This window comes from Mycolicibacterium llatzerense, from assembly GCF_025331195.1.
In the GTDB taxonomy this organism is placed as follows: domain Bacteria; phylum Actinomycetota; class Actinomycetes; order Mycobacteriales; family Mycobacteriaceae; genus Mycobacterium; species Mycobacterium llatzerense.
Window position 1 is genome coordinate 2,393,278 of sequence record NZ_LXOV01000001.1, and the last position, 56,838, is coordinate 2,450,115.

The following is a 56,838-nucleotide window of genomic DNA, read 5'->3' on the forward strand; positions in this document are numbered from 1 at the left end:
GTTGACCGAGGTCTGCGGCGTCGTCAGCCGATTGATGCCCGAGGACCACCGCGCCGACAACGAGGAACGGTTGGTCAGCGCCGGTGTGCTGGTGCCCGAGGCTGAGGTGCGGGTGGTCAACCCCGACACCCTCGAAGACGTGGAGCCGGGTGCGCAGGGCGAATTGTGGTTCCGCACACCGACATTGATGAAGGAGTACCTGAACCGGCCGGACGCCACCGCCGAGGCCATCACCGCTGAGGGCTGGTTCCGCACCGGTGACATCGGCCGCGTCGACGTCGACGGCTACATCTTCGTCGAGGACCGGCTCAAGGACATGATCATCTCCGGCGGCGAGAACATCTACTCCATCGAGGTGGAGCGAGTGCTTGCCGAGCACCCCGCGGTGTCCGAGGTTGCGATCATCGGTGTGCCGGACGAGAAGTGGGGCGAGTCCGTGAAAGCCGTCGTGACGCTTGAGGGTTCGGGAGAAGGTGTGTCGGACTCGGATCTCATTGCCTTCGCCCGTGAGCATCTGGCCGCCTACAAGTGCCCGAAGACCGTCGACTTCGTCGACGACATGCCCCGCAATCCCACCGGCAAGATTCTGAAGAAGGAACTCCGCAAGCCGTACTGGGAGGGTCGGGACCGCGCCACCGTGTGAGTCAACGCGTTGCCGACCGGGATGGGTCCGTCGAACGTCAAGCGACGCGGGTGGATTCACTCCTGGCGGCCGGCTGCGCGGCCGACGTTTTCCGCAATCGCGTGAATCGAATGCATCAAGCGTTCTGGCGTAAACGTTTCGGGGTGTTCGAGCAGCAATCTGGCCAGTGCCTCCGCGGTGTCGCGGGTGAGATGTGCGATCAGCTCGACGTCGATACCGTCGGCGCCGATGCGGGCCAATTGATGTTCGAGGGCGGACTCGATCTGCTGCCGCACCCGTTCGCGCCCATCGCGGATGGCTGACAGCACATTGCTCGGCGCGCCTTCGATGGGAAGCAACACCAGCCGGGAAATCTCGGGCTCGTCCGCGACGCTTTCCAGATAGGTGTGCAAGGCGGCGGCCACCGCCCCGGGCATGGTGTCGATCTCGGTGGCGGCGTGGATAGCGTTGGTCACGCGGTCCGATGTGACCTGTTGGGCCCGTTCCATCAGGGCCAGTTGCAGTTCAGCCTGCGAGCCGAAGATCTTGTAGCTCACCGATTTGGCGACGCCGGCCCGTTCGGCGATCCGATCCATCGACGTACCCGGCCAGCCGACCTCCGCGACGAGGCTGAACGCGGCATCAAGGATTTGCTCGCGGCGGACCTCGACGGGCTGGCGTGCGGCATACCGTCTGCGTGGAGTGGAATCCGGATCCGTGGTCGCCATGGACATGAATATACCGGATGGAATATTCTGGTCGGTACATTCATGGCGGCCTGATGAGCGCTGCCGCGAGCCTGAAACAAGGGAGACACCATGGCGACGTTCCGCTGGGAAGGCCTGTCGATCGCATATGACCACGCCGGGTCGGGCGACCCGATCGTTTTTCTGCACAACCTCGGCGGAAACCGCACCATCTGGCAGGCCCAGTTCGACTCGTTGGCCCAGACCAACAGCGTGTACGCCCTGGATTGGCCGGGCTACGGCGACTCCAACGTCCCCGTCGACGGCTACACGATCGAGAACCATCAACGGCTGCTGGCCGCATTCATCGACAGTCACCAGCTTCGCGGACTGACGTTGGTGGGCAATTGTTTCGGCAGTGCGATGGCGTTGATCTACGCGCGCCGCAACCCCCAGGATGTCCGGGCCTTGGTACTGGTGAACCCACTGACGGCCGCTACGCTGCGGCCAACTATGTCGGGCTGGGCCGCCCGGCTACTACGCAAGATTCCACTTGCATCGCTTGGCGGAGTGATCCGTTTGCCTTCCTCGGTGGCCGCGCTCGTGCTCCGCGAGCAGCTCGGGGTCCGGGGCCGGCGCATGAGTGCCGCGACGTTCGCGCCGCTACGCCAGCGCTGGACCAGAACCGGCGCGCTGCGGCCAGTCGCGGCAATCCTGCCCGAGTTGCCCCGGCTGTCCGAACTCGACAGCTTCGAGCCCGACAGCGACTTCCCGCCGATCACCACGATCTGGGGCGCGCAGAATCGCGTGTTGTCCGCCGCGGCAGGTGCACGGCTCAACACCACGCTGTCCCCGCAGAACGCGTTGACCCTCTCCGAGTCGGGGCACCTTGCCATGATGGAAGACCCCGAACCGATCATCCGGGTGATCGAGGCCGCGGCCGGCTCTCGACAGGCCGCGCACTGACAGAATGAGCGGATGCGGCCGGACCTGGATGAACTACTCGAGCGTCTGCACGTCGTCTCGCTGCCGATGCGGGTCCGGTTCCGCGGCATAGACGTTCGTGAAGTCGCGCTGATCGAGGGGCCCTGCGGCTGGGGTGAATTCGGCGCGTTCGTCGAGTACGGCCCGGCCGAGGCAGCGCACTGGCTCGCGTCCGGGATCGAGGCGGCGTACGAATCGTCGCCGGCACCGGTGCGCGACCGTATCCCGATCAACGCCACCGTGCCGGCGGTCGAGGCGGCGCGGGTGCCCGAGGTGCTGGCCCGCTTCCCGGGTGCCCGCACCGCCAAGGTGAAGGTGGCCGAACCGGGCCAGACGTTGGCCGACGACGTGGCACGCGTCGAGGCCGTCCGCGCCCTGGTGCCTGTCGTGCGCGTGGACGCCAACGGTGGTTGGACCGTCGCACAAGCCGTGGCGGCGGCGCATGCACTGACCGCCTCGGGGCCGCTCGAGTACCTGGAACAACCGTGCGCGACGGTGCCGGAACTGGCCGAATTGCGGCGTCTGGTCGACGTGCCGGTGGCGGCCGACGAGTCCATCCGCAAGGCCTCGGACCCGCTGCTCGTCGTGCGTGAGCGCGCGGCGGACGTTGCGGTGGTCAAGGTCGCGCCACTGGGCGGCGTGACGCGACTGTTGGCGGTGGCGGCGGAGATCGACATCCCGATCGTGGTGTCGAGTGCGTTGGATTCCGCGGTCGGCATGACTCGGGGGCTGCTGGCCGCCGGCTGCCTGCCCACGCTGCAACACGCCTGTGGGCTGGGCACCGGCGGGCTGTTCGTCGAAGACGTGGCCGCGATGCCGCCGCCGGTCGACGGCTTCCTGCCCGTCGGCCCGGTGGTGCCTGACCCGGCCAGGCTGACGGGTTTGGCGGCCGCACCCGCACGCCGAGACTGGTGGATCGAGCGAGTCCGGGAGTGCTACCCACTGCTCGGTTAGGCCCGGCCTAACCGAATTCGACGAGCGTGACCGGTGCCCGGAAGCGGGCCAACCCCGGCAACCGGTAGGACTGCCGGGTGACCCACGGCACGATCTTGCCCCGCCCGGCCGGATAGCGCAGTTCGCGCACCGCACGGACACCGGGGATGGCTCGCAACCTCGGGTACTGGTCGGCGGTGAACCAGAAGGGCATCGGGGGCGACGTGTAGTGCTCGCTGAGCCGGAAGCCCCGCCGCTGCGAATGCCGGCTCATGAATCGGGGCACGCTGTCAAAGAGCAACTGGCCCTTGGGGAAACGCTCGGCACATGCCGCGATCAGGTGGAACACGACGTCCGCGGTCAGATACTGGAACAACCCTTCGGCGGTGATCAGCACGCCGTCGACGGCGTCGACGGCGTCCATCCAGGAGTGGTCCAGCGCGGACTGAGCGCACTGCGCCAGCCGGTCAGACGTCGGGAGCAACTGCTGTCGGAGCCGGATGATCGGCTCCAAATCCACTGACAGCCAGGTAATTTCACCGTTGTCGACGCGCCAGAAACTGGTCTGCAGTCCCTCCGCCAAGGCGACGACGGTCGCGCGCGGGTGGCCCGCCACGTAGTCGCGCGTGATGTCATCGAACACCAGCGCCCGCAGCGCGGTGGCCTGATGCGTGCGGCCGAAATGTTGGTAGTCGTAGTCGAGGCCGTCGCGCAGGGCGATCGCCATCGGGTCATCGATGATGCCGTCGGGGCGGGAGGCCTCGGTGGCTCGTTGGTGCAAGGTGAGCAGTGCGGTTTCGGATACGCCGTCGAGATGGCGGGCGTCGATGACTGACATGGCCCCACCGTACGTCCGGCGATATTGCGTCGGCAGCAGCGGCCCCGAGAACCACATTTCCCGAACTACCGCGATACCGGCTGCGGCATAGGAGATTTCGGCCGGTCGGGAACTTTGTCGACGCGGTGCCCGACTAGCTATCAGTGACTGCACCGATTTGGCTGGCGCTACCGCCGGAAGTGCACTCGGCGTTACTGACAGCCGGCCCGGGGCCGGGTTCGTTGCTGGCTGCCGCCGCGCAATGGCAACAGCTGAGCCTGCAATACAGCCAGGCGGCCGCCGAGTTGTCGGCCATCTTGGCCGACGTACATGCGAGTAGTTGGGAGGGGCTCAGCGCTGTTCAGTACGTCGCCGCGCATGTGCCCTACCTGGCCTGGTTGGAGGAGTCTGCCGTGGCGATGGCAGCCACAGCGGTGCAGCATGAGACGGTGGCTGCCGCCTACGGCACCGCTGTTGCGGCCATGCCGACGCTGGTGGAATTGGCGGCCAACCATGTGACGAATGCCGCACTGGTGGCGACGAACTTCTTCGGTCTCAACACAATTCCCATCGCGCTCAACGAGGCCGACTACGCGCGCATGTGGATGCAGGCGGCCGACACCATGATCGTCTACCAGGCGGTGGCCGAGGTGGCCACGGCGGCGGTGCCGTCCGCGCAGCCGGCGCCGAACATCGTCGCGCCCGGTGGGGAAGCCCGGAACCCGCTGTCGAACCCGCCCAGCGCACCGAGCCAACCGCTGAGCGACCTGTGGCAATTCCTCTCGCAGCTCGGTACCACAGGCCAGGTCGACCAATTGCTGGAGAACTTCACGCGCTTCTTCGAGCAGCTGGGTTTCAACCCCGCCACCTCCGCGGTGCTGGCCCTGGTGGCGCTGACGCTCTACGACATGCTCTGGTACCCGTACTACGCCTCCTATTCGCTGCTGCTGGCCCCGTTCTTCGCGCCGGCACTCAGCGCTCTCGCTGCGCTGGCCCTGGTGAAATCGCCGCTGCCGTCAGCCGCGGAACCCGTGCCGGTGCCTGCCGAACGCCCCACCGTCCAGCCTGCGGCCGCCCCGGCGCGTGCCCAGGCCATCCCGCCCGTCCCTGGCATCCAGGTTGGATTGCCGCAGGCCACTGGGCCTTCCGTACCGGCGCCGACCACGACCGGTGCCGGCGGTCCCGCGCCGACCCCCAATGTGGTCTATGCGGTACCCGCGCTGCCACGGCCCGGGGTGGGGCCGGGGCCGGAATCCGACAGCGAATCGCCCGACACCAGCACCGACAGCTTCAGTGCTGCGGCGGTCGCTCGTGCGGTGGCTGTCGCCCGCGACCGGGTCAGGCGGGTGAGCCGACGCCGGCGCGGAGCCCGCGGCTATCGCGACGAACTACCCGACATGACAGCCGATATGGCTGGTACCGGCGACTATTCGCCGGGCTCGCCCGTCATCGCGGCCGGTGCGCACGGTGTCGGTCCGATCGGGCTTGCCGGCGTGGTGACCCCGGCGAGCACCGCACCGACCGGAATGGTGGAGCGGATGTCGGTGGGCGGGAGCCCGTCGGCGCCGCTGCTGCCGGCCACCTGGATCTCCGACGCGGAGGGTCGGCGTGAACCGCGATAGCACGAATTGTCCAGGGGCGCGGAACTTTTCCTCGTGTCCCGGCGACTACATCAATTGAAGGCAGAACATCAATGATCTTCTGCGTTGTGGGGCAACGGATTTCGAAGCCCGCCAGCGCAGTGCAGCAAACTTGGGGGAGGCACGTCGATGACACTCAATGTGCAGGGGCGAGGGCTCGGAGCGCAGGTCGTTGGAATCGACCCAGACAAGCTGAGCAACATCTCGACCGACGAACTCCGCGAAATCGTCTACGAGAACAAGCTTGTCGTCTTGAAGGGACTGCACCTGACGCCGGTGCAGTTCATCGAGCTCGGCCGGATTCTCGGTGAGATCGTCACGTACTACGAGCCCGTGTACCACCACAGCGAGCATCCGGAGATCTTCGTCTCGTCCACCGAGGAGGGCCAGGGTGTGCCGCGCACGGGTGCGTTCTGGCACATCGACTACATGTTCATGCCAGAGCCGTTCGCGTTCTCGATGGTGATGCCGCTGACGGTGCCGGGAGCCGACCGCGGTACGTACTTCATCGACCTCAACAAGGTGTGGGAATCCTTGTCGCCGGCACAGCAGGAGCCGGTGCGGGGGACCTTCAGCACGCACGATCCGCGGCGCCACATCAAGATTCGCCCCGGAGACGTCTACAAGCCGATCGGCGAGGTGTGGGACGAGATCAATCGCACGACGCCACCGATCACGTGGCCGACGGTGATCCGGCACCCGCACACCGGCCAGGAAATCCTCTACATCTGCTCCACCGGCACCAGCAAGATCGAAGACGGCGAAGGCGAGGTGCTCGACCAGTCGATACTGCACGAACTCCTCGCTGCCACGGGCCAGCTCGACGCGGACTTCGCATCTCCGTTCATCCATGCGCAGCACTATGAGGTCGGCGACATCATCTTGTGGGACAACAGGGCGTTGATCCACCGGGCAAAGCACGGCACCGCGGCGGGGACGCTGACGACGTATCGGCTGACCATGCTCGACGGCTTGGCGACCCCGGGGCACGCGGCATGAGCACGACTGAGCTGACCTCGCCCATGGATACTGCGGAATCGGCTGGCACTGAGCAGATTCCGGAAGAACTCCTGGCCAGAGTGCTGGAGCCGTATGCCTACAAAGGTTGCCGGTATCTCACGGACGCGACGTACCGCGCCAGCGGCGATTCGATGTACGCGACCGGGAATTTCAGCATTCCGGAGTCCGTGTACATCCGCAGTACCGGACATTTCAACGCCGTCGAACTGGTGCTGTGCTTCAACCAGCTGGCGTACTCCGCGTTCGCGCCGGCGGTGCGTCACGGCGAGATCGACGGATTTCGGGGCTGGTCCATCGACGACTACTTCGAGAACCAGTTGTCCAGCATGCTGATCCGGTCCACCGCGTCGCGCTACAAGCGACAGATCGATGCGGGCAAGTTCTCCGCCCGGCTGACGTGCGAGGGCATCGAGGTCGTCGAGCGGTCCTGGCGGTACTTGAAAGTCCCTTGCGCCATCGAGTTTTACGATGCCGACGGCGGATCCGCCTTCGGCGAGTTCGAACTCGCGATCCTCAACATCCCGTGAGCACGACGATCACGCAACCACCCACTGTGCTGGGCCGGCTCTTCGCCCAAGCGCGACAGCACCCGCGGGCAATCGCGTTGCGGCGCTGCGACGGCACCAGCGCCGTCGAATACGGGCAACTCGCCGCCCTGGTGACTGGCCTGGCAGCCGAGCTGCACGCGCGCGGGGTATCCCGCGGTTGCCGGGTACTGGTGATGTCCGACAACGGTCCCGAGACCTATGTCGCGGTGCTGGCGTGCGCCCGACTCGGCGCGATCGCCGTGCTGGTGGATCGTGGTGTCCCGAGCGCAACGGTCGCCCGTTTCGGTGAGATCACCAGTCCCAGTGCCATTTTCCTGACCCCGGCAACAGCACCCACGGCGCTGCCGAGCACGCTGCGCACCGTCCCGGTGATCGCGGTCGACTTCGCCGATGGCATTGCCGAGTACACCGAGACCGTGCCCGCCGTCGCCCAACCGGAACTCACCGCCGATGATCCGTTGGCGATGATCTTCACCAGCGGAACCACCGGTGAGCCGAAAGCCGTCCTGCTGCCCAACCGGACCTTCTTCGCCGTCGCCGACATCCTGGCGCGCGAAAATCTGACCTGGATCAGCTGGGTGGCAGGCGAAGCCACCTACTCGCCGTTGCCGGCCAGTCACATCGGCGGACTGTGGTGGATCCTCAACTGCCTGATGCACGGCAGCGAATGTGTCACCGGCGGTGAGAATTCGGCGTCGCTGGCAGAGATTCTCCAGACCAACCGGATCGCCTCGACCTGTTTGGTGCCGACGCTGTTGACGCGCGTGGTGGCGGAGGTGAAGAGCGGCGCGGCGCTGCCGCCGCTGCGGATGATCGGCTACGGCGGCTCGCGTGCCATCGCTGCCGACGTGCAATTCGTCGAGGCCGCAGGCATTCACACGGCGCAGGTCTTCGGTCTGAGCGAAACAGGTTGTACGGCCTTGTGTCTGCCGACGGCACCGGGGTCGATCGCCCGGATCGAGGCGGGCGCGGTCGGGCGGCCGTATCCCGGGGTCGAGGTGCGTCTGGCCGGCGGCGGTGAGTCGGGCATCCTGTGGATCAAATCCCCGGCAAACATGTTGGGGTACTGGAACAATCCCGAACGCACCGGTGACGTGCTGGTCGACGGCTGGGTCAACACGGGCGACATCTTCGACCGTGGTGCCGACGGATACTTCTACATCAAGGGTCGGTCATCGGAGATGATCATCTCCGGCGGCGTCAACGTCGCACCCGACGAGGTGGACCGGATCGCCGAGAGCGTCCCCGGCGTCGACGCGGCAGCGTGCTTCGAGATACCCGATGCCGAATTCGGTGCCCTGATCGGGCTGGCCGTGATCCCCGCCGGTGACCTCGATGACGGCGAGGTTCGCAAGCTCAAGCAAGCGATCGCGGCGCGATATCGGGCCGAGTCGGAGTCGATGGCCAGACCGTCGACCATCACGCTGGTCACCGATATTCCGAGGACGCAGTCCGGCAAGGTGATTCGGGCCGCGCTGGCAGCGGCGGTCCATGGCTGACGACGTCCGCGAACGGGTGCTGGCCGCCGTATCCGACGTGCTGTACATCGACGAATCCGATCTGTTCGACGGCGACGCCACCGATCTGCGAGAACTCGGGCTGGACTCGGTCCGATTCGTCCTCCTGATGAAACGCCTTGGGGTGGATCGGGAATCGGACCTGTTGAAGCGCCTCGCGCAGGATCTGACGATCGAAGGTTGGGCCCGGGAGTTGGAGGGTGTCCGTGACGGCGCCTGACGATGGTCGAATTGAACGGATTCCGCTGAGCATCTCCCAGCAGAACATCTACCACGGGGTGCTGCAGGACCCCGATCCGGCGCTGTACCTGATCGGCAAGAGTTACCGATTCCGGCCGATGCCGCCAGCGGCATTCCTGTCCGCGCTGGAAGCAACCGTGCTGGACAACCCCATCGAGCTGTGCGTCCTGATGCCGCCCCCGGCCGGCGACCGCTACCCCGAATTTGTTGCCCGGCTGCGGTTTCCGGACATCGTTCACGTGCGAGCGCAAGCAGAGCCCGTCGGCGACGCGACCGCGGAGCTGTGGGCAGACGGCGTACTCGAGACACCGCTCGTGCGCTACGTCGTGCACACCGACGTCAGCGGTCAGGTGGTGGGCATGGACGTGCACACCCACCACATCCTGCTCGACGGCGCGGCGACGGCAATCATCGAAGCCGACCTGGCCAGACATCTGGGTGTTCCCGGGCAGCAGCCCAGTCCTGCAATGGCTTTGGACGCAGTCGCCGCGGCGCACCGCAGCGAGAGCGCGCAGGTGGCGCAGGCAACCGAACGCCATGGCGCCGCAGTACATCGTGAGCTGACCGAACAGGCGCTGCGCGGCAATCCCACACCGGGCGCGGCCGGCGCGGCACTCGGCACCGCAGGCCGGGGCGTCTTACGCGAATCACGCCGGGTCACCGGCCGGGCCTACGACGAGATCGTCGCGCTCGCCGAAACCAGGCAGGTTCCGCTGAACATCCTGGTGTCCGCAGCCGCGGTGGCGGTGCATGCGGGCCTGCGTCAGAGCACCGAGGGCCTATTGGTGCATCCGGTGGACAACCGCTTCGGTGCCCCGGAGTTGAGCGTCGCCACCTGCCTGGTGAACTCGGTCGCCCAGCCGGTGCAGTTCCCGCCTTTCGACTCGGTCCGGGACGTGGTGAGCGCGATCGACCGTGGCTACGTCAAGGCGGTGCGCCGCCGGTGGTTTCGTGAAGAACGTTATCGCCGAATGCAACTGGCGATCACCCGCAGCGCGCACGTCGAAGCTCTGACGGTCAATTTCCTGCGCGGCCGGTGCGCGGCGGAACTGCACCCATACCTGTCCGAACCTCCGGTGGTCACCGATATCGGCCCGGTCGAGGGGATGACCGTGGCCTGCGTCCACGATGAAGCCCAGCGCACCATCGACGTCGCCATCTGGACGCGGCTCGATCAACCTGAACGCGCCGACGAGTCGAACATCGCTGATCGCATCGTCGCGGCACTGCGATCAATGGACGCGCACTGGGACGAGCCGCTCGCGTTGACCGTCGGACAGTGGTTCGGGCTCAGGGTCGATGGCCGGCTCGATGCCGGTACCGGGGTGCCCGTGCTGCCGCCAGTCACCGCCCGCGCCTGGTTCCTGGATGTGGATCTGGGGCAGTGCCGGGGTCCCGGCGTCGACCGGTGGATCGCCGAGATCATTGGCGCCGGTGCCGATCCCGGCGACGTACTGGTCTTTGTCGACGACGAGTCCCAGCGCGCGGTGGAGTTCCTGATCGCGTGCCATCTGGCGGGTTGCGGCTACAGCGTCTGTGCGACGCCCGACGACGTGGCCTTGCGGGTCGACGCCATCGCCGAGCATTGTGGTGTCCGCGCACACGCGGTCGACGTCTGCGCGCAACTTCCCGAGTTGGACAGCACGACAAGCCAACTCGTCGAAGACCGCATCGGCCATGTCGCGCAAGACCACCGGCTGGCTTCGAAGCTCGCCTATGTGATGCCGACGTCCGGCTCGACGGGGCAACCCAAACTCGTTCCGGTGACGCACGGTGCGTTGGCCGTCTTCTCTGCCGCGGTCCGGGACGCCTACGGCTGGGGGCCGGCGGACACCGTCCTGCAGTGCGCGCCGCTCACGTCGGACATCAGCGTGGAAGAAGTGTTCGGTGCCCTGGCTTGTGGGGCGCGCGTGGTGCGGTCCGCCGCGATGCGCGCCGGTGACCTGCCGCCGCTGGCCCGCGACGTCGCGGTGCACATCGCGACCATTCTCGATCTGCCCACCGCGGTCTGGCACCTGCTGTGTGAGGACGACGAGACGCTGGTGGCGCTGAGTGGATCAGCACTGCGGCAGGTGATCATCGGCGGCGAGGCCGTCCGGTCCACCGCTGTCGACAAGTGGCTGGATGCCGTTGGGGGCCAGGACATCTCCCTGATCTCGACGTATGGTCCGACCGAGACCACTGTGGTCGTCACCCAATTGCCGATCGCTGCCGATGAACCCGACCAGACCCGGGCCAGGCTCGGGCACCCGCTGGTAGCCGGCTCGGTGTTCGTCGGTTTCGGTGAAGTCGTCGTGGTGGGGGAGTTGGTATCGGCCGGCTATCTCGGCCAGGACGGCACGAGTTTCGGCGCGGTGCAGGCTCCCGACGGCTCCCGGTACCGGGCATTCGCCACCGGCGACCGGGTGACCACAGACAGCGCCGGCTACCCGGTGCTGGCCGGGCGTCGCGACGCGGTGGTCAAGATCGCCGGCAAGCGCTTCGACATCGCCGAGCTGCTGCGCCGGTTGTCTGCTGACCCCGGGGTTTCCGACGTTGCGGTGGAACTCGCCGGAAACGGTTTGGGTATCTGGTTCCAGACCCCAAAGACCTGTGCCGGACAAGACGATCGGGTAGCCGCCGATCGAATCCGCAGCATCGCGAGAGCGCTCGGGGTACCGGCGTTCCTGGTGGTCGGCGTCCCGGCCATCCCGAGGCAGCCCAACGGCAAAGTGGACCGCGCGAAACTGACTGAGGCAATTGAGATTGCGCCTGACGACGCCGATCGGGATCCGCGGGCCACCGCCCTGGCCGAGCTGTGGAGCCGGAAGCTGGGGCGCGCCATTCGGCCGGACGGGTCGCTGTTGGACGCGGGTATCGGTTCGCTCGACCTGATTCGCATCCTGCCCGACACCCGGCGATTCCTGGATTGGCAGCTGTCCATTCTCGATCTGATCAGCGCTGACACCGCTGCCAATGTGGTCGGTTCCCGGCCTGACATCGATGCCTGGATGGACGCCGAGACGGCGGCCGAGATCGCGCACGATCTGTCCGCGACGCAGCAGCCGGGGCACGGCTCGGCCCCCGCCTGTCGGCGCCCAATCGGTGATGGCGCACCGACCGTTGTGGTCCTCGGGGCGTCGGGAATTATGGGAACCGGGTTCGCCCGGGCGGTTCTCGACCGCAAACAGTCCGGGCAACATTGTCCTGACGTGGTATTCGTCGCGAGGTCGTCACTGCCGGAACATGACCCGTGGTCCGTCCTGCGATCAGTGAACGGCGTCGACATCGTGCACAAACCAGACGGCTTCGGCGCCGCTGAACTCGGCGCCCTACTGGACGACGTCGGTGCCGGCACCGTGGTGAACTGCATCGGCAACACCAACGTGTTGGTGCCCTACCGCCGGCTGCGAGCGGCCAACGTGTCTGCGGTGGCGTCGATCGCCGAAGCGTGTGCGCGGCGCGGCACCAGGTTGGTCCAGCTGTCGACATTCGTCGTCAATGCCGATGTGACGGCGGCCCGCGTGACCGACCCCCGCTGCGCGCCGTACCCCTACGCCGCCTCGAAGTCGTTGGCGGAGTTGATCGTTTCACGCACTCCGGGCGAACTGGACTTCACGGTCGTGCGGCTGCCGAGGGTGCTCGGCGACGCCCACCAACTCGAGCGATCCTCCGACATCCTGGTCGCGATTCTCGATGCCTGCACCGCATTGGGTGCGTGCCCGGTGGTGCCCTTGACCGAAGAGGTCACCACCGCCGTGGCCGCCGCACACGGCATTCTCGGGCTCATACCCGAGCTGTCGCCGGCCGCCGACCTGGGACGCGGCCTGACGGTACTGCGCGGCGAAATAGTGCCCTACACAGAGTTTCTCAGCGGCTTCGGGTTCGACGCCATCGATATCGCGCAGTGGAAAGACCGGCTGGACCGCAGCGCGTGGGCGGCCAGAAATCCGTCGCGGTGGGCGGTGATCGATGCGTGGATCGGGCTGGGGAGCAGGTTGCGGGGCCGGACGTATGCCGACTATCTGGCCGAATATCCCACTGTCGACGTCGATTTCGCATCCATCGCGGAATGCACCAGCACGCCGCAGTCGCTTCGCGGTGTCCTGGCACCCGACCGCACCCAGATTGTCAGGAACTGATGGGCGCCGCCCGGCGACTGATCAGGAAAGGGCGCCACGCGCGCCAGATTGTGAGGAATCGACGTTGACTGATGTGACCGAACCGCGGCACGAGGCGCCGGCCACCGGCGCCATCTATCTCGACATCACCGGAATGTCGTGTGGCATGTGTTCCCGGCGGGTGCAGAAATCACTCAACAAGGTCGACGGGGTGCGCGCGTCGGTCAGCTTCGCCACGAAGACCGCCACCATCGAGACCGACGGTGGCATCAGCGCGGCCGAGCTGTGCGACGTCGTGGTGGCAGCGGGCTACGGCGCCGCTCCGCGCGCCGCCGCCCCCGACAGCTCGGCGCCAGGACCGCTGCAACGGCTCGTCGGCGGGATCCTCGGCCGGACTTCATCCAGCTGACCGGTTTGTCCTAATTTGTGGGCCCCGTGGCGTAGACGCCACGGGGGTGGCGGCGCACCATGGGATGCGTGACGCGATCTGTGGTGCTCCTCGGCTTTCGCGGGGTGCAGGCCCTCGACGTCGTCGGCCCGTTCGACGTGTTCACGGGAGCCACGCTGCAGCTGGCCGCGATGGGACGCGGGGACGAGGGTTACGCGCCGGTCCTGACCGCGGCCGACGGCGGCCCCGTCTCCACCCTGACCGGCCTCGAGTTCGTCGCGAAGCCGCCACCGGACCCGAACGAGCCGATCGACACCATCGTGCTGCCCGGCGGCATGGGAGTCGACCAGGCCCGGGTGAACCCCGCCGTCATCGACTGGATCCGCATCGCCGCACCGCACGCGCGCCGGATCGTCAGCGTCTGCAACGGCGCGTTCCTGGCCGCGGAGGCCGGCCTGCTCGACGGCTGCGCGGCGACCACCCACTGGGCCTCGGCGGACCAGCTGGCCCGCGAATTTCCGCGCATCGCAGTCGATGCCGATCCGATCTTCGTCCGCAGCTCTGAGCAGATGTGGACCGCGGCCGGCGTCACCGCGGGCATCGATCTGGCGCTGGCCCTCGTCGAAGACGACTACGGCACCGACGTCGCCCAGAATGTGGCCCGCTGGCTGGTGCTGTACCTGCGCCGGCCCGGCGGGCAGACGCAGTTCGCGCCGCCGGTCTGGATGCCCCGTGCCAAGCGCGAGCCGATCCGCGACGTGCAGGAGCTCATCGAATCCGAACCCGCCGGCGCGCACAGTGTTCCGGAGCTGGCGCGCGCCGCGGCGATGAGCCCGCGGCACTTCACCCGCACCTTCACCGCCGAGGTGGGGGAGCCGCCCGCGGCCTACGTCGAGCGGGTCCGCACCGATGCGGCCCGTCGGCAACTCACCGAGACCGACGACACCGTCACCGCCATCGCGGCTCGCTGCGGATTCGGCAGCGCCGAGACGCTGCGCCGCAGTTTCGTTCGCCGCGTTGGCGTTTCGCCGGACCAGTACCGCAAAACCTTCGCCTAGAGGAGAGATCATGCAGGTTGCCATCGTGCTGTACCCGGGGTTCACGGCCCTCGACTTCATCGGGCCCTACGAGTCGTTGCGCTGGCTGCCCGACACCGAGGTCCGCTTCGTCTGGCACGAGCCCGGTCCCATCGCCGCGGACTCCGGTGTGCTGTTGGTGGGTGCCACCCATTCCTTCGACGAGACCCCGTCGCCCGACATCATCTTGATCCCGGGCGGGTTCAGCACCATGGAGCACGCCCGCGACGAGAAGGTGCTCGACTGGGTCCGGCGGGCCCACCAGAGCTCCACCTGGACGGCGTCGGTCTGCTCGGGGTCGGTGATCCTGGCCTCCGCGGGTCTGCTCACCGGCAAACGCGCGACGTCGCACTGGGCGGCAGTGCAGCTGCTGCGTACGTTCGGCGTCGAACCCGTCACCGACGAGCGGATCGTGCCGGCCGGAGAGCACATCGTCACGTGTGCGGGGGTGTCCGCCGGCATCGACCTCGGCCTGTGGCTGGCCGGCCAGATCGCCGGCGAAGACAAGGCCAAGGCCATCCAGCTGTCCATGGAATATGACCCGCAGCCGCCGTTCGACTCCGGGCACATGTCGAAGGCATCGGCCGCCACCAAGGCCAGCGCGACGGCCCTGATGTCGCGTGAGCTGCTCAAACCCGTACAGCTCAAGGCCACCACGGCGCTGTTGTGGGACCAGGCCCTCAAGCGAGTCCGTTCCCGCCGCTGACCGCGGGATTTGTGCACGATTTTCTGCGCCGACCGCGGAAAATCGTGCACAAATCACGGGTCCAGTAACCTCGGCCGGGTGAATCTGGCATTCGACGACCGCGGCGGTACCGGCGAGCCGGTGCTGTTCATCGCAGGCCGAGGCGGCGCGGGCCGCACCTGGCACCTGCACCAGGTGCCGGCGTTCCAGCGGGCCGGCTTCCGCTGCATCACCTTCGACAACCGCGGCATCGGCGCCACCGAGAACGCCATCGGCTTCTCCACCGACCAGGCGGTCGCCGACACGGCCTCGCTGATCAACAAGGTCGTCGGCGGCCCGGTGCGCGTCGTCGGAGTCTCGATGGGGTCGTTCATCGCCCAGGAGCTCATGGTCGCGCGGCCCGAGCTGGTGTCCTCAGCGGTGCTGATGGCCACGCGTGGCCGCGAGGACCGGGCCCGCACCTTCTTCCGCGAAGCCGAGCGGGCGTTGCTGGCCGCGGGTATCGAGCTCCCGCCCGAGGTGGACGCGAAAAACCGCCTGCTGGAGAACTTTTCACCCAAGACCCTGAACGACGACCGCGCCGTGCAGGACTGGATCGAGATGTTCACCATGTGGCCGACCAAGGCCACCCCGGGCCTGCGCGCCCAACTCGCCGTCGCACCGGAAACCAACCGGCTGCCGGCCTACCGGCAGATCGCGGTGCCCGTTCAGGTGATCGGGTTCGCCGACGACGTCGTGCTGCCGCCGCACCTGTCCAAGGAGGTGGCCGACGCCATCCCGCTGGGCCGCTACCTGGAGATCCCCGACGCCGGCCACCTCGGCTTCATCGAACGTCCCGATGTGGTGAACGCCGCCGCGCTGGAGTTCTTCGCTGCCAACCCGACGTCGGCGGGTCCGACTGGTTAGGCCCTGTGACACGCTGTAGCAATGAACCCGTCGACGATTCAGGCGCGGGTCGTCGTCGACGAATTGATTCGCGGCGGCGTCCGCGACGTGGTGCTGTGCCCCGGCTCGCGTAACGCGCCACTGGCATTCGCGCTGGCCGACGCCGACCGGGCCGGCCGCTTGCGGCTGCACGTCCGCATCGACGAGCGCACCGCCGGCTACCTGGCCGTCGGCCTGGCGGTCTCCGAGGGCGCGCCGGTCTGCATCGCGATGACGTCGGGCACCGCGGTGGCCAACCTCGGTCCGGCGGTGATCGAGGCGAACTACGCCCGCGTCCCGCTGATCGTGCTGAGCGCCAACCGGCCGTATGAACTGCTCGGCACCGGCGCCAACCAGACCATGGAACAGCTGGGCTATTTCGGCAATCAGGTGCGGGCGACCATCAGCCTCGGGCTGGCCGAGCCGACGGCCGACGTGGCCGCGAGCAACGCTCAGTGGCGCTCGGCGACATGTCGAGTTCTGGTGGCGGCCAAGGGTTCTCGCACTGCCAATGCCGGCCCGGTGCAGTTCGACATCCCGCTGCGGGAACCGCTGGTGCCCGACGACGAGAACGAGGTGCCGCACGGCGCCCCGTACTGCCCTGAAGGCCGCCCCGACGGCCGGCCATGGACCTACACCCCGCCGGTCACGTTCGACCAGCCGCTCGAGATCGACCTGACCGCCGACACCCTCGTCATCGCCGGTCATGGTGCGGGCCGCCACGAGAACCTGGCGCACCTGCCGACCGTCGCCGAACCGACCGCACCGCCGGCCGACAACCCGGTGCACCCGCTGGCCCTGTCACTGGTCAGGCCACAGCAGGTGATCATGCTGGGCCGGCCCACCCTGCACCGGCCGGTGTCGGCGCTGCTCGCGGACCCGTCGGTGCCCGTCTACGCCCTGACCACCGGGCCGCGCTGGCCGGATGTGTCCGGCAATTCGCAGGCCACCGGCACCCGGGCCATCACCTCCGGGACGCCGGACCCGGACTGGCTCCGCCGCTGCGCCGAAGCCAACGCCCGCGCCGAGCACGCGGTGCGCGACCAGCTCGCGGCCTACGAACTGACCACCGGCCTGCACGTGGCGGCCGCGGTCGCCGACGGCCTGCAGCCCGGCGATCAACTGGTGCTCGGCGCCTCCAACCCGGTGCGTGACGCCGCGCTCGTCGGGCTGAACTCGCACCACATCTCGGTGCGGTCCAACCGCGGCGTCGCCGGGATCGACGGCACCGTGTCCACCGCCATCGGCGCCGCACTGGCCCACACCAAAGGCCGGACCGTCGCGCTCATCGGCGACCTGACCTTCGTGCACGACAGCTCGGGTCTGCTGATCGGCCCCACCGAGCCGACACCGAAGGCGCTGACCATCGTCGTCTCCAACGACAACGGCGGCGGCATCTTCGAGCTGCTGGAGCAGGGCGATCCCCGGTTCTCCGACGTGTCGTCGCGCATCTTCGGCACCCCGCACGACGTCGACATCGCGGCCCTGTGCCGGGCGTACCACGTCGAGTGCCGGCAGGTGGAGGCCGACGGACTGGCCGCCGCGCTGCGCGAACCCTTCGAGGGCATGCGCGTGCTTGAGGTCAAGGCGGACCGGTCCACCCTGCGGTCGCTGCACGCTTCGATACGGGCGGCGATCAAGGGCGCCCATTGAATTGGGCGGGCCTGCGGTGCCGGGCCAATACCTTGTGGGACAAGCTGATTCCGCTGCTCGTCGGCAGCGGCGAGGAGACCCGGTCGCAGCGCACCATCCGCCGGATCCGGATCGGCATCGTCATCGTGGCGTGCCTGGTGACCCTGCAATCGGTGCTGCTGGTGCTCGGTGCCTGGCGTAACGATCAGCAGATCGAGCACAACATGGGCACCGCGGCCGCCGAGGTGCTCTCGGCCGGCCCGCGGCGCTCCACCATCGAATTCGTGACGCCCGACCGCGTCACCTACCGTCCCGAGCTCGGCGTGCTGTACCCGTCTGAGCTGGAGACCGGGATGCGCATCTACGTCGAATACGACCGCAGCAACCCGGATCTGGTGCGAGTGCAGAACCGCAACGCGTCGCTCGCCGTCATCCCCGCCGGATCGATCGCCGTGGTGGGCTGGCTGGTCGCCGGGGTCCTGCTCGGCCTCGTGACGCTCGTACAGCGCCGGCTGGGTTAGGTGGTCCGCTGACCTCCGGTCAGCTTGGCCAGCCACCCGGCCTCCTGGATGTCGACCACGGCATCGGCGCTGAGGTCGTACACCGTGGGCGTGCCGGCGTCACCGTCGCGGATCGCTTGCAGCCGGGTCTCGTTGGTCAGTGTCATCTCGTCGGTGTCGACGGCGTGTTCGCCGGACTGGATGGTCGCCACGGCCTCGGCGCTGACGCCGGAGTCGGCGGCCCAGCCCGCGAGCTGACCGTCGGACGGCGCCGAACCCCCGGGGCTCTGGTGCCCCCACAATGACGCGACGTACGCCTGCAGTGCCGGCGCCGAGGTGCCGTGCGCCGCGGCCAGGAACATCGCGTTGGCCACCTTGGCCGAATAGCCGTACCCGGTGTCCAAGAAGGTCACCGGGCGGTAGGTCACGGTCAGCAGCCCGAGGGCGATCAGGCCCTTCATCTCCGGTCCGTCGGTGTCCTGCAGGTGCGCACAGTGCGTGCACTGCGGCTCGGTGTACACCTCGATCTGCGCGGGGGCGTCGGGCCGGCCCGCGATGATGCCGAAGCCGTCCGCGGTGAGGGAGACGCCCGGCACATCCGGGTCCTGCAACGCCGATCCGGTGATGGTGCGGCCGCAGCCGGTGAGTGCCAGCACGGTGGCCAATACGAGGATCAGCCGAGGTAGACGCATGCTGACCCCTTTCTCACCTCGGTGCGACAGACGATACCGGTGGTACCCGAGTTGTGCGGGTCTTCGCGTCGCGTACCCCTGTCGGCAACCTGACGGTCAGGCTGCGCTGCCAGCCTGCAGGTGTGCGAGTTGCGATCGTGGCGGAGTCCTTTCTCCCGAATGTCAACGGCGTCACCAATTCGGTGCTCCGGGTGCTCGAGCACCTCCGACGAAACGGCCATGAGGCGCTGGTGATCGCGCCGGACACACCGCGGGGCGAAGAACCCGCCGACGCGTTCTGCGGAGATGTGCCCGTGCACCGCATCCCGTCCCGCATGTTCCCCAAGGTGACGTCATTGCCGTTGGGTGTGCCGCGGCCGCGAATGGTGCGGGTACTGCGCGATTTTCGTCCCGACGTGGTGCACCTGGCCTCGCCCGCGCTGCTGGGCTACGGCGGACTGCACGCCGCGCGCTTCCTCGGCATCCCGACCGTCGCGGTGTTCCAGACCGACATCGCCGGGTTCGCCCAGAGCTACGGCGTCGGCATGATGACGAACGTCGCGTGGGCCTGGAACCGGCATCTGCACTCGCGCGCCGACCGGACCCTGGCGCCGTCCAGCGCGACGATGGAAGACCTTGTCTCCCATCGGATTCCGCGCGTATACAAGTGGGGTCGCGGCGTCGATGTCACGGGCTTCGCGCCGTCGGCACGCAGTGCCGCGCTGCGGGCGCAATGGTCGCCCGACGGTAAGCCGGTGGTGGGCTTCGTCGGCCGGTTGGCCCCGGAGAAGCACGTCGAGCGCCTGGCCGCGCTGGCCGGCCGCAATGACCTGCAGCTCGTGGTGGTCGGTGACGGCATCGACCAGGCGAAGCTCGAAAAACTCTTGCCCACAGCGATTTTCACCGGCGCGCTGTACGGCCAGGAGCTGGCCACGGCATACGCCAGCATGGACGTTTTCGTGCACCCGGGGGAGCACGAGACGTTCTGTCAGGCGGTACAGGAGGCCATGGCGTCGGGTCTGCCGGTGATCGCCCCGGATGCGGGTGGTCCGCGCGACCTGGTGACGCCCATGCACACCGGATTGCTGTTGCCGGTAGCGGATTTCGAGGCGTCCCTGCCCGCCGCGGTCGATCACCTGCTGGCCGAACGGTCCCGCTACTCGGTGGCCGCGCGGCGCAGCGTGCTGGGCCGCACCTGGCCCGCCGTGTGCGACGAACTCCTCGGCCACTACGACGCCGTCCTCGGCGAGCGCCGCGCCCTGGCTGCCTAGCGCTTTTCCTCTTCCCGCGAGCGCGCGTGTTTGCCTGCGACACGCCGTATTTGGTGTGCGGGAGCGTCACGCTCGCGACCGCCGAGCGTCTCTCCCGGCGACGCTCTCTTGGGACGACGTTCGGTCAGGAGGCGTCAGCATCTGCTGACATTGTCAACGCATGCTGACGATGTCAGCCATTGCTGACAGGTCCCGACCGCAAGTGTCCCAGAGAGAGCCGACACGCCGAGCGTGCCGAGACCCGGGACGGCCACCGCCGTCGAGTTGCGGGGTTACGAGGTCACTCGCACCAGGTCGTAGACGTACGAGCGGTCATCCTTGCGGCTCACCCACACGCCCTCGGGCGGCAGGTAGCCGAGCCCCGCGTAATCGAAGGGGCGACTCGAGACGGCACCTGACTCCGTGCACACCACCCACCCGAAGTGCGGCAGTCGCCGGCACCAGATATCCAGGTCGACTCGTTTGAACGACGGGAAACCATGAGCCTCACCGTCTTCGGCGAACTCATAGGTCAACCCGTCCACTTGTCGGACGAATTTCAGGCCCGCCATCTCGGTGGTCCCCTCAGCCTTGGGCGAGCTCGGAGACGGGCTGCCACTCTTCCCAGGTGCGCAGGCGGTTTTCGTAGTCGGCCTTGGCGATCTGCAGCGGTGCACTACCGAAAAAGACTCGCAGCGGCGGGTTTTCGGCATCGACGATCTTGAGCACTGCGGCGGCCGACGCCTCCGGGTTGCCCGGTACCGCGTTGCGCTCGCCGCGCCAGCGCGCGACGTCTGCGCGCAGCCCGTCGTACGCCTCGAGCTCGGTGGTCCGCTTCGCTGACGCGCCACTCCAGTCCGTCGAGAAGCCGCCCGGCTCGATCAGCGTGACGTGAATGCCGAACCGCTCCACCTCGGCGGCCAGCGACTGCGAGAAACCCTCCAGCGCCCACTTGGACGCGTGGTACGCGCCGAGGCCCGCGAACGCACTGATGCCACCGATCGAGGACACCTGGATGATGTGCCCGCCGCCCTGTGCGCGCAGGTACGGCAGCGCCGCCTGCGTGATCCACAGCGCACCGAAGACGTTGGTTTCGATCTGATCCCGGGCCTCGGCCTCGGACAGCTCCTCGACGAAGCCGAACTGGCCGTAGCCCGCGTTGTTGACGACGACGTCCAGCCGGCCGAAGTACTCGTGCGCGGCCTGCACCGCGGCGAAGTCGGCGTCCCGGTCGGTGACATCGAGCGCGATCGGCAGCAGCGCGTCGCCGTACTTGGCCACCAGATCGTCGAGCGTCGACACATCCCGCGCCGTCGCGGCCACCTTGTCGCCGCGCTCCAGCGCCGCCGCCGTCCACTCCCGTCCGAAGCCGCGCGATGTACCCGTGATGAACCAGACTTTTGCACCCATGCGGCTTACAGCCCCTGCGGTGGCCGTTCCATTCCCGTGGCCGGTAGCGTCAACCACGTGAGTCGCGCGTCATTGGAGAAGGATCCGCACGAGGTCGCGTCGATGTTCGACGGCGTGGCCCGTCGCTATGACATCACCAATACGGTGCTGTCACTGGGGCAGGACCGGTTCTGGCGGCGGCAGACGCGCGCGGCGCTGGGCATCGGCCCAGGTGACAAGGTGCTGGACCTGGCTGCCGGGACCGCGGTGTCTACCGTCGAACTCGCGGCGTCCGGCGCGTGGTGCGTGGCCTGCGATTTCTCGGTCGGCATGCTGGCCGCCGGCGCGGCCCGGGACGTCCCGAAGGTCGCCGGCGACGCCACCAAACTGCCGTTCGACGACGGTGTGTTCGACGCGGTGACCATCAGCTTCGGGCTGCGCAACGTCGTCGACTTCACCGCCGGCCTGCGCGAGATGGCCCGCGTGACCCGGCCGGGCGGCCGCCTGGTGGTGTGCGAGTTCTCCACGCCGACCAATCAGCTGTTCGCCACGGCCTACAAGGAGTACCTGATGAAGGCGCTCCCGACGATGGCCACCGCGGTCTCGTCCAATCCCGAGGCGTACGTGTACCTCGCCGAGTCGATCCGGGCCTGGCCCGACCAGGACGACCTGGCGCGCCAGATCGAGGCCTCCGGTTGGTCGCAGGTGAAGTGGCGCAACCTGACCGGTGGGATCGTCGCGTTGCACGCCGCGGTGAAACCGCCGATTGGCCTCTCCGTCTAATCTTGAGTATCCCCGTCCTCGCTGTTGCCGGCTTTCTGGGCGCCGGTAAGACCACGCTGCTGAACCACCTGCTGCGCAATGGCCGCGGGGCGCGAATCGGTGTGCTGGTCAACGACTTCGGCTCCGTCAACATCGATGCGATGCTGGTCGCCGGTCAGGTCGACGCCATGGCGTCGCTGTCCAACGGCTGCATCTGCTGCGTCGCCGAGGACGGTGAGGTCGCCGAGATGCTGGGCAAGCTGGCGGCGGTGCGCCCGGCCCTCGATCTGATCGTGGTGGAGGCCAGCGGCGTCGCCGAGCCGCCCGCGGTGGCGCGCACCATCATGACCGCCGGCTCGGACGACTTCCACTACGCCGGCCTGGTGCTGGTGGTCAATGCGATGGAGCCGGAGTTCGGGCACGGGTTGCCGGTGGCCGATCTGGTGGTGCTCAACCGCGCCTCTGAGGCCGCCGACATCGACGACGTGCTCGCCCGGATTCGCGCCCAGAATCCGCGAGTTCCGGTGCAGCTCACCGATTTTGCGCGCATCGACCCGACGCTGCTCATCGACGTTCCGGAGCGCGCCCCACAGGCCCAGCTGTCGTTCGACGAGCTGCTGCACGACGATCACGACCACGAGCACCCCGTCTACCAGGCTGTTGAATACGCCACCGACGCCCACCTGAATCCGCGACGGCTGCTGGCCCTGCTGCGGGACCGTCCCGAAGGTCTGTACCGGGCAAAGGGTTTCGTCGACTTCGGGGCCGGACACCGGTACCTGCTGCAGCTGGTCGGTGGCTCGCTGCGGCTGCAGAAGCGCCGCGGCGCCGGCACCCAGCTGGTGTGCATCGGCACCGGCATGGACACCGACGGGGTGCGCACGGCGCTGCACGAGTGCACCACCGAACCGGCTGACGAGAACGCGATCCTCGGGGTGCACAGATACGTGGTCCACTAGCCCGCCTGGCTGCCCGATATTCTGACCCCTCACCTGAGTTCGAGGAGCCCCAGTTGTTCAAGGTCAATGAGTACTTCGATGGCAAGGTCGCATCGATCGCCTTCGCGCCGGCCGAGGGGCCCGCGACTGTCGGCGTCATGGCCGTCGGCGAATACGAGTTCGGTACCTCCAGCCTCGAGATCATGCATGTGGTCTCCGGTGCCCTGACCGTCAAGCTGCCCGGCAGCGACGAGTGGGAAACCTTCGCCGCCGGAACGCAATTCACCGTGCCGGCCGACAGCAAGTTCGGCGTCCGCGTCGAGGTCGAGACCGCGTACCTCTGCGAGTACCGGTAACTTTCCGCCTACGGTGAACTTGGTCGCGACTTTTCACAAAGTCGCGACCAAGTTCACTTTGCGCACCAAGATGGGCCCATGCCCTTTGGACGCCTCGCTGACCCTGACTGCACCATCGGCACCGACCCGCGCGCTGATCCGCGCATGGTCAAAGGACTCGCCGCGTTCGGGATGGACGGCCGACTGCCGGAACCGCCCCTGACGCTCGACTCCCCGCTCGAGCAGCTCGTGGAGTTCTCCAACTTCGCCGAACAGGGGACCGGCGCCGTCCTGAAGATGTTGGGGGAGAAGGCCCCCGCGCCCGAGGGCGTCAGCAGCACGACCACCACCATCACCGGCGCCGACGGCAACGAGATCACGCTCTACATCAGCCGGCCCACGGAGGCCGCCGGTCCGTTGCCCGCAGTGGTGCACCTGCACGGCGGTGGGATGGCCATCCTCAGCGCCGCGGACATCCAGTACGTCCGGCTCCGCGAGAACCTCGCGGCGGCAGGGCTCGTCGTCATCGGCGTCGAGTTCCGCAATTCCGGCGGCGCACTGGGCCCGCACCCGTTCCCCGCCGGGCTCAACGATTGCGCGGCGGCCGTCCGGTGGACGGCGGCGAACAAAGACCAGCTCGGCATCAGCCACCTGATCGTGTCGGGGGAGTCCGGCGGCGGGAACCTGACATTGACGGTGGCGCTGAAGGCCAACCGGGAGGGCTGGGGCGACGAGATCGCCGGCGTCTACGCCCAGTGCCCCTATATCTCCAACCGGTGGCTCGAGGACGCCGACGACCTGCCGTCGCTGCGCGAGAACGACGGGTACTTCATCAGCTGTCTGCAACTGGCCCTGCTGGGTTTCCTCTACGACCCAAACCAGGAGCATGCGCAGGACGGCACCTGCTGGGCCGGGGTGGCCACCGACGCGGATCTGGCAGGCCTGCCGCCGCACGTCATTTCGGTCAACGAACTCGACCCGCTGCGCGACGAGGGCCTGATCTACTACCGCAGGCTGGCAGCCGCCGGCGTGAGCGTCGTCGGCCGGATCGTCGCGGGCACGTGCCACGCGGGTGACATCCTGCTGGCGGGTGCCATGCCGGAGGTCTTCGACGCCACCATCCGCGACATCGTCGGGTTCGCGCGGACGGTCAGCTGAACGGCTTGCGCTGATCCAGCCGGCGCGAGCCACGTCCGGCGCGGCGCCAGATGCGGGCGATCGCGTCGGTGTCCTCTTCGGTCACCAGGTTGCCCATGGCCCGGACCGCGACCGTCATCAGGTACTGCGACCGCATCGCGACCGGTCCGGTGATCGGCAGGAACTTCGGCACGGTCAGCAGGATCGCCAGCCGGCGGGCCACCGAGAACCCCGCGGCATAGTGCTCCTGCAGCACCGCGGGCCAGGCCGCGCTCAGATCACCTGAGCCCAGCAGATCGGCGGCCAGCCGCCCGGTCTCCAGGCCGTAGTCGATGCCCTCGCCGTTGAGCGGGTTGACGCACGCCGCCGCGTCGCCGATCAGCATCCAGTTAGGCCCCGCCACCCCGGACACCGCGCCACCCATCGGCAGCAGCGCCGACTTGGCCAGCCGGGGCTGGCCCTCGAAGCCCCACTCGTCGCGGCGCAGGTCGGTGTAGTGGGCGAGCAGCGGGCGCAGCGCGGCGTCTGCAGGCCGCTTCTCGGTGGCCAGCGCGCCCACGCCGATGTTCACCTCGCCGTTGCCCAGCGGGAAGATCCAGCCGTAGCCGGGCAGCACCTCGCCCTCGGGCGAGCGCAGCTCAAGGTGCGACGTGATCCACGGTTCGGCGTGCCTGGGCGTCTCGATGTAGGCGCGGATCGCGACCCCGTACACCGTCTCCTGATGCCACTGCCGGCCCAGCACCCGGCCCAGCGTCGATCGGGCGCCGTCGGCGACGATGAGCTCACCCACGCCGATCTCCTGCCCGTCGTCGAGCTTCAGCGTGCGCACCCGGCCGGTGGCGTCGTGCTCCACGTCGACAGCTTTGACGCCCAGCAGCATCTTCGCGCCGGAGTCGGCCGCCACCTGCCGGATCCGGTCGTCGAGTTCGGTGCGCGGCACGGCGCTGCTGGTGGCCGGGAATGACGGCCCGGGCCACCGGACCTCGCGCTGCGCGCCGAACCCGGCCATGCGCAGGCCGTGATGGCTGACCCGGCCCTCGAGCCACTCGCCGAGCCCGAGCTCACGCAGCTCCGCGATGGCCCGTGGAGTCAGGCCGTCGCCGCAGGCCTTGTCCCGGGGGAACTGCGCGGAGTCGATGACCAAGACGTCGCGGCCCCGGCGCGCTGCCCAGGCGGCAGCCGCGGAACCTGCCGGCCCGGCTCCGACCACGACCACATCTGCGTGCACGACCATGCCGCCCAGTATGTTGGACCCATGAAGACACCAGCGACAGTGGTCGCGGGCGTGGACTTTGGTGACGCCGCCTTTGCCGCGCAGGTTCGCGACGCGGTCGCGCGTATCGAAGACCTGATGTCGACCGAGCTGGGCAAAGCTGACGAGCTGATGGCCGAGGCGGTCCAGCACCTGTTCCAGGCTGGTGGCAAGCGGTTCCGTCCGCTGTTCACCGTGCTCTCGGCGTCGCTGGGGCCGAACCCCGACAACGACGACGTCTCCATCGCGGGCGCCGTGATCGAGCTGGTGCACCTGGCGACGCTGTACCACGACGACGTCATGGACGAGGCCCAGGTGCGACGCGGCGCGGACAGCGCCAACGCCCGCTGGGGCAACAACATCGCGATCCTGGCCGGCGACTACCTGTTCGCCACCGCCTCGCGTCTGGTGTCCCGGCTGGGGCCCGACGCGGTCCGCGTCATCGCCGATACCTTCGCCCAGCTGGTGACGGGCCAGATGCGCGAGACCCGCGGCGCCGTCGAAGGTGCCGATCCCGTCGAGCACTACCTGAAGGTCGTCTATGAGAAGACCGCGTGCCTGATCGCGGCCTCCGGCCGGTTCGGCGCGACGTTCTCGGGCGCCGATGAGGAGCAGATCGAGCGGCTCAGCCGGCTCGGCGGCATCGTCGGCACCGTCTTCCAGATTTCCGACGACATCATCGACATCGACAGTGACCCCGACGAGTCGGGCAAGGTGCCGGGCACCGACCTGCGCGAAGGCGTGCACACCCTGCCGGTGCTGTACGCGTTGCGCGACACCGGGGCCGACGCCGACCGGCTGCGGGTGCTGCTGGCCAAGCCCATCGACAACGACGCCGACCTCGCGGAGGCGCTGGCGTTGCTCCGGGCGTCGGAGGGCATGGTCGAGGCCAAGCGCACCGTGCAGCGCTTCGCTGCGGACGCTCGCGCAGAGCTGAACAACCTGCCGGACCTGCCCGGCCGGCTGGCGCTGCTCAACCTGGTCGAGTACACCGCTGACCGCCACGGCTGACCGTCGATCGGGACACCGCGGAACCAGGCACCAGCTGCCGTGCGTTCAATTCAGTGAGTTGATTGCGCTGAGCATCGACGGCGCTTGGAGGAGCTAGCTGATGACGTGGAATCCGCACGCGAACACCGCGAAGACGTTCGCGCTGCTGGCGGGCTTCTCGACGCTCATCGTGCTGATCGGCTCGCTGTTCGGCAAGAACATCATGTACCTGGCGGTGCTGTTCGCCATCGGCATGAACGCCTACGTCTACTTCAACAGCGCCAAGATGGCGCTGCGGGCCATGCACGCGCAGCCCGTCAGCGAGATGCAGGCGCCGGCGATGTACCGGATCGTCCGCGAACTGGCCACCACGGCGCGGCAGCCGATGCCGCAGTTGTACATCAGCGACACCGCCGCCCCCAATGCCTTCGCCACCGGGCGCAATCCCCGCAACGCCGCGGTGTGCTGCACCACGGGCATCCTGAATCTCCTCAGTGAGCGCGAACTGCGCGCCGTGCTGGGGCATGAGCTGTCGCATGTCTACAACCGCGACATCCTGATCTCCTGCGTGGCGGGCGCCATGGCGTCGGTGGTGACCGCACTGGTCAACGTCGCCTACTTCATCGGCATGTTCGGTGGTGACCGTGACGACCGCCCCAATCCCTTTGTCCTGCTGGTTCTTTCGATCGTCGGCCCGTTGGCCGCGACGATCATCCGGCTGGCGGTGTCGCGCTCGCGTGAGTACCAGGCCGACCAGTCGGGCGCCGAGCTGACGGGCGACCCGCTGGCGCTGGCCAGCGCACTGCGCAAGATCAGCGACGGCGTGCAGCAGGCCCCGCTGCCCCCGGAGCCGCAACTGGCCGACCAGGCCCACCTGATGATCGCGAACCCGTTCCGGGCCGGCGAGAAGATCGGCAAGCTGTTCTCGACCCATCCGCCCATCGAGGACCGGATCGCGCGCCTGGAGCGCATGGCCGGGCGATAGATCAGGCGCCCGCAGCGCTCGTCGCATTGCGCGAGCTCTCCACATCTTCGGATCGAAGCGGTCAACTTTCGTGGACGGTCAAGGAAAGTTGACGGCTCCAGGCGAGAGGTGCCAGGGGAGACCGGCACCGGTGTGACGGATGTGGCTCGTGGGCCGGGTCGCGGGCCGATTCATCGTCGAGACCCAATTCCGCCACCCGGTCAGGCTCGCCAAATTCATATCAAATATACCCCCTGGGGGTACTTGACGGACGCCGCGACGCCTGCGTAACGTCGTCTGCGTCAGGTACCCCCAGGGGGTATAAAACGAGAAGGGATTCAGCGATGACGGTGGCGACGACCGATTGGCGGCTACGTGGCGAGTGGTTCGATGTGTGCAGCTGCAAGCTGCCCTGCCCGTGCAGCTTCGCGCAGGAGCCCACGCATGGCGACTGCCTGTTCACGCTCGTCTGGCAGGTGCACGAAGGGCATTACGGCACAACCGATTTGAGTGGCCTCGGAGTGGTGGCCCTGGGTGAGTTCGCCGGCAACATGTGGGTCGGTGACCCGGACGCCACCATGAAGCTGATGTTCTACATCGACGAGAAGGCCGACGCCGACCAGCGGCTCGCGCTGGAGCGGATCTTCCGTGGCGACGAGGGTGGCTGGCCGGGGGAGTTCGGCAGTCTGATCAGCGAGCTGCGGGGCATCGAGTACGCGCCGATCAACTTCGCCGCGGCTGACGACCTCGCCTACTGGCGGGCTGAGATTCCGGGCAAGGTCGATGTGCGGGTCGACGCGTTGACGGGGCCGACGGCCGATCCGAACCGCCGCGTCACGACCGTCAACGCCCCGGGCGCGGAAGTGGGGCCGGGACAGGTGGCGACGTGGGGCGTGGTGAAGAAGGCCGACGCCGTCGGATTCGACTTCTCCCACGAGTACCTCGGCGCCTCGAGCAAGCATTTCCCGTTCGACTGGCGGCCCGACGGCGAACTGCCGAACGTCGAGGTGTCGCGAGTGGTCGAGCCGTCCGGTACATGCTGCTGCAACTGACCTGACGACGATCTGAAAGCGACCCGGAAATGACACTGCGCCCAGGGCCCGCCGCTCTCGCGGTTTACGGCCCTGGGCGCAGGATCAATCAGGTACTACTCGGCCACCTCGACCAGACGGTCCACGCCGACCGGCGTCACCCGCAGGGCGGCTGCGCTGCCGATGTCGTAGAACAGCCCGATCACCTCGAGCTCGCCCGCGCGGTGCCGGGACCGGACCAGCGGGTGGGCGGCGAGGGTCTGCACCTGGAGGGCGACGTTGACGATCGACAACTGGTCGACGACGCCGAAGCCTTCCTCGGCCGCGGCCAGTGCCACGGGATGGCGGCCCTCGTCGAAGGCGCGCAACGTCGCGTCACCGTGCTCCAGCCAGGTGTGCAGGTGCTCGTCCTGGCCCTGATCCTTGCTCAGCACCGCCGTCATGGCGCCACAGCTGGAGTGGCCGCACACCACGATCGAGGAGACCTGCAGGACGTCGACGGCGAACGCGATGGCCGCCTCGATCGAGGCGTCGGTCCGTCCCTCCGGGATCAGGTTGCCGACGTTGCGCACCGTCAGCAGGTCGCCGGGGCCACTGCTGGTGATGAGGTTGGGCACGACCCGCGAGTCGACGCAGGTGATGAACAGCGTCTCCGGCTTCTGGGCGTGGGCCAGCTCTTCCATGTGCGGACGCAGCACGGGTGCGGTGCGGCGGTGGTAGGTCTCCAGGCCTTCCATGACGGAGTTGGTCTGGGTCTGCGACTTCCACGGGACGACGCCGGACCGCTTGTCGAACGGGTTGAAGCTGCGCGCGGGCGGGCCGGAAGTCGCGCTGTGCATTTCGACGGTGCCGTGCTCGTGGATCTCGACAGAGCCACCGCCGGCCACGTGCTGGCGCTTCCACTCGTCGATGGTTTCGTGCGCGGCGTGGTCGATGAAGTCGACCGACAGGTCGATCGTGACGTCGGAGCCGGCCGGCAGCGATGCCAGCGCCGAGGTCAGGCGCGGCAGCGACAGGAAGCTGACGGAGCCCTCGATGACGATGCGCCAGTCGTTACCGGCGATGTGCTCGGTGACGATCTTGGCCCGGATCACGCGCCAGACGGTCAGCGCCACGGCCAGGGCGAGACCGATCAGCACACCTTCGAGCAGGTTGAGGAAGACGACACCGAGAATCGTGATCGCATAGACCGCGATATCGCCTGTGCGCCGGGCGGTTTCGATGTGCGCCTTCTTCACCAACTGGCAGCCGATGACGATCAGCAGACCGGCCAGCGCCGATGTCGGGATCAGCTGTGCCAGGCCGGCGAACGGCACCGCGAACAACAGGATCCAGAAACCGTGCAGGATCGCCGAGGCACGCGACTTGGCGCCGGCCTTGACATTGGTGGCGCTGCGCACGATGACGCCGGTGATCGGCAGGCCGCCGATGGCGCCGGAGATGGCGTTGGCCGCACCCTGGCCGATCAGCTCACGATCGAAGTTGGTGCGGGGACCGTTGTGCATGCGATCCACCGACACCGCGGACAGCAGACTCTCGACGCTGGCGATCAGCGCGACGGTCAGCACGCCGGCGATGATGCCGTCCCAGTCGCCCGTGGGCAGGGTCGGCAGCGTCAGCGAGTCCAGCAGCGAGCCGTTGATCTGAATGCGTTTGACGTCGAACGGCAGCGCGACGGACAGCGCGGTGACGCCGACGATGGCCACCAGCGGACCGGGGATCCGGTTGATCGGCGCCGGCACCCAGCGCCACGCCACCAGCGTGACGATGACCAGCATGCCGAGCACGAACCCGGCGCCCTGGATGTTCGTCAGCTGGGCGGGCAGTTCGTGGATGTTCTCCCACGCGGAGCTGTTGGACTTGCCACCCAGCAGCACGTGCAGCTGCTGCAGCGCGATGGTGACACCGATGCCGGCCAGCATGGCGTGCACGACGACCGGCGAGATCGCCAGCGCGGCCCGGGCCACGCGGCTCAGGCCGAACAGAATCTGCAGAATGCCGGCGCCGACGGTGATGGCGCACGTGACGCCCCAGCCGAATTCGGCGATCAAACCGGCGACGACGACGGTCAGGCCCGCGGCCGGCCCGCTCACCTGCAACGGCGAGCCGCCGAGCGCGCCGGCGACGATCCCACCGACGACGGCGGCGATGATGCCCGCCAGGATCGGAGCGTTGGAGGCGACGGCGATGCCGAGTGACAGTGGCAGTGCCACCAGGAATACGACTAGTGACGCCGGTAGGTCGTAGCGCAGTATCGCGCGTAGTCCCTTTGCCGGCGGGGCGGTTTCTAGCATGCCTAGGTTTCCGTTCTCCGTTAGTTGTCCGATGGACACATGTGCAGATGCGCGGCGTGAGTGGTGGCCCGCGCGCCCGCCGACGTCATTGTCGATCAAACATGTTGTGCAACAACATGTTTCATTCTGATTTGGCGGTCGCCGATGAGAGTCTGCGCCAATTGCTAAGTGCGAGAGTATTTATCGCCAGACGGGGTCGCAAGGCGAAGGGGACTTCCCATAGAGAACGCAAATCTTCTTGTCGCGCCAGTTGGTTGAGTAATTCGCAATCCTGCGCTACCAGGTGGAATCGGCGCGGCCGGTATGCTGGCGATTGGTGGTCCGACCAGTCAAAATGGCTGTATTGCAACGATTCTCGCGCATCACATCGGACTGCGTAAGTGACGTGAGTCATATCGAGGACTAATATTTGAACTCGGTATGAACGCAGTGACAATTTTCGGTGCACTCAACACAATGGAAGAATGACAACGATGTCGGTACCACCTCGCGAGCGTCACCCCCGGGCCGCCGTGCTCGGCCAGCTGCCGCGCATGGAACGTGCCGACGGATCCCCCATCCGGGTGTTGCTGGTCGATGATGAGCCGGCGCTGACCAACCTGGTCAAGATGGCGCTGCACTACGAGGGCTGGGTTGTCGAGGTCGCGCACAACGGCCGCGACGCGGTGACCAAATTCGGCGAGATGGAACCCGACCTCGTGGTGCTCGACATCATGCTGCCCGACACCGACGGCCTGCAGTTGCTGCAGCGGGTGCGCTCGGCGGAGGGCTACACGCCGACCCTCTTCCTGACCGCGCGGGACTCCGTGATGGATCGGGTCACCGGGTTGACCGCCGGTGCCGACGACTACATGACCAAGCCGTTCAGCCTCGAAGAGCTCGTGGCGCGGCTGCGTGGACTGCTGCGCCGGTCCAGCCACCTGGCGCCCGAATCCGACGAGGTGCTCAAGGTCGGCGACATGGTGCTCAACGGCGCCAGCCGGGAAGTGACCCGCGCCGGTGAACTGATCTCGTTGACCGTCACCGAGTTCGAACTGCTCCGGTACCTGATGCGTAACCCGCGACGGGCCATCGCCCGCGCGGAGATTCTCGACCGGGTGTGGAACTACGGGTTCGGCGGCAAGTCGAGCATCGTCGATCTCTACATCTCGTATCTGCGCAAGAAGATCGACACCGATCGTGAACCGATGATCCACACAGTGCGCGGCGTGGGCTACATGCTGCGCCCTGCCGACGCGGAGGACTAATCTGCCCGAGGTGACACGCGTGACCCGGGTCCCGACTCGAGTGCTGGCCCGAAATCCGGCTCGGGTGCCGTGGTGGCGTCCGCGGACCCTGCGCCGGCGTCTCGTGCTCGGCGTCACCTCCCTGGTCACCGTGGTGCTGCTGGCGGTCGGGGTGCTGTCGGTGTACAGCCTGCACAGCTACGTGTCCGCGATCAGCGACGCGGAATTGGACCGTTCGCTCGATGCCCTCGGCCATTCCTATGACCGGCTACAAATTAAGCGCGGAGACCCGGCGCATCCCATCGACGCCGGGGAAGACGGCCTGACGGCCTTCGGCGGCCAGGCCCCGGGCAATCTCATCGCCGTCGTGCACAAGGGCGTCGTCGTGCAGTCGGCGGTGTTCCCGGACGGGGAACCGAAGCCGGTCCAGCCCGACGTCATCAAGGCTGTCAGTGGGCAGCAGTGGACGAATCTCGGACCGCGCACGGTGAAGCTGCCGAAACTCGGCTGGTACCGATTGGCGGGACAGGACGCCGGCGGCGGTGACGTGCTGGTCTCCGGGGTGTCCATGGAAGAGGCCAACAGCGTGGTGGCGCGCAAGACCGTCGCGGTCGCGGTCATGACGCTGCTGGCCATCGCGCTGACGGCTGTCGGCACCATCGCGGTGGTGAACTATGCGCTGCGACCACTGAGCCGCGTGGCCTCGACGGCGGCCAAGGTGGCGACCCGCCAGTTCGGCAGTGAGGACCACCGCATCACCGAACGGGTCCGGCCCGAGGACACCGATCCGCGTACCGAGGTCGGCATCGTGGGGGACACGCTCAACAAACTGCTGGACAACGTCGACAGCGCGCTGGCCGAACTCGCCGCCTCCCACCGTCGGACGCGGCAGTTCCTCACCGATGCCAGCCACGAGTTGCGGACCCCGCTGGCCGCCATCCGCGGGTACGCCGAGCTGACCCGACAGGACAGCGCGGCACTGCCCGAGACCACCGAATACGCGCTGGCCCGCATCGAGTCCGAGGCGCAGCGGATGTCCGGTCTGGTGGAGGACCTGCTGTTGATATCGCGTCTGGAGGAGCATCAGGACCTCGAGACCGATGATGTCGATCTGTGCGATCTGGTGATCAACGCGGTCAACGACGCCGCGGTGTCGTCGCCCGTGCATCGCTGGCGCTCGCGCCTGCCTGACGTGTCGGTGTGGGTACGTGGTGACCCGGCGCGGTTGCATCAGGTGATCGGCAACCTGCTGGCCAATGCGCGGGTGCACACGCCGGCGGGAACGGCGGTCACGGCGACCTTGACCCCGGGCCCCGGATATGTGGAACTGACCGTCGCCGACGACGGTCCGGGAATTCCCGAAGAATTGTTGCCGAATTTGTTCGACAGATTTGTGGTTGCCGACAAATCGCGTTCTCGCGCGCTCGGAAGCACCGGCCTCGGTCTGGCGATCGTGTCGACGATCGTCAAAGCGCACGGCGGCCGGGTGAAAGTCGAATCAAACACTGCGGGAACGACTTTCCGGGTCCGTTTGCCGATGCTGCGGGACGTCGGCGAGTACGTGACGATGAGTGAGTCGTACACCCCGCACACCGTCGAGACGACTATTTGAGTTTCGCCTGAATTCCGCATGATCCATGCGGGTATCGGTATGCGTTCGACCTGAGAATGCGTTTCTCACTCAATTCCGCGGCTACTGTCGAAGTTATTGATTCAGTGCAATCTGCGCTGAATGCGGGAGAGGGAAAAACATGAAGAATCCCACGAAGATCCCAGTCGGAACCGGAATCGTCCTGGCCTTGATGGTCGCGCTGGCCGTACCGGCTGCGGCTCGTCCGGTCGTGCCGCCCGGTCCCGGGGAATCCGCGACGCAGACGATCCACCGGCTGCAGACCGAGGGCTTCCGGGTGATCGAGTCACGGGTCGGCAGCGGATCCCTCGACAAATGCACCGTCACCGCGGTCCGACACGGCCGCGAGCTGTCGAGTCAGGAAGGCAAGCTGCGCGGCCAGAGCACCACGGTTTACGTCGACCTCGGCTGCAAGTGATTTGACGCTGGCGCTGCGAGCTATGGCGACGGGGTTCTACTCTGGGCAGGTGTTGAGCAGATTCCTGATCGGTGCGGTCGCGGCCACTTGGGCGATCGCGTTGGTGCCGGGCGTTGCCGCGGCCGATCCGCCGCCGGAGCCGGTGCCCCCGCCACCGGGACCCGCCGCGCCGAACCTCAACGGATTCAAGCCCGTCAGCCCGTCGAATTTCGCCAGCAAGGACGGCTCCTTCTACATGTTCCAGGCGCCCGGCGGCCTGACCTGCGTGATGCGCCGTAACGAAGGCGAGTACGGCTGTAGCGGCCCGCTGCCGGGCGCGCCGGAAGGCTCCAACGTGGTCGTCGGCGGTCAGTTCGGTGCGCCGGCGTTCAACATCCTGAACGGCCCGAAGTACCTCGGCGAGATGCCCGGCGCGGTGCAGACATTGCCTGCCGGTTCGCGGATCAGCTACCGCAACATCACCTGCGGCACCGACGGCACCATGACGGCGTGCGTCAACGGCTTCGACCAGTCCGGTTTCGTGGTCAGCCCGTCGGGCAGCTTCATCGTCAACGAGTCGAATCCGTTGCTGGACAGGCCGAAAGACCGCAGCCCCTACGCGAACTGATCGCAGCGCCGCGCGAGCGCGGAACTCAGAAGCCCGAGCCGTGTACTTCGTGCCCGGGCTTCTCGAGCATCAGGCCGGCATAGGCGTCCGCCACCGTGCAGCCGTGGTTGATCACCCGATCCACCTCACGGGCGATCGGCATGCTGAGCCCGTGCGTCTCGGCGAACTCCATGATCACGCTGGCGGCCTTGACCCCCTCGGCGACCTGGTTCATCGACGAGATGATCTCCTCGATGCTCTTGCCCTGACCCAGCTGTTCGCCGACGTGCCGGTTGCGGCTGCGCTGGCTGGTACAGGTGACGATCAGGTCGCCCATACCGGCCAGGCCCGCGAACGTGTCCCGGTTGCCGCCCATCGCCACGCCCAGCTTGGACATCTCGGCCACCGCGCGCGCCATCACCATCGCTCGGGTGTTCTCGCCGATGCCCAACGAGTACCCCATGCCGACGGAGATGGCGTACACGTTCTTGAGCGCCCCGGCCATCTCGACACCGATCACGTCGTCGGTCGTGTAGGTGCGAAAACGCCTGGTGCGGAACAGGCCCGCGATATTGGCGGCCAGGTGCTGGTCCGGCATGGCCAGGACGGCGGCGGCGGCATAGCCCTCGGCGACCTCGCGGGCGATGTTGGGCCCGGCCAGGATCCCGGCCGGATGCCCGGGCAGTACCTCGTCGACGATCTGGCTCATGCGCATGTTGGTGCCCTGCTCCAGGCCCTTGACCAACGACACCACTGGGACCCACGGCCGCAGTTCCTTGGCCAGTTCGCCCAGCACGTTGCGGAAGCCGTGCGACGGCACACCCATCACGATGACGTCGGCGCAGTTGGCTGCCTCAGAGAAGTCGGTGGTCGCCCGCAGTGATTCGGGAAGCGCCACCCCGTCGCCCAGATAGCGGCTGTTGCAATGCTTTTCGTTGATGTCGGCCGCCGTTTCCGCGGACCGCACCCACTGCAGTGTCGGTCCCCGGCGCGCGCAGATCGAGGCCACCGTGGTGCCCCAGGATCCCCCACCGAGGACGACGACGGTCGGTACGCGCTGCGCTGGTGCCATGGCGACAGGTTATGTCGGAGTGTCCGGTCGGTGGTGCGGATTGAATGTTGTGTCGGTTGGTACCCGCGCCCTGTGCGACGATCAGATGAGGGATCGCCGAGGGGGTGCGGCACTAGTGACGGTGACGGTGTCGCGCGTGCGCGCGGCCAAGCCCGGGGCGCTGCTCGATGCCGCGGATGAGGTACGGACCACGTCAGCCGCGCTGGAGATCGTCATCGGCGTCGAGCGCGGCCAGCTGGCGAACTTGAAAGCGAACTGGCACGGGCAGGCCGCCGATGCCGCAGTCGCCAAGGCGCAGCAGCTGATCGATGAGCAGGAGGCCTACCGCGGCAGGCTGGACAAGCTGACCAAGGCGCTGACCGACGGCGGAAATCAGCTGACCTCGCTGCGCAGCACCTTGCTGGAATTCGTCGACACCGCGATCCAACTCGGGTTTTCGGTCAGCGACGATGGCGTGGTCACACCGCAGCAGTGGTTGATCGGGGACTTGGGGCCCCTCAAGAAGGCGGCGGAGTTCTTCACCACGTCCATCCAGGAGCAGTTGAAGGCCTTCGACACCACTGACACGCTCACCGCGACGGCTATCGACCAGGCGGTGCAAGGCCAGAAGCCCTCGGTGCCGGTGCGCATCGGCGGGCAGGACATCCAGATTCCGCCGCCGGGAACCAACCCCGAGGACGTCGAAAAATGGTGGACCGCACTGACTCCCGAGCAGCGGCAGCAGCTGATCGCCCGGCACCCACCCGAATTGGGCAACCTCAACGGCGTCCCGGCGAGCGCTCGGGACGCGGTCAATCAGCAGGTGATGAACGACGACCTGAACCGGGTGCGCGACGTCGCCAACCGCAACCATGTCTCCGAGGACGACGTCCTCAAGGACCCAGGCCGATACGGGCTGACGCAGACCGACGCCACCAGGTTCTACAACGCGCGGCGGACCAGCGAGGGGCTGGCGCACCAGCGCGGATCGAACACGGACCCGAACAGGTCACGTCCGGTCATGCTCTGGGCCTACCAACCGGAGGCGGACGGCGGGCAGGGGCGGGCAGCCATCTGCCTCGGCAACCCGGACACTGCCAACAACACCACGGTCATCGTGCCGGGCACCGGGAGCAGTGTTCACGACGGCTGGTTGGCCGACGGTCACGACGACGCCATCCACGTGTACGACCAGGCGAAGCTGGCCGACCCGAATCGCTCGACCGCGGTGATGATGTGGATGGGGTACGACGCACCCGACAGCTTCACCGATCCGCGGATCGCGAACCCGACCCTGGCTCGGCAGGGCGGCGACCTGCTTGCTGCCGACGTCAACGGCCTGGCGGCCACGCACTTGGGCACCTCCCATATGACGGTGATGGGGCACTCCTACGGGTCCACCACCGTCGCCGATGCGTGTGCGGGCAGCGGCATGAAAGTCAACGATGTCGTGTTGATCGGTTGTCCTGGAACAGATTTGGCGCACAGCGCGGCGGACTTCCACGTCAATGGCGGCCAGGTGTACGTCGGGGCGGCGTCGACCGATCCCGTCGCCCGGCTCGGTATGGGCGGTCCGGGGGCGGCGCAATGGCTGAACGCGGAGCTCGGTAATCCACTGGGGCCGGTCGCCGGTCTGGGGACCGACCCGTCAGCAGAGGGCTTCGGCGCCACCCGGTTCCGGGCCGAGGTGGCCGGCGAGACCGGCTGGAGTTTCCACGATCACTCGAAGTACTACGACATGGGCAGTGAGTCGTTGCGCGCGATGACCGACATCGCCAGCGGGCACAGCGAACGCCTTGCGACCGACGGACTACTGGCCGAGGACCGGCACCGGCCGACCATATCGACACCCGACCACGTCAACCTGCCGTTCGGTATCGAGGTGCCGGTGCCTCACGTGGACATCCCCATACCCGGGACCCCGGCATATTCGGATCCCGAATCCAATCGCCCAGGTGAGACGGTGAAGAACGACCATGATTACAAGTAGTCGATATCGCGTCGGTACAGCGGCTTTCGTATGTGCCCTGATGTTAGGAGGATGTGGCTTGCTTCCCCATAGCGATCGTCCAGCGCACCCCATGACCGATGAAGAGTCCATGGCCCAGGTCATCAATGCGGGTCGTCAATTGCGGAAAGTGGCTGGGCTGCAAGACGTTAGCGGTGGCGGCTATCTCGCGTTCTGCAATGACGATGGCGATCCGCCGAACAAGGGCTACCTCGAGATGAGTGCGATGCTGCCGCCGGGGGTCAGTGGCCACGACTACGCCGAGCAGGTGAAGGCCGCCATGCTGGCGTCGGGATGGTCAGACAAGCTGCCCTCCCAACACATGTACGGCGGCACCATCAACCGGGACGGCGTCGCGGTCAACATCGAGTACTACCAGGGCGAAAGTCGGCTCGCGTTCAAGATTTACGGCGAATGCCGCAACATGACCAACCATCATGGTGACAGCAAGAACAACGGCACCAACTTGACCAAAGAGCTGAACAGCGACTCCTGAGCGCTACCGGTAGTTGACGAACTGCAGCGCCACGTCCAGGTCGGCGCCCTTGAGCAGGGCGATGATGGCCTGCAGGTCGTCGCGCTTCTTGCTGGACACCCGGATCTCGTCGCCCTGAATCTGCGCCTTGACGCCCTTGGGGCCCTCGTCGCGGATGATCTTGGTGATCTTCTTGGCCTGCTCGCTGGTGATGCCCTGCTGCAGGGTGCCCGAGACGCGGTAGGTCTTGCCGCTGGGCTGCGGGTCGCCGGCGTCGAACGCCTTCATCGAGATGTCGCGGCGGACCAGCTTCTCCTTGAACACGTCGACCGCGGCCTTGACGCGCTCCTCGGTCGAGCTGACCAGCTCGATGACCTCGTCACCCTTCCAAGCGATGGTGGTGTCGGTGCCACGGAAGTCGAAGCGGGTGGACAGCTCCTTGGCGGCTTGATTCAGCGCGTTGTCGACTTCCTGCCGGTCGACCTTGCTGACGATGTCGAACGATGAATCCGCCATTGGATTGCCCTCCGTATCTGCGCCCCTGGTCGGGGTCCCGTTTTCGTGTTCGGTACATCTTCGTTGTAGTCTGCTACTCGCGCCAAACCCGGTACCCCGGAGGGCGACGAACCCGGCAGGTTGCCCGAGCGGCCAATGGGAGCGGACTGTAAATCCGTCGGCGAAAGCCTACACAGGTTCGAATCCTGTACCTGCCACGCTGATCAGGCCCCCTTTCGAGGGGGCCTGATTTCGTCTGAGGGGCTGCTAGCGCCACGTGGGCGGGTTGAGAATGCCGGGGATCACGAAGTCGCGAAGCAACGCGCGGCGGTCGGGCCGGGTCTCGTCGGGCCGGTTGGTGAGGTGTTCCATCAGCAGCATTTGTGCCACCCGCACGAGCCAGTCGGCGACGGCGTCAGGGTCGAGTTGCTCGCGCAGCTCGCCCGCGGTCTTGGCAGCCTCGACGTACGGCCGCAACACGTCGCGGATACGGTCGCGGAACGCTCCGGACGCCGCGACGGAGACCGTCATCGTCAGGCTTTCGGGGGAGAACAACACGCTGAGCCAACGGGAGTCTTCGACGGCCCCGATCGCGCCATCCAGCGCGTCGAGCAGGCGGTCACCGAAGGTCCCGTCACGCCGCAGCGCCTGTTCGGCGCTGTCGATGACTCCGGCTGTCTCGCGCAGCAGTACGAAAGCAAGGACGTCGTCGCGCGTTCCGAAGTACCGGTACACCGTCGTGCGGTGCACCGAGGCCTCCTTGGCGATGTCGTCGACAGTGGTGCGGCTGACGCCGCGCCGCTCGTAGCAGACCTCAGCTGCGTCAAGTAGGCGGCGGCGTGCCTCGTCGTCGTCGACCGGCGGCCGGTCACCCCAGGTCGCCGGGCGTGCGGCCTGCTCAGTGACGCGAAGTCGGCGCGGTGTCACAGTGTTCTCCGTCCCGGTGGGGTCACGCTGAGGACAACCTAGCGAACGAGATGTGGCACGCCAGCGTCGGTTGAACGCGGGTCAGCGGCGCGCCTGGGCCTCTGGCCGCGCCCCGGAGGGCGCGAATGTCACACGTAGGGCATTGGGTCCACGCAGTGTGGTGCCGACCTGGCTCGTGATGGTGGCAGTCTGGGCGTACTCCGGATCGAGCGCGAGGCCGGGCAAGCGCTCGATCAGCGCCCGCAGCGCTGCGACGAGTTCGGTGTTGGCCAGCCAGTTTCCGATGCAGCTGTGACGGCCCTGGCCGAACGACACGGTCGGCATCACATTGCGGGTGATGTCGAAGTCGTCGGGCCGTGGGTACACCGCCGGGTCGCGGTTGGCGGCGTTGATGGCGAAGATCATCGGGGTCAGTGCGGGGATGTGGATGCCATGCCAGGTCGTGGCCTCAGGGCAGGCCCGCGGCAGCATCCCGACCGCCGGCTCCCATCGCAGGCCCTCCCATACCGCGGACTGCAGGTAGCGGTCGGGGTCAGACCGCAGCAGGTCCAACTGGGCGGGATGGTTGAGCAGGGCCGACAGGATGTTGCCCAATGCCAGGGTGGTCGTGTCGGCTCCCAGCGGAAACAGCATCCGCAGGAACGTGAGTATCTCTTCGTTCGAGAGGTTTTCGCCGTCCTCGGTGGTTTCGGTGACCAACATGGAGATCATGTCGTCGCCAGGTTCCCGCCGGCGCGCGGCCAGTAGCGGGGCGACGTAGGCAGTGAATTCGGCGGCACACCTGACTGCCGTCGGTGGGTCGAAGGGGTACTGGATCATCGCCTGCGCCCAACGATGAATGTTGGCTTCGTCGTCGACCGGCACGCCCAGCAGGCGGCTGATGATCAGCAGTGAATAGCGGTGGGTGAATTCGGCGACCAGATCGGCGGCGCCGCGGGCGGCGAACTGGTCGATCAGCTCAGTGATGACCGGTTCGATCACCGGCTCCAAGTAGTCCTGGACGCGGGTGCGGCGCAGCGGCGCTGACACCACGCTGCGACTGATGCGATGCTCGGCGCCCGACATGCTCAGCACAGTCCGGCCGAACACCGGTTCTGTGGTCATCGCATACACCGGTGCGGCAGGAAATGTCACTTCGTCGCGGAAGGCCGCTCGGACCAGCTCGTCGGTCAACAGTAAGACCGCGCGGACCCCCGCAAACGGAACTATCGCGTAGGGCCTGCGCTCGCGGAGTCGGGCGAGCGCGGCATGGAGGTCCGGTTGGTCGTCGAACGCGAAGTCGATTCCCTCGACGTCGAGGGCTTCCAGGGTCTGCATACAACGTCACGCTAGACACCGTGCAACACTCAACGCAATATGTCTTACGTTGCATCAGTGTTGCGGGGCGCGATTCGGTAGACCCGCGACCGTTCTCAGGAGGCGAGATGGCTGACAGCGGATCGGACGACAAAGGTGCGGCCGTGGTGAAGCGTCCGCCGCGCGACGATGCGTACAGCGCTCGTCTGGCTGGGGTGGCGAGGTTCGCCGTCACGCACAAGTGGATCGTCATCGGCACCTGGCTGGCCCTGGGTGTCGTTCTCGCGATGTTGTTTCCGCAATTGGAGACCGTGGTCAAACATCAGGCGTTGGACCCGATTCCGCGCGACGTGCCGTCGTTCCAGGCCCTGGACCGGATGGGCAAAGCGTTCGGCGAGGAGGGGTCGACGACGACGGTGGTCGTCGCGATGGAGAACCCGGAAGGGCTCACCCCGTCGGCACGGACGCGCTATGCCGCCATGGTTTCCGCATTGCGCGCGGACACGAAGAACGTTGCGATAGTTCAGGATCTGCTCGCCGATCCGGTCACCGCCGCCCAGGCGGTCAGTGCCGATGGCAAGGCCTGGTATCTACCGGTCGGGATTGCCGGGACGCTGGGTGGGCCGCGGGCCGCCGAGTCCGTCGAGTCGGTACGCGGTACCGCCGCCCGTGCATTCGACGGCACGTCGACGGTCGCCCATGTCACCGGTCCGGCCGCGACCATGAGTGATCAGATCGTCGCTGCGGAAACGGATCTGGTGCTCATCTCCCTGGCGACGGCCGGTCTGATCGCGGCGATCCTGCTGTTGGTGTACCGCTCGGTGTTCACCGCGCTGCTGCCGTTGCTCGTCATCGGCGTGAGCCTGGGGGTCGGGCGAGGAATCCTGTCGGCGCTCGGCGAACTGGGCATGCCGGTCTCGCAATTCACCATCGCGTTCATGACCGTGATCCTGTTGGGCGCCGGCACCGACTACTCGGTGTTCCTGATCAGTCGATACCACGAACAACGACGAAGAGGCGTCGCGGTGGATCAGGCGGTGATCAACGCGACGGCGACGATCGGGCGCGTCATCCTGGCCTCGGGAGCCACCGTGGCCCTGGCGTTCCTCGCCATGGCATTCGCGACGCTGACCATCTTCGCCACCTCGGGCCCCGCATGTGCCGTGGCGGTATTGGTCGGGTGCCTGGCGACGGTGACGCTGTTGCCACCGGTGTTGGTCCTTGCTGCCAAACGGGGCATCGGCGAACCCCGGAAGGACCGGACGCGCACCTACTGGAATCGGATCGCGGTGACGGTCGCACGTAAGCCGGTGCCGTTGTTGGTGATCAGTCTCGTGCTACTCCTGGCACTTGGCGGCGTGGCGCTCACGCTGCGCATGAGCTACGACGACCGCAAGGGGCAACCGTCCACCACGGCCAGTAACCAGGGTTACCGCTTGTTGGACAGGCACTTTCCCAAGGACGTCATCATCTCCGAGTTCCTCATGGTTGAGTCGCCGACGGACCTGCGTACCGGCAGGGGGCTCGCCGATCTCGAGGAAATGGCCTCCCGGGTCTCCCAGATACCCGGGGTCGATCGCATCGTCGGCGTCACCCGCCCGACGGGGAAGCGGCTGGATCAGGCTCAGCTGTCGTGGCAGAACGGACAGATCGGCGACAAGCTCGCGGACTCTGTGGCCGACGGTGATGCCCGCAAGGGTGATCTGGCGAGGCTGACGGACGGCGCCGATCAGTTGGCCGGTGGTCTCACCCAACTCGACACCAGCGTGCGGTCCGCACTGGGGCCGCTGTCCGGTCTGCTCCATCAGGCGCAGCAGGCCGGCCAGACGATTCAGCGCTACCGGCCGGCACTGCAACAGCTCAATGCCATGGGGCCCAACGCCGACCGCATCGTCAAGGACGGACTGCAGGTACGCCCGCTCGCTGAACGGGCGGCAAGTGCAATCGCCGTCATCGAACCGCTGGCGGCCGCGCTCGGCGCCTCGCCTCTTTGTGGGGCGACACCGGAGTGTGGCGCGTTACGTGACCACGTCGAGACACTGGCGGTGCTTCGCCAAGAGGGCTTCTTCGATCAAATCGCCGGTCTGGGTGATGAATTGACCGCGCAGACCTCGAATTCCCCAGTGTCGGCGACGATCACCCAGTTGCAGAATGCCGCGGGCACCCTTGACCGGAGCATGAATGTCCTCGGGCGTCCGGGCGCCGACCTGCCGGCCCAGATCGCACGCCTGCAGGCGGGCATCGGGCAGCTCGCCTCGGGCGCGCGGGCGCTGGCCGTCGGCGTGCACACCCTGGTTGACAGCAACATCGAAATGCTGGGTGGCATGAGCCAAATTGCGGCACAACTGCAGGACTCCGCGCGCGGAACCGCCGGATCGGACGCGGCGACGGGCTTCTTTCTGCCGGCAAGCGCGTTGCAGGATCGACGGTTCGTCGAGGTTGCCCGACAATTCATCTCGTCCGACGGACGGACCGCGCGGTTTGTCATCGAATCCGGGTTCGATCCCTATACCGCCGAGGCGATGGCACTCGGCAGGCGCATCACCGACGTCGCCACGGCGGCCGCACCCAACACATCGCTGGCGGATGCCAAGGTGTCGATGGCGGGATTCCCGGCCATCAACTCCGATATCCAACGATTGATGGTGCGGGACTTTCTGCAATTGGCCATCGCGACCCTCGTGATCGTGGCCCTGATCCTGGCCGCGCTGCTGCGCGCCGTGCTGGCACCGATCTATCTGCTGGCCACCGTCGTGCTCAACTACGCGGCCGCACTCGGCATGGGCATCTTGGTTTTCCAGTACGGGCTGGGGCAGGACATTGCCTGGCCCGTCCCACTGCTGTCGTTCATCATCCTCGTGGCCGTGGGTGCCGACTACAACATGCTGCTCATCTCGCGCCTTCGTGAGGAATCGGCCAACAACATCCGGGTGGGAGTGATGAGGACCGTCGCCAGTACCGGCTCGGTCATCACATCGGCCGGATTGATCTTCGCGGCGAGCATGTTCGGGCTGATGGTGGGCTCCATCGGAATCATGATCCAGATGGGCTTCATCATCGGCTGCGGTCTGCTGCTCGACACCTTCGTCGTGCGGACGCTGACGGTGCCCGCCATCGCGACGCTGCTGGGGGAGGCGAGCTGGTGGCCGACGCACCGCGTGTAGGTCGTTTCGGACTTCTGCAGGGCGACGGGCGCCATCGCCCGCCTGCGGACTGTAGATCCGTCGCGGAAGCCGACGGGTTGATCGTCAGCCGATTGCCGACAGCCGAATCGAGGGCGGTCGTTAGGATTCGACACATGGTCGAGTCCACTTCGGATCAAGACGTCGTGCTCGACGTCGAGGGATCCGGTGTCCAACCACCGGTCGACCCGAAGATTCGTGCGAGATTCGCTCAGCTGGAACGATTTGCGCCCGCCATCGGATCTCGGTGGGCCACCGAGCTGTGGTGCACGCCACCGATCATCGAGCAGAGCCTGCGCATGCCGCCCGGCGTCGCACCCGGCGCACCGCTGGAAGCGCACTGGGACGGCCACCGCATCGCCGGTGAGTCCTGGGGTGACGGGCCGCCGGTGTATCTGGTCCACGGCTGGGGCGGCCGCCGCCCGCACCTCGGTATGTTCGTCAAACCGCTCGTGGCCGCCGGCTTCCGGGTCATCGCGTTCGACCTGCCCAGCCACAACGAATCCGAGCCGGGCGCGCTCAAGCCGGGACGCACCACCGCCATCGAATGCGCCGCCGCGGTCGCGGCCGTCATCCGCGAGCACGGGCCGGCCCACGCGGTCGTCGCCCATTCGCTCGGGGCCAATTCGGCCACCATGGCGGCGGCGGTTCATGGCGCGAAGGTCGGGCGACTGGTGCTGCTCGCGCCGATGGGCGACTACCCGATGTACCTGGACCTGTTCGCCGCGCGCCACAACTTCGGCCGTCGGATCCGCGCGGGCCTGCAGCGGCGACTGGTGCGCCGCATCGGCATGTCGCTGGCCGACACCAACATGGTCAACCTCGGCGCCCGGGCCAACCACCCGCCGCTGCTGCTCATCCACGACCCCGATGACCCCGATAGCCCCTACTCGTCGAGCGAGAAGCTCGCCGCGTCGTGGCCCGGCGCCCAGCTGCTGACCACCAAGGGCCTCGGGAAGCTGGCGCACTACCGCATGCTGCGGCACCGCCCGGCGATCACCGCCGGCATCGAGTTCATCGGTAGCCCGGCCTAGCGGCCGCATCGGCGGCGAGCATCGGCTGCTGGGACTAACGTCAGCCCCGTGGACGCCGCTATCGCTGCGATCGGTCACGCGCTGGCCCTGGCCGGCTCGATGACGTGGGAGATTCTCTGGGCGCTGATCCTCGGGTTCGCGCTGTCGGCGGTGGTGCAGGCCGTCGTCCGGAAGTCGACGATCGTGCGCCTCCTCGGTGACGACAAGCCGAAAACCCTCGCGGTGGCCGCGGGACTTGGCGCGGCATCGTCGTCGTGCTCGTACGCCGCAGTGGCGTTGGCCCGCTCGCTGTTTCGCAAGGGCGCCAACTTCACTGCCGCGATGGCGTTCGAGATCGGCTCCACAAACCTCGTCGTCGAACTCGGCATCATCCTGGCCCTGCTGATGGGCTGGCAGTTCACCGCCGCGGAATTCATCGGCGGCCCGATCATGATCGTCGTGCTGGCGGTGCTGTTCCGGTTGTTCGTCCGGAGTCGCCTCATCGACGAAGCCCGCGTGCAGGCGGACTACGGCCGCGCCGGGTCGATGGAAGGGCATGCCGCGATGGACATGTCGGTGCAGGTCGAGGGCTCGTTCGCCAAGCGCCTGTTCTCGGCGCCGGGGTTCACCTCGGTGTCACATGTGTTCGTCATGGAATGGGCTGCGATCCTGCGCGACCTGATCCTCGGCCTGCTCATCGCCGGCGCCATCGCCGCCTGGGTGCCGAACGCGTTCTGGGAGAACTTCTTCCTCGCCGACGACCCCACCTGGTCGGTGATCTGGGGACCGATCGTCGGTCCGGTCGTGGCCATATTTTCGTTCGTCTGCTCCATCGGCAACGTGCCGCTGGCGGCGGTGCTGTGGAACGGCGGCATCAGCTTCGGCGGCGTGATCGCCTTCATCTTCGCCGACCTGCTGATCCTGCCGATCCTCAACATCTACCGGAAGTACTACGGCACCCGGATGATGCTGACGCTGCTGGCCACCTTCTACATCTCGATGGTCGCGGCGGGCTACCTCGTCGAATTGCTGTTCGGCGCAACCGGTCTCATCCCCAACGAGCGCAACGCCATGGTGATGGACAGCGGTATCTCGTGGAACTACACCACCTGGCTCAACATCGTCTTCCTGCTGCTGGCCGCGCTGCTGGTGGTCCGCTTCGTCCGCACCGGCGGCATCCCGATGCTGCGCATGATGGGCGGCTCACCTGACTCGGGGCACGAGGGCAGCCACGATCACCACGCCGACCACCACCCGCACTAGACGATCTTCAACTCGATCGTCAGTCGTAGATGACGGCGAGGCCGCGCCGTTGCAGGTCGGCCAGACCGTCGCGCATCGCCTGAAGCTGCTCGGGCGAGTGCCCGACCCAGTCGGTGAGTTCGCCGACGATTCGCACCGGCTCACGGGTGCGGTACGAGTGGGTCGGATTTCCCGGCAGCTTCTTGTCCGTCACGTTGGGGTCGTCCTCCAACTCGCCGACCGGCTCGACGAAGTATATGCGGCACGGGCCGTCGCCGGCCGCGAGTTCGGCGCCCCAAGCCGCAGCGTCCAGTGTTCGCGTGACGTAGACATGGTTCGAGACCCGGCCCGTCTCGTAGTTCGACGCACGTCCGGGCAGCAGCAGATCGCCGACCGAGAGATCGGCTTTGGTGCCGTGCAGCAGCGCACCCGACTCGTGCACTTGAAAAGGTTTCGGTGTGTTCGTCATGACATCCCCAAGTCGTCTCACCGTGTGGTCGGACGATTGTGCGGCACCACCGGGGCCTTGCGGCAAGCCCCGGTGTCTGCCATAAATTGAGAGTGGGAGTTATCCCGCATTCGCATTCCGGGCCGCCGCCGATTCGACGAAACCGTCGGCGCCGCACCATGTTCAGCCGAGGTCCCCGGGTCCATCACCCAGCAGGCGCATAACCCCGGGTCGCGACGAGTTCGTGGGTGAGTTGCACGAAGGCGGAGGCGGCCGCGCTGTGGTAGCCGCCGTCGCGGCGCAGGAGCGCTACGGTCCGGGTCGGCATGGGCGGGTCCAGCGGGACCGGCGTCAGGTGCGGATGGTCGTGGGTGACGGCGTCCGGCAGGACCGTTGCGAGCGGCGTCCGTTGCACGATCTCGGTGAGGGCTTGGACTGAGTTGGCCTCGACGGTGATCCGCGGGTCGACGTGGTGCTCCGCGAAGTACGTATCGATATGGGTGCGGGTGAGGAAATCGCTGCTCAGCAGGGCCAGGTGGACCTCAGTCAGCGCGCGGACGGGCAATGGGTTGGGCAGGGCCTCGGCCCGTGGGCCACTGGTGACCAGGCCGAGGTGCTCGGTGAACAGCGCGGCGGCGTCGATGCCGGGGGCGGGGGAGCCGATGAAGGCTATTCCGACGTCGAGGTCGTCGGCGAGCAGCGCCGCTTCGATGCTGTCCTGGGACATCTCGGCCACCGTCAGGCTGATGCCGGGATGGCGGGCGTGCAGCTCGGCAATGAGCGGGGCGACGAAGTAACTCGTGAACGTCGGGGTGAAGCCCAGGCGCAGGTGACCGCGGCTGAGGTCACGCACGTCCTCGATGGCGCGTTCGGCCGCGGCCAGTTCACGGAGCGCGCTTCGGGCGCGGTCGGCGAAGGCGGCGCCCGCATCGGTCAGGCGCACGGTGCGGCCGCTGCGGTCGAGCAGCTGGACTCCGAGTGTGTTTTCCAGCTGTTTGATCTGCTGGGAGAGCGTGGGTTGCGACACATATAGCTCTTCGGCGGCGCGGGAAAAGTTGCCGTTTTCGGCGACAGCGAGCAGATACCGCAGGTGACGAAGCTCGAGCCCGGCCATGAGACCAACTATAGAGGTTGTCTATAGGAGGCATGAAAACTGGCTATTGGACATTATACACGCTGTTCATGCATGGTGAATTCAGCAAGAAAGGAAGCATCATCATGAACACGAACAACCTCGCCGCCGCGACAATCGGACTGGTCGCCGGAGCGCTCGCCGCGGTCGGCATCGGACTGGCCGCGCCGGCGCTGGCGGACAACGGCGGGACGGTGGCGCTGCCCGGGCCGGTTCCGGTGTACGCGCAGGACACCTTCATCGGCGGCGCCAACCCTTACGTGCCGTTCGGAACCAATCCGATGGTGCCCTACGGCACGTGGGCGCAGCACTGATCCAGCACTGACATCCCGTCAGAACCATCGACCACCTCTGGAAGGAAGCACCAGCCATGATTCACGCCCAGTTCGACCCCACCGCCCGTCAGCTCCTCGCCGCCGCGGCTGTCGAGGCCAAGACCCGTAAGGACCTGTCCTGGCAGCAGATCGCCGACGCCGCCGGTCTGTCGGTGGCCTTCACGACGGCTGCCGTTCTCGGTCAGCACGCGCTTCCGGCGGAATCGGCGAAGGCCGTCGGTGCCCTGCTGGGCCTGGACGACGACGCGGTGCGGTTGCTGCAGACCATCCCGACCCGCGGCTCCATCCCCGGCGGCGTGCCCACCGACCCGACCATCTACCGCTTCTACGAGATGCTGCAGGTCTACGGCACCACCCTCAAGGCGCTGGTTCATGAGCAGTTCGGTGACGGCATCATCTCCGCCATCAACTTCCGGCTGGATGTGAAGAAGGTTGCTGATCCCGATGGTGGCGAACGTGCCGTCATCACCCTCGACGGCAAGTACCTGCCCACTGTGCCGTTCTGATTTCTGGTGCCGACTGCCTTAATATGGTGGGGTCGGCCACAGAAATTTTCGCAACGGCAAATTCTTGTGGCAAACTAGACGAAGGCCGCTGACGGCCGGCTTCGAGAGGATGGACTCAGCGTGGCGACGCACCTGCGCACGGCGGCGGTGACCTGGCTGGTCGCCGCACCGGTCTTCGGTGCCGGCGTGGCGAATGCCGCGCCCCATGACGTGCCGCTTTCGCCGGGTGTTTCAGCTGAGACAGGTGGGGACAGTTCGAGTCCTTCGCGTCCGGGGCTGTCGTCCATCGGCGATCTACACAAGGTGTTCGGCGGCCTGACCACCGCCGCGACCACGGCCGGAACCGGCGTGCTCAGCGGCTTCGGTGTCGCGCCGTCGGTCGGCCAGCAACTGACGCCCAAGTTCGGCGACGGACGCAACGGCACCAACGTCTCGTCCACGAACTCGTCCTCGAATACATCGATCGGCTTGCCGTCGGGTGTCGTCGGAACGACCGGGAGCACGGCTGCCAGCGAATCAGGCAACGTTGCCGAAACTCCCACCGCCACACCGTCTGTCCAGTCGGTCTCGGTTCCGCTGGTCCAGGCGAGCGTGGCGGCCGGTCAGGTAGCGGTCGTTGTGGCAGACGCGCCGATGGCGCCGGTGACGGCGTTGACGGGTCCGCTGCCCGCGTTCGTGGGTGAGCCGATCCGGAGCGTGGCTGCGCTGCCCGGATTTGCTGTGGCGCAGGCTCTGCCGGTGGTCGACGGGTTGGCCGCGGCAGCGGCGTCGCTGACGTCGGCCGCCATCACGCCGCCGTCCGGCGTGCCGCAGGCCGTCTCCTTCGGCCGTGACTTCGGGGCCCACACCGGGCCACCGGCATCCGGTGGGGCGCAGTCCAATTCACGCTTTGCCGGCCACGCCGGCGCCACCGGGGAACTGCCGGTGCGCGGACCCGCACCGGCTGATCGGGTCTTCGCGGCCGACAACGCCGTCGTCGTGGCGGCGCCGTATCGGGCCGGGTACTCGGACGACCTCCGCGCTGCCGGCCTCGGTGAGGTCGCCGCCGTCGCCGTCCCCGGTTTCACCGGCCTACTGGTGCTGACCGGGGCGGGTGGGCTGATCGGCTTCCGTCAGGCCCGTGCCGGCCGCGCGATGCACGGTGGCACCCTCACGCGATTCGCGAGTCAGTAGCCGGCCCTCCTTTTGTCGGTGAATTGTTTTGCGGCTGAAGGTATTTGATCAGCGTGGCGCTGACGTTGCTCAAAGGTGTTGGTGTGCAGTACCTTTGGCTGAACGCGCTGGTCAGCGCGTCGCTGCCCGACGCCGGTGAAATGCTGCGAAATCGACGCCTACCACACGTTGACGAGCGTTTGCCAGCCGACACGCCGAAGCGACGCTGTGGCGAAATCGGAGCGAGCTCCATCCGACGTGCAAAGAACCCGGCCGACCGCTTACTCTGATGCGGTACCTCGAGTACACAAATCAGACAATCCCTGGCCGACGCCGAACTTTGGAGCTGTGTTGACGTCATCCCGCCGTGTTCGTGGCGCCTGGCTGGCTGCTGCGCTGGCCGTCCTTGCCGTGCTCGGTGGGACAGTGGTGTCGTCGACGTCGCGCTGCCAGGAGGGTTGCAAGGTCGTCGCTGCATCGCGCGACCTGTCCGTCTCGCAGCCGGCCGCGCCCGAGCCCGCCGCGCTGCGCGTCACGCCGGCCGGTGGGACGAAGGACGTCAGCCCGGCCGCGCCCGTCAACGTCACGACCGCCAGCGGCACCATCACCGCGGTGACGATGGTCAACGGCGCCGGAAAAGAGATTCCCGGGACCCTCGGACCCGACGGCAAGACCTGGACGCCCGCCGAACAGCTCGGCTATGGCCGCAAGTACACGATGACCATCGAGGCGCGCGGCCCCTCGGGCATGCCGTCGCGGCAGACGTCGAGCTTCACCACGCTGGACCCCACCTACCAGACGGCGGTGTACCTCAACACCGTGTCCGGCGCTTCGCTGCAGGAGGGTGGGACCTACGGCGTCGGCGTCGTGGTCACCGCGCACTTCGACGAGAAGATCGAAGACAAGGCCGCCGCCGAGCGCAACCTCGTCGTCACCACCAACCCGCCGGTTCCCGGTTCGTGGCACTGGGTCGACGACGCCAACGCGCACTGGCGCCCGGAGAAGTACTACGCGCCGAACACGACCGTCACGGTCGCGGCGAAGATCTATGGCCTCAGGCTCGGCGACGGCACCTACGGCCAGCAGGACGAGCACGTTTCGTTCCGGATCGGCAATGCCCACGTTTCCGTCGCCGACGACCACACTCACCAGGTCAGCGTCTTCGACAACGGCAAGCTGGTGCGCACCATGCCGACCTCCATGGGCATGGGCGGCACCGAGTCCGTCGGCAACACCGTCATCTCGTTCTGGACGCCGCCCGGCGTCTACACCGTGATGGACAAGGCCAACCCGGTGATCATGGATTCCTCGACGTTCGGGTTGCCGGTCGGCAGTCGCCTGGGCTACAAGGAGACCATCCCGTGGGCGACCCGGATCAGTCACGACGGCATCTACCTGCACCAGTTGAACTCGACCATCTGGGCGCAGGGCAAGCAGAACACCTCGCACGGCTGCCTGAACCTCAACAGCGAGAACGCCAAGTGGTTCTATGACTTCTCCGTGCCGGGCGACATCGTCGAGGTGAAGTTCACCGGCGGCGAGCCGCAGAAGCTGAGCCAGAACGGCGACTGGAGCATGCCGTGGGACCAGTGGGTGCGCGGCTCCGCGCTGCCGCCGCCGCTGGTTCCCGTCGCACCCGTCGCCGCGCCGCTGCCGCCGCGCTAGTCACCCCTCGCGGGACCAGTCGGGCCAAGTGTGAACTATCTCACTATGACCCGTATTTCGGCGTAGCCTTAGGGCATCTTCGGCAAGGAGGGAGATGCGAATGAAGGGCGCGTATCACGATCCGGTGGACCATTCCCGAACTACGCAACCGCACGCCGGTGAATCCTTCATCGACACCCTGTGGCTGCCTGGCCTGGGCCTGATCGCACTCGGCATCGTCACCATCGCCGGCTTCGTCTTCGCGACCGCGTTCGGTCACACGGGGCTCGAGCTACCGCTCGGCCTCATCGCCGGCGCGTTGGTCACCGCAGGGGCGCTCATCATCACGTTCGAGCATCTGCGGGTCAAGCGAGTCGAGCAGCGGTGGCTTGCCGACCATCCCGAACGGCGCCTGCACGCAGGCTGACCGCCCGGTGGTCTAGCGCGGCAGCAGCCGCAGAATCTCCGGCGTCCGCGGATCGAGGATGTCGTCGAAGTCGTGATGCTTCTCGACGTACGCCTTGACCATGGGGCAGATCGCCACGATGCGCTTGCCCTGCTCCCGGGTGGTCGCCAACGCCTGGGCGATCAGCACGCTGGCCAGCCCGCGCCCGCCGAACGCCGGATCGATCTCCGTGTGGTAGAAAACCCGCTGCTCGCCATGCTCGATGAAAGCGGTGAGCCCCACGGACTTTCCCTCGACCGCGATGCTGAACCGGTCGGCTTCCTGGGTCACCTCGACGGGTTCGCCGTTCTTGTCGGTGAGCATTACTGGGGCCTTTCCTCCGGTGGGTGGTTTCCGCGGGACCAGGCGGGTGGTCGGTAGCGGGGGAGCGGGCAACCGCGCCGGCTCACCCTGGTAACCGATGACTTCGCCGAACTGTTCGGATTCGGCCTGCCACTGATTGCGGTACTCGACGATCTCGTCGTGCGTGCGCCCGACGAAGTTCCACCACATCAGCAGTTCCTCGGTGAACGGCGTGCCACCGAGAACGACGGCGCGTGCCGGTTCGGCACCGGTGTTGGCGAGGGCCAGGCGCGTGGATCCGACGCCCTGATAAGCCAATTCGTACGGCTGTACCGGCGTGCCCGCGACGGTCAGCGTCCCTTGATCGAGCAGCACGGCGTGCTCGAAGGTTGGGTCGACCTCGAACTCGACCGCGGCGCCCGCCGGCAGATCGACCTGGGCGCCGAGCAGCGGAGTGTGCGTGTGCACCGGCGACTGCTGCCCGGCCAGCGCCCCGAGAAAGACCGACACGGTGGCACCGCCGAAGGAAACCGGCTGTGGCGCATAGTGATCGAAATTGCGGGGACCGTGGCGTGCGGCGTCGGGCAGCGCGACCCACAACTGGACACCGTGCAGGATGGTCGTCGCCGGGGTGGAGACCTCCGAGTGGCAGATGCCGGCGCCGGCCGTCATGAGGTTGAGCTCGCCGGGCCGCACCATTTCGTGGACGCCATGCGAATCGCGGTGCTCGATCTCGCCGCTGAACAACCAGCTGACCGTCTGCAGACCGGTGTGCGGATGCGGCGGGACGTCCATCCCGGCCTTGGTGCGCACGTCTTCCGGGCCGTAGTGGTCGGCGAAACACCACGCGCCGACCAGCGAGCGCTCACGTTGCGGCAAGGTGCGACGGACCATCATCGCGCGCGGTCCGCCCAGCGGCACCTCGCGCGGCTCCAGAATCTCGATGCGGTTGGGAGGCCCGGCGGCACAGTCGTATTCGATGGGGTCTGCCTCAAGATTGCTCACGATTCGCCTTCCAGGCTGCGTACCATCGTCGCGTTCGCTCAGACCATACCCGCGCCGTCCTGACCGCAACCTGAAAGTAGGCAATGGACACCACCGAACCGGGCCTCGCGCACGTGCACATCGACAAACAGTCGCCCCACGCCTACCGGGCGCTGGTGGCGGTGGCGACCGCGGTCGGCAAGACCGCCGCCGAGGCCGGATTGCCACCCGCGCTGGTGGAACTGATCAACACGCGGGTGTCGCTGGTCAACGGCTGCCCGTCGTGCTTGGAGATTCATCACCGGCGCGCGGTGAAGGCGGGCGTCACCGAAAAGCAGCTGGCGACGCTGCGTGCGTGGCGTGACACCGAACTGTTCTCCGAGCAGGAACGGGCCGCGCTGCGGCTGGCCGAGATCACCACGACGCTGCCCGATCACGACACCGCCGAACGCGAATACGCAAGGGCGCGAGCGGTACTGAGCGACGACGAGCTCTCCGCGGTCATCTGGGTGGCCACCGCGATCAACGCCTTCAACCGGGTGTCGATCCTGAGCCGGCACCCGGTGCGGCCCTAGATACTGGCCCGCAGCCGGTCGCGCAGACCCGACGCGCGCAGCGCCTGACGTTCGACCGCCGCCCGCACTTCGTCGGCCGACCCGACGATGCGCACCTTCTTCTTCGCACGTGTGACGGCCGTGTAGAACAGCTCGCGGGTCAGCAGCCGGGAGTCGGCGGGCGGCAGGATCACCGTCACCTCGCCGGCTTGTGAGCCCTGGCTCTTGTGGATGGTCAGCGCGTACATGGTCTCGACGTCGACGATGCGGCTCGGCGAGAACTGTTGCGTCGCAGTCGCACCCGCGATGTACACCTGGACGCCGTCCGGCCCGGCGGCGACCAGGCCGGTGTCGCCGTTGTAGATGCCCAGTGCGTAGTCGTTGGCGGTGACCAGCAGCGGGCGGCCGGGGTACCACGGCGACCAGGTGGCCTGCCCGGTCTCGTCGGTGATCCAGCGCTCCACCTGACGGTTCCAGTGCCGAACCCCATAGGGCCCGTCGCGGTGCGCGCACAGCAGGCGGTGCTCGTCCATGGCCGCGAGACCGTCGTCGCCGGCGCCCAGTAGCGCGCATTCGCGAACTCTCAGTGCGTGGCCCACCAGAGCCGGGCGCAACACCGCGGCCGGGTCGGGATCCTCGACGAATTCGATCGCCGGATCCCCGGCCCGCAGCAGGGCCAGCACCTGATCGGCGGCACCGGACCGGATCGCTTCGGCCAGCCCGCCGATCGCCGCGCCGAACCGGTGCGTGGTGCGCAGCGCCGCGATCTGGATGGCCGGGTGGTCGGTGAGTCCGTCGACCAGATCTGCGAGCACGGCGCCCGCCTGCACCGAGGTCAACTGGTCGGGGTCGCCGACGAGTAGCAGCCGGGCGTCGGGCCGGACGGCCTCGAGCAGCCGGGCCATGAGCGTCAGCGACACCATGGAGGTTTCGTCGACGACGATGACGTCGTGCGGCAACCGGTTGCCGCGGTGGTGCTTGAACCGCGAGGCGCTGTCGGGGCGCCCGCCGAGCAACCGGTGCAGCGTGACGGCCCGCAGCCCACTGAGCCGCTCCTGGTCCGCGGCATCCAGCTTGGCCACCTCTGCCGAGACCGCTTCCTGCAGCCGGGCGGCCGCCTTCCCGGTCGGCGCCGCGAGTGCGATGCGCAGCCGGCCCGGGTGCGCGGCCTGCGCCAGGAGGGCGAGCAGCCGGGCCACGGTGGTGGTCTTGCCGGTGCCGGGGCCGCCGGTCAGCACCGTCACCGGTTGGGCCAGCGCGAGTTGCGCCGCGGCCCGCTGCTCCGCGAAACCCGTTGGCGGGAAAAGTCGTTCGAGCTCGACATCGGTGACGGACTGCGATCCCTGCGCCGACAGCGCCAGCAGGTCGGTGCACACCTGCTGTTCCTCGCGCCAGTAGCGATCGAGGTACAGCAGCCGCTCGTGGTCCAGCCGGATGGCGGTGCCCGTCAACGGGCTGCCCGCGACGGCGGCGATCAGTTCGTCGGGAGCCGGCCACGGTAGGTCGCCGTCGGCCCCGCTGCCGACGTCCTCGGCGACGGTGGCGAGGTCGACGCACACCGAGCCTTCCCGCAGCGCCCGGACCGTCAGCGCGACCGCGAGCGCGACGACCTCGCCGGCCTCGTCCGCCAGCGCGCAACATCTCTGGGCCACATGGATATCGGCCGCGTTCAGTACTCCGGCGGCGTTGAATGTCGCCAGCAGACCGGTAGCCGCGGGTACCTGGCGCCAGTCCATGGGGTCGGGCAACCGGTCCGGTGTCGCCTGCAGCGGTGCGGTCATGATTCGCGTCCTCGATCCAACAGGTCGGACAGCCCGCTCACCAGGTCGACCGGGGGCTGCCAGCTGAACACTCCGCATGGGTGACCGTCGACCACGGGGGTCGCCGGTCCGCACATGCCGCGGACGAACAGGTACGCCACGCCGCCCAGATGCTGCTCGGGCGTGTAGTCGGGCAATCGCCACCGCAGGAACCGGTGCAGCACAACCGAATACAACAACGCCTGTAAGGGGTAGTCGGAGTGCATCATGGCCTCGGCGAGCCGCGGCGCGGTGTAGTCCGCCGCCGTGTTCTCGGTGCCGAAGTCGCCCAGCCGGTTGGTCTTGTAGTCGACCACCAGATACTTGTGGCCTCGTTCACCCGGCACCCGCAGCACCGCGTCGATGGAACCGGACAGGTAGCCGTGCAACCGTTGCTGCCCCAGCGGTTCGGCCCGCAGCCGGGCACCATAGGCGGACAACGGATCCGACGCCGGCAGCAGCGCGCTCACCAGCGCGCCGACGTCGCCGAGCCGGATGTCCCGCGCCGCGTCGGGCCGATCCTGGCCACCACCCAGCGGCATCTCGAAATCGAGTTCCCGCAACCGATCCCGCAATCCGATCTGCCGCAGCGTGAAACCCGGCGCCAGCGGGCCGAGCGGGGTGTCGTGCATCGGCACCAGGGCCGTGGCGAGCTCGCCGGT

General features: G+C 67.4%; 55 protein-coding genes, 1 tRNA gene and 1 pseudogene (2 of these 57 cut by a window edge). 40 read left to right on the plus strand and 17 right to left on the minus strand.

Annotated elements, in window-relative coordinates; translation table 11 throughout:
- On the plus strand, positions 1-643 hold the 3' end of the coding sequence (locus A7G45_RS11820; RefSeq protein WP_260937099.1) for a long-chain-fatty-acid--CoA ligase. The gene continues 932 nt to the left of window position 1, outside the view; only the last 643 of its 1,575 coding nucleotides appear in the window; its start codon lies off the left edge, out of view; the stop codon is at positions 641-643.
- Positions 644-699: 56 nt separating this feature from the next.
- On the opposite strand, the gene A7G45_RS11825 is transcribed toward A7G45_RS11820, so the two are convergent.
- Positions 700-1,356: a TetR/AcrR family transcriptional regulator gene (locus A7G45_RS11825; RefSeq protein ID WP_071285784.1), complete on the minus strand. Its 657-nt coding sequence runs from the start codon at positions 1,354-1,356 to the stop codon at positions 700-702.
- Between the two features lie 84 nt (positions 1,357-1,440).
- Here A7G45_RS11825 and A7G45_RS11830 point away from each other — a divergent pair, with 84 nt between their 5' ends.
- On the plus strand, positions 1,441-2,274 hold the full coding sequence (locus A7G45_RS11830) for an alpha/beta fold hydrolase (protein ID WP_260937106.1): 834 nt from the start codon (positions 1,441-1,443) through the stop codon (positions 2,272-2,274).
- Positions 2,275-2,286: 12 nt separating this feature from the next.
- Positions 2,287-3,246, plus strand: a complete 960-nt coding sequence (locus tag A7G45_RS11835) for an o-succinylbenzoate synthase (RefSeq protein ID WP_260937109.1) — start codon at positions 2,287-2,289, stop codon at positions 3,244-3,246.
- 7 nt (positions 3,247-3,253) lie between these two features.
- On the opposite strand, the gene A7G45_RS11840 is transcribed toward A7G45_RS11835, so the two are convergent.
- Entirely contained in the window at positions 3,254-4,063 is an 810-nt protein-coding gene (locus A7G45_RS11840) for a class I SAM-dependent methyltransferase (RefSeq protein ID WP_260937113.1), read from the minus strand.
- A 143-nt stretch (positions 4,064-4,206) separates the two neighbouring features.
- Here A7G45_RS11840 and A7G45_RS11845 point away from each other — a divergent pair, with 143 nt between their 5' ends.
- The 12 genes from A7G45_RS11845 (at position 4,207) to A7G45_RS11900 (ending at position 18,333) form a co-directional block, all read left to right on the plus strand.
- Positions 4,207-5,664, plus strand: a complete 1,458-nt coding sequence (locus A7G45_RS11845) for a PPE family protein (RefSeq protein WP_377042035.1) — start codon at positions 4,207-4,209, stop codon at positions 5,662-5,664.
- Positions 5,665-5,811: 147 nt separating this feature from the next.
- Positions 5,812-6,681 (plus strand): (3R)-3-[(carboxymethyl)amino]fatty acid oxygenase/decarboxylase, encoded by an 870-nt coding sequence (gene scoE / locus A7G45_RS11850; protein ID WP_260937116.1) that lies wholly within the window; start codon positions 5,812-5,814, stop codon positions 6,679-6,681.
- The gene (locus A7G45_RS11855) at positions 6,678-7,229 is read left to right on the plus strand and encodes an FcoT family thioesterase (protein ID WP_260937119.1); all 552 of its coding nucleotides are present in this window, start codon (positions 6,678-6,680) and stop codon (positions 7,227-7,229) included. The genes scoE and A7G45_RS11855 overlap by 4 nt, the downstream gene beginning before the upstream one ends.
- Positions 7,230-7,255: 26 nt before the next feature.
- Positions 7,256-8,749 (plus strand): fatty acid--CoA ligase FadD10, encoded by a 1,494-nt coding sequence (fadD10, locus tag A7G45_RS11860; RefSeq protein ID WP_260938127.1) that lies wholly within the window; start codon positions 7,256-7,258, stop codon positions 8,747-8,749.
- Positions 8,742-8,987: an acyl carrier protein gene (locus tag A7G45_RS11865; RefSeq protein ID WP_260937121.1), complete on the plus strand. Its 246-nt coding sequence runs from the start codon at positions 8,742-8,744 to the stop codon at positions 8,985-8,987. Before fadD10 ends, A7G45_RS11865 begins: the two co-directional genes overlap by 8 nt.
- Entirely contained in the window at positions 8,974-13,128 is a 4,155-nt protein-coding gene (locus tag A7G45_RS11870; protein WP_260937124.1) for an AMP-binding protein, read from the plus strand. Before A7G45_RS11865 ends, A7G45_RS11870 begins: the two co-directional genes overlap by 14 nt.
- Before the next feature lie 73 nt (positions 13,129-13,201).
- Positions 13,202-13,516 carry a heavy-metal-associated domain-containing protein gene (locus tag A7G45_RS11875; protein WP_260938128.1) on the plus strand — a complete coding sequence of 105 codons (315 nt, stop codon included), beginning with the start codon at positions 13,202-13,204 and terminating at the stop codon, positions 13,514-13,516.
- Positions 13,517-13,575: 59 nt separating this feature from the next.
- Entirely contained in the window at positions 13,576-14,553 is a 978-nt protein-coding gene (locus A7G45_RS11880) for a GlxA family transcriptional regulator (RefSeq protein WP_260937126.1), read from the plus strand.
- A 10-nt stretch (positions 14,554-14,563) separates the two neighbouring features.
- Entirely contained in the window at positions 14,564-15,277 is a 714-nt protein-coding gene (locus A7G45_RS11885) for a DJ-1/PfpI family protein (protein WP_043401491.1), read from the plus strand.
- A gap of 78 nt (positions 15,278-15,355) precedes the next feature.
- A complete protein-coding gene (locus A7G45_RS11890; protein WP_043984919.1) occupies positions 15,356-16,162 on the plus strand; it encodes an alpha/beta fold hydrolase in 807 nt (268 codons plus the stop codon).
- Between the two features lie 21 nt (positions 16,163-16,183).
- Positions 16,184-17,833: a 2-succinyl-5-enolpyruvyl-6-hydroxy-3-cyclohexene-1-carboxylic-acid synthase gene (menD, locus tag A7G45_RS11895; protein ID WP_260937133.1), complete on the plus strand. Its 1,650-nt coding sequence runs from the start codon at positions 16,184-16,186 to the stop codon at positions 17,831-17,833.
- Positions 17,830-18,333 carry a DUF3592 domain-containing protein gene (locus tag A7G45_RS11900; protein ID WP_377042034.1) on the plus strand — a complete coding sequence of 168 codons (504 nt, stop codon included), beginning with the start codon at positions 17,830-17,832 and terminating at the stop codon, positions 18,331-18,333. Before menD ends, A7G45_RS11900 begins: the two co-directional genes overlap by 4 nt.
- On the opposite strand, the gene A7G45_RS11905 is transcribed toward A7G45_RS11900, so the two are convergent.
- Positions 18,330-19,004, minus strand: a complete 675-nt coding sequence (locus A7G45_RS11905; RefSeq protein ID WP_260937137.1) for a DsbA family protein — start codon at positions 19,002-19,004, stop codon at positions 18,330-18,332. The two genes, A7G45_RS11900 and A7G45_RS11905, sit on opposite strands and share 4 nt — an antisense overlap.
- Positions 19,005-19,126: 122 nt before the next feature.
- Here A7G45_RS11905 and A7G45_RS11910 point away from each other — a divergent pair, with 122 nt between their 5' ends.
- A complete protein-coding gene (locus A7G45_RS11910) occupies positions 19,127-20,254 on the plus strand; it encodes a glycosyltransferase family 4 protein (RefSeq protein WP_260937139.1) in 1,128 nt (375 codons plus the stop codon).
- Between the two features lie 272 nt (positions 20,255-20,526).
- Here A7G45_RS11910 and A7G45_RS11915 read toward each other — a convergent pair whose 3' ends face one another.
- Positions 20,527-20,805, minus strand: a complete 279-nt coding sequence (locus A7G45_RS11915) for a hypothetical protein (protein WP_260937143.1) — start codon at positions 20,803-20,805, stop codon at positions 20,527-20,529.
- A gap of 13 nt (positions 20,806-20,818) precedes the next feature.
- A complete protein-coding gene (locus A7G45_RS11920; RefSeq protein ID WP_260937145.1) occupies positions 20,819-21,643 on the minus strand; it encodes an SDR family oxidoreductase in 825 nt (274 codons plus the stop codon).
- A gap of 57 nt (positions 21,644-21,700) precedes the next feature.
- On the opposite strand from A7G45_RS11920, the gene A7G45_RS11925 reads away from it, so the two are divergent.
- From A7G45_RS11925 to A7G45_RS11940, 4 genes are all read left to right on the plus strand, one after another.
- Positions 21,701-22,405: a demethylmenaquinone methyltransferase gene (locus A7G45_RS11925; protein ID WP_043985000.1), complete on the plus strand. Its 705-nt coding sequence runs from the start codon at positions 21,701-21,703 to the stop codon at positions 22,403-22,405.
- A gap of 2 nt (positions 22,406-22,407) precedes the next feature.
- On the plus strand, positions 22,408-23,343 hold the full coding sequence (locus A7G45_RS11930; RefSeq protein ID WP_260937148.1) for a CobW family GTP-binding protein: 936 nt from the start codon (positions 22,408-22,410) through the stop codon (positions 23,341-23,343).
- Positions 23,344-23,396: 53 nt separating this feature from the next.
- On the plus strand, positions 23,397-23,678 hold the full coding sequence (ppnP, locus tag A7G45_RS11935) for a pyrimidine/purine nucleoside phosphorylase (protein WP_029105179.1): 282 nt from the start codon (positions 23,397-23,399) through the stop codon (positions 23,676-23,678).
- 78 nt (positions 23,679-23,756) lie between these two features.
- Positions 23,757-24,815, plus strand: coding sequence for an alpha/beta hydrolase (locus A7G45_RS11940; RefSeq protein ID WP_260937156.1), 1,059 nt, complete (start codon positions 23,757-23,759; stop codon positions 24,813-24,815).
- Here the strand turns inward: A7G45_RS11940 and menJ are convergent.
- A complete protein-coding gene (gene menJ / locus A7G45_RS11945; protein ID WP_043401507.1) occupies positions 24,808-26,028 on the minus strand; it encodes a menaquinone reductase MenJ in 1,221 nt (406 codons plus the stop codon). The genes A7G45_RS11940 and menJ overlap by 8 nt on opposite strands.
- 21 nt (positions 26,029-26,049) lie before the next feature.
- Between menJ and grcC1 the strand changes: the two genes are divergently transcribed.
- The 3 genes from grcC1 to A7G45_RS11960 all read left to right on the plus strand — a co-directional run bounded on the left by grcC1 (position 26,050) and on the right by A7G45_RS11960 (position 29,052).
- Entirely contained in the window at positions 26,050-27,057 is a 1,008-nt protein-coding gene (gene grcC1, locus A7G45_RS11950; RefSeq protein ID WP_260937161.1) for a nonaprenyl/(2E,6E)-farnesyl/geranylgeranyl diphosphat synthase, read from the plus strand.
- A gap of 100 nt (positions 27,058-27,157) precedes the next feature.
- On the plus strand, positions 27,158-28,021 hold the full coding sequence (gene htpX / locus A7G45_RS11955; RefSeq protein WP_043401512.1) for a zinc metalloprotease HtpX: 864 nt from the start codon (positions 27,158-27,160) through the stop codon (positions 28,019-28,021).
- Positions 28,022-28,344: 323 nt separating this feature from the next.
- Positions 28,345-29,052 carry a DUF1326 domain-containing protein gene (locus tag A7G45_RS11960; RefSeq protein WP_260937166.1) on the plus strand — a complete coding sequence of 236 codons (708 nt, stop codon included), beginning with the start codon at positions 28,345-28,347 and terminating at the stop codon, positions 29,050-29,052.
- Between the two features lie 95 nt (positions 29,053-29,147).
- Here the strand turns inward: A7G45_RS11960 and A7G45_RS11965 are convergent, their stop codons facing one another.
- A complete protein-coding gene (locus tag A7G45_RS11965; protein WP_260937169.1) occupies positions 29,148-31,325 on the minus strand; it encodes a SulP family inorganic anion transporter in 2,178 nt (725 codons plus the stop codon).
- Between the two features lie 464 nt (positions 31,326-31,789).
- Here A7G45_RS11965 and A7G45_RS11970 point away from each other — a divergent pair, with 464 nt between their 5' ends.
- From A7G45_RS11970 to A7G45_RS11985, 4 genes are all read left to right on the plus strand, one after another.
- Positions 31,790-32,572 carry a response regulator transcription factor gene (locus A7G45_RS11970; protein WP_043984926.1) on the plus strand — a complete coding sequence of 261 codons (783 nt, stop codon included), beginning with the start codon at positions 31,790-31,792 and terminating at the stop codon, positions 32,570-32,572.
- Between the two features lie 19 nt (positions 32,573-32,591).
- A complete protein-coding gene (locus A7G45_RS11975) occupies positions 32,592-34,163 on the plus strand; it encodes a sensor histidine kinase (protein WP_260937174.1) in 1,572 nt (523 codons plus the stop codon).
- A gap of 139 nt (positions 34,164-34,302) precedes the next feature.
- Positions 34,303-34,599 carry a hypothetical protein gene (locus A7G45_RS11980; RefSeq protein WP_043984928.1) on the plus strand — a complete coding sequence of 99 codons (297 nt, stop codon included), beginning with the start codon at positions 34,303-34,305 and terminating at the stop codon, positions 34,597-34,599.
- A gap of 49 nt (positions 34,600-34,648) precedes the next feature.
- On the plus strand, positions 34,649-35,206 hold the full coding sequence (locus tag A7G45_RS11985) for a hypothetical protein (RefSeq protein ID WP_260937180.1): 558 nt from the start codon (positions 34,649-34,651) through the stop codon (positions 35,204-35,206).
- A 25-nt stretch (positions 35,207-35,231) separates the two neighbouring features.
- Here A7G45_RS11985 and A7G45_RS11990 read toward each other — a convergent pair whose 3' ends face one another.
- Complete coding sequence (locus tag A7G45_RS11990; RefSeq protein ID WP_043401519.1) at positions 35,232-36,257, minus strand: NAD(P)H-dependent glycerol-3-phosphate dehydrogenase; 1,026 nt, start codon at positions 36,255-36,257, stop codon at positions 35,232-35,234.
- A gap of 115 nt (positions 36,258-36,372) precedes the next feature.
- On the opposite strand from A7G45_RS11990, the gene A7G45_RS11995 reads away from it, so the two are divergent.
- Positions 36,373-38,226, plus strand: a complete 1,854-nt coding sequence (locus tag A7G45_RS11995) for an alpha/beta hydrolase (protein ID WP_260937183.1) — start codon at positions 36,373-36,375, stop codon at positions 38,224-38,226.
- 109 nt (positions 38,227-38,335) lie between these two features.
- Positions 38,336-38,740, plus strand: coding sequence for a lipoprotein LppJ family protein (locus A7G45_RS12000; RefSeq protein ID WP_260937185.1), 405 nt, complete (start codon positions 38,336-38,338; stop codon positions 38,738-38,740).
- A 3-nt stretch (positions 38,741-38,743) separates the two neighbouring features.
- Here A7G45_RS12000 and A7G45_RS12005 read toward each other — a convergent pair whose 3' ends face one another.
- A complete protein-coding gene (locus A7G45_RS12005; RefSeq protein WP_043401524.1) occupies positions 38,744-39,235 on the minus strand; it encodes a YajQ family cyclic di-GMP-binding protein in 492 nt (163 codons plus the stop codon).
- A gap of 114 nt (positions 39,236-39,349) precedes the next feature.
- Between A7G45_RS12005 and A7G45_RS12010 the strand changes: the two genes are divergently transcribed.
- Positions 39,350-39,432, plus strand: a tRNA-Tyr gene (locus A7G45_RS12010).
- A gap of 49 nt (positions 39,433-39,481) precedes the next feature.
- Here the strand turns inward: A7G45_RS12010 and A7G45_RS12015 are convergent.
- Together A7G45_RS12015 and A7G45_RS12020 are read right to left on the minus strand one after the other, a co-directional pair.
- Positions 39,482-40,141 carry a TetR/AcrR family transcriptional regulator gene (locus tag A7G45_RS12015; protein WP_260937189.1) on the minus strand — a complete coding sequence of 220 codons (660 nt, stop codon included), beginning with the start codon at positions 40,139-40,141 and terminating at the stop codon, positions 39,482-39,484.
- A gap of 81 nt (positions 40,142-40,222) precedes the next feature.
- The gene (locus A7G45_RS12020) at positions 40,223-41,458 is read right to left on the minus strand and encodes a cytochrome P450 (RefSeq protein ID WP_260937192.1); all 1,236 of its coding nucleotides are present in this window, start codon (positions 41,456-41,458) and stop codon (positions 40,223-40,225) included.
- Between the two features lie 107 nt (positions 41,459-41,565).
- On the opposite strand from A7G45_RS12020, the gene A7G45_RS12025 reads away from it, so the two are divergent.
- The 3 genes from A7G45_RS12025 (at position 41,566) to A7G45_RS12035 (ending at position 46,895) form a co-directional block, all read left to right on the plus strand.
- The gene (locus A7G45_RS12025) at positions 41,566-44,601 is read left to right on the plus strand and encodes an MMPL/RND family transporter (protein ID WP_260937196.1); all 3,036 of its coding nucleotides are present in this window, start codon (positions 41,566-41,568) and stop codon (positions 44,599-44,601) included.
- A gap of 134 nt (positions 44,602-44,735) precedes the next feature.
- Entirely contained in the window at positions 44,736-45,653 is a 918-nt protein-coding gene (locus A7G45_RS12030; RefSeq protein WP_260937199.1) for an alpha/beta fold hydrolase, read from the plus strand.
- Between the two features lie 48 nt (positions 45,654-45,701).
- Entirely contained in the window at positions 45,702-46,895 is a 1,194-nt protein-coding gene (locus A7G45_RS12035; RefSeq protein ID WP_260937202.1) for a permease, read from the plus strand.
- A 19-nt stretch (positions 46,896-46,914) separates the two neighbouring features.
- Here A7G45_RS12035 and arr read toward each other — a convergent pair whose 3' ends face one another.
- Complete coding sequence (gene arr, locus A7G45_RS12040) at positions 46,915-47,343, minus strand: NAD(+)--rifampin ADP-ribosyltransferase (RefSeq protein ID WP_260937206.1); 429 nt, start codon at positions 47,341-47,343, stop codon at positions 46,915-46,917.
- Positions 47,344-47,527: 184 nt separating this feature from the next.
- Positions 47,528-48,436, minus strand: coding sequence for a transcriptional regulator CynR (gene cynR, locus A7G45_RS12045; protein WP_260937209.1), 909 nt, complete (start codon positions 48,434-48,436; stop codon positions 47,528-47,530).
- A 104-nt stretch (positions 48,437-48,540) separates the two neighbouring features.
- Between cynR and A7G45_RS12050 the strand changes: the two genes are divergently transcribed.
- The 6 genes from A7G45_RS12050 (at position 48,541) to usfY (ending at position 52,518) form a co-directional block, all read left to right on the plus strand.
- Complete coding sequence (locus A7G45_RS12050) at positions 48,541-48,768, plus strand: hypothetical protein (RefSeq protein ID WP_260937213.1); 228 nt, start codon at positions 48,541-48,543, stop codon at positions 48,766-48,768.
- A gap of 56 nt (positions 48,769-48,824) precedes the next feature.
- On the plus strand, positions 48,825-49,295 hold the full coding sequence (cynS, locus tag A7G45_RS12055; protein WP_260937216.1) for a cyanase: 471 nt from the start codon (positions 48,825-48,827) through the stop codon (positions 49,293-49,295).
- 120 nt (positions 49,296-49,415) lie between these two features.
- On the plus strand, positions 49,416-50,468 hold the full coding sequence (locus tag A7G45_RS12060) for a hypothetical protein (protein WP_260937219.1): 1,053 nt from the start codon (positions 49,416-49,418) through the stop codon (positions 50,466-50,468).
- A 53-nt stretch (positions 50,469-50,521) separates the two neighbouring features.
- On the plus strand, positions 50,522-50,737 hold the full coding sequence (locus tag A7G45_RS12065) for a hypothetical protein (protein WP_260937222.1): 216 nt from the start codon (positions 50,522-50,524) through the stop codon (positions 50,735-50,737).
- A 58-nt stretch (positions 50,738-50,795) separates the two neighbouring features.
- A complete protein-coding gene (locus A7G45_RS12070) occupies positions 50,796-52,112 on the plus strand; it encodes a L,D-transpeptidase (protein ID WP_260937225.1) in 1,317 nt (438 codons plus the stop codon).
- Between the two features lie 100 nt (positions 52,113-52,212).
- Entirely contained in the window at positions 52,213-52,518 is a 306-nt protein-coding gene (gene usfY / locus A7G45_RS12075; RefSeq protein WP_133759506.1) for a protein UsfY, read from the plus strand.
- 12 nt (positions 52,519-52,530) lie between these two features.
- Here the strand turns inward: usfY and A7G45_RS32845 are convergent, their stop codons facing one another.
- Positions 52,531-52,860, minus strand: coding sequence for a GNAT family N-acetyltransferase (locus A7G45_RS32845; RefSeq protein ID WP_260938129.1), 330 nt, complete (start codon positions 52,858-52,860; stop codon positions 52,531-52,533).
- Between the two features lie 21 nt (positions 52,861-52,881).
- Positions 52,882-53,844 (minus strand): annotated as a pseudogene (locus A7G45_RS12085) (pirin family protein); the annotation flags it as partial.
- Positions 53,845-53,927: 83 nt separating this feature from the next.
- Here A7G45_RS12085 and A7G45_RS12090 point away from each other — a divergent pair.
- Positions 53,928-54,398 carry a carboxymuconolactone decarboxylase family protein gene (locus A7G45_RS12090; RefSeq protein ID WP_260937234.1) on the plus strand — a complete coding sequence of 157 codons (471 nt, stop codon included), beginning with the start codon at positions 53,928-53,930 and terminating at the stop codon, positions 54,396-54,398.
- On the opposite strand, the gene recD is transcribed toward A7G45_RS12090, so the two are convergent.
- Together recD and A7G45_RS12100 are read right to left on the minus strand one after the other, a co-directional pair.
- Entirely contained in the window at positions 54,395-56,113 is a 1,719-nt protein-coding gene (recD, locus tag A7G45_RS12095) for an exodeoxyribonuclease V subunit alpha (RefSeq protein WP_260938131.1), read from the minus strand. The genes A7G45_RS12090 and recD overlap by 4 nt on opposite strands.
- 41 nt (positions 56,114-56,154) lie before the next feature.
- On the minus strand, positions 56,155-56,838 hold the 3' portion of the coding sequence (locus A7G45_RS12100) for a UvrD-helicase domain-containing protein (protein WP_260937235.1). 2,628 nt of this gene lie beyond the right edge of the window; the window shows 684 of its 3,312 coding nt (coding positions 2,629-3,312); its start codon lies beyond the right edge, outside the window; its stop codon occupies positions 56,155-56,157.

What these genes read in the sequence shown, in the direction of transcription:
- A7G45_RS11825 (WP_071285784.1), bottom strand. Translation starts at nt 1,356, where the DNA reads ATGTCCATGGCGACCACGGATCCGGATTCCACTCCACGCAGACGGTAT.
- A7G45_RS11830 (WP_260937106.1), top strand. Translation starts at nt 1,441, where the DNA reads ATGGCGACGTTCCGCTGGGAAGGCCTGTCGATCGCATATGACCACGCC.
- A7G45_RS11835 (WP_260937109.1), top strand. Translation starts at nt 2,287, where the DNA reads ATGCGGCCGGACCTGGATGAACTACTCGAGCGTCTGCACGTCGTCTCG.
- A7G45_RS11840 (WP_260937113.1), bottom strand. Translation starts at nt 4,063, where the DNA reads ATGTCAGTCATCGACGCCCGCCATCTCGACGGCGTATCCGAAACCGCA.
- scoE (WP_260937116.1), top strand. Translation starts at nt 5,812, where the DNA reads ATGACACTCAATGTGCAGGGGCGAGGGCTCGGAGCGCAGGTCGTTGGA.
- A7G45_RS11855 (WP_260937119.1), top strand. Translation starts at nt 6,678, where the DNA reads ATGAGCACGACTGAGCTGACCTCGCCCATGGATACTGCGGAATCGGCT.
- A7G45_RS11865 (WP_260937121.1), top strand. Translation starts at nt 8,742, where the DNA reads ATGGCTGACGACGTCCGCGAACGGGTGCTGGCCGCCGTATCCGACGTG.
- A7G45_RS11880 (WP_260937126.1), top strand. Translation starts at nt 13,576, where the DNA reads ATGGGATGCGTGACGCGATCTGTGGTGCTCCTCGGCTTTCGCGGGGTG.
- A7G45_RS11885 (WP_043401491.1), top strand. Translation starts at nt 14,564, where the DNA reads ATGCAGGTTGCCATCGTGCTGTACCCGGGGTTCACGGCCCTCGACTTC.
- menD (WP_260937133.1), top strand. Translation starts at nt 16,184, where the DNA reads ATGAACCCGTCGACGATTCAGGCGCGGGTCGTCGTCGACGAATTGATT.
- A7G45_RS11905 (WP_260937137.1), bottom strand. Translation starts at nt 19,004, where the DNA reads ATGCGTCTACCTCGGCTGATCCTCGTATTGGCCACCGTGCTGGCACTC.
- A7G45_RS11915 (WP_260937143.1), bottom strand. Translation starts at nt 20,805, where the DNA reads ATGGCGGGCCTGAAATTCGTCCGACAAGTGGACGGGTTGACCTATGAG.
- A7G45_RS11920 (WP_260937145.1), bottom strand. Translation starts at nt 21,643, where the DNA reads ATGGGTGCAAAAGTCTGGTTCATCACGGGTACATCGCGCGGCTTCGGA.
- A7G45_RS11940 (WP_260937156.1), top strand. Translation starts at nt 23,757, where the DNA reads ATGCCCTTTGGACGCCTCGCTGACCCTGACTGCACCATCGGCACCGAC.
- menJ (WP_043401507.1), bottom strand. Translation starts at nt 26,028, where the DNA reads ATGGTCGTGCACGCAGATGTGGTCGTGGTCGGAGCCGGGCCGGCAGGT.
- grcC1 (WP_260937161.1), top strand. Translation starts at nt 26,050, where the DNA reads ATGAAGACACCAGCGACAGTGGTCGCGGGCGTGGACTTTGGTGACGCC.
- htpX (WP_043401512.1), top strand. Translation starts at nt 27,158, where the DNA reads ATGACGTGGAATCCGCACGCGAACACCGCGAAGACGTTCGCGCTGCTG.
- A7G45_RS11960 (WP_260937166.1), top strand. Translation starts at nt 28,345, where the DNA reads ATGACGGTGGCGACGACCGATTGGCGGCTACGTGGCGAGTGGTTCGAT.
- A7G45_RS11965 (WP_260937169.1), bottom strand. Translation starts at nt 31,325, where the DNA reads ATGCTAGAAACCGCCCCGCCGGCAAAGGGACTACGCGCGATACTGCGC.
- A7G45_RS11970 (WP_043984926.1), top strand. Translation starts at nt 31,790, where the DNA reads ATGACAACGATGTCGGTACCACCTCGCGAGCGTCACCCCCGGGCCGCC.
- A7G45_RS11980 (WP_043984928.1), top strand. Translation starts at nt 34,303, where the DNA reads ATGAAGAATCCCACGAAGATCCCAGTCGGAACCGGAATCGTCCTGGCC.
- A7G45_RS11990 (WP_043401519.1), bottom strand. Translation starts at nt 36,257, where the DNA reads ATGGCACCAGCGCAGCGCGTACCGACCGTCGTCGTCCTCGGTGGGGGA.
- A7G45_RS12000 (WP_260937185.1), top strand. Translation starts at nt 38,336, where the DNA reads ATGGCCCAGGTCATCAATGCGGGTCGTCAATTGCGGAAAGTGGCTGGG.
- A7G45_RS12005 (WP_043401524.1), bottom strand. Translation starts at nt 39,235, where the DNA reads ATGGCGGATTCATCGTTCGACATCGTCAGCAAGGTCGACCGGCAGGAA.
- A7G45_RS12020 (WP_260937192.1), bottom strand. Translation starts at nt 41,458, where the DNA reads ATGCAGACCCTGGAAGCCCTCGACGTCGAGGGAATCGACTTCGCGTTC.
- A7G45_RS12025 (WP_260937196.1), top strand. Translation starts at nt 41,566, where the DNA reads ATGGCTGACAGCGGATCGGACGACAAAGGTGCGGCCGTGGTGAAGCGT.
- A7G45_RS12030 (WP_260937199.1), top strand. Translation starts at nt 44,736, where the DNA reads ATGGTCGAGTCCACTTCGGATCAAGACGTCGTGCTCGACGTCGAGGGA.
- arr (WP_260937206.1), bottom strand. Translation starts at nt 47,343, where the DNA reads ATGACGAACACACCGAAACCTTTTCAAGTGCACGAGTCGGGTGCGCTG.
- cynR (WP_260937209.1), bottom strand. Translation starts at nt 48,436, where the DNA reads ATGGCCGGGCTCGAGCTTCGTCACCTGCGGTATCTGCTCGCTGTCGCC.
- A7G45_RS12050 (WP_260937213.1), top strand. Translation starts at nt 48,541, where the DNA reads ATGAACACGAACAACCTCGCCGCCGCGACAATCGGACTGGTCGCCGGA.
- cynS (WP_260937216.1), top strand. Translation starts at nt 48,825, where the DNA reads ATGATTCACGCCCAGTTCGACCCCACCGCCCGTCAGCTCCTCGCCGCC.
- usfY (WP_133759506.1), top strand. Translation starts at nt 52,213, where the DNA reads ATGAAGGGCGCGTATCACGATCCGGTGGACCATTCCCGAACTACGCAA.
- A7G45_RS32845 (WP_260938129.1), bottom strand. Translation starts at nt 52,860, where the DNA reads ATGCTCACCGACAAGAACGGCGAACCCGTCGAGGTGACCCAGGAAGCC.
- A7G45_RS12090 (WP_260937234.1), top strand. Translation starts at nt 53,928, where the DNA reads ATGGACACCACCGAACCGGGCCTCGCGCACGTGCACATCGACAAACAG.
- recD (WP_260938131.1), bottom strand. Translation starts at nt 56,113, where the DNA reads ATGGACTGGCGCCAGGTACCCGCGGCTACCGGTCTGCTGGCGACATTC.